At 50.4% G+C, this 56,871-nt stretch carries 55 protein-coding genes (1 of these 55 only partly in view); 31 read left to right on the forward strand and 24 right to left on the reverse strand.

From position 1 onward, the window contains the following. A partial coding sequence (locus tag LX87_RS11390; RefSeq protein WP_146624477.1) for a transposase occupies positions 1-271 on the reverse strand: 271 nt, incomplete at its 3' end. Positions 272-493: 222 nt separating this feature from the next. On the opposite strand from LX87_RS11390, the gene LX87_RS11395 reads away from it, so the two are divergent. After that, positions 494-796: a hypothetical protein gene (locus LX87_RS11395; protein WP_111628374.1), complete on the forward strand. Its 303-nt coding sequence runs from the start codon at positions 494-496 to the stop codon at positions 794-796. A gap of 41 nt (positions 797-837) precedes the next feature. Beyond that, complete coding sequence (locus tag LX87_RS11400) at positions 838-1,032, forward strand: hypothetical protein (protein ID WP_111628375.1); 195 nt, start codon at positions 838-840, stop codon at positions 1,030-1,032. Between the two features lie 86 nt (positions 1,033-1,118). Here LX87_RS11400 and LX87_RS11405 read toward each other — a convergent pair whose 3' ends face one another. Together LX87_RS11405 and LX87_RS28570 are read right to left on the reverse strand one after the other, a co-directional pair. Continuing rightward, the gene (locus LX87_RS11405; protein ID WP_111628376.1) at positions 1,119-2,090 is read right to left on the reverse strand and encodes a hypothetical protein; all 972 of its coding nucleotides are present in this window, start codon (positions 2,088-2,090) and stop codon (positions 1,119-1,121) included. Next, on the reverse strand, positions 2,087-2,473 hold the full coding sequence (locus tag LX87_RS28570) for a hypothetical protein (protein WP_146624478.1): 387 nt from the start codon (positions 2,471-2,473) through the stop codon (positions 2,087-2,089). Before LX87_RS28570 ends, LX87_RS11405 begins: the two co-directional genes overlap by 4 nt. A 285-nt stretch (positions 2,474-2,758) precedes the next feature. Between LX87_RS28570 and LX87_RS11410 the strand changes: the two genes are divergently transcribed. Together LX87_RS11410 and LX87_RS11415 are read left to right on the forward strand one after the other, a co-directional pair. Then, positions 2,759-6,514 (forward strand): tape measure protein, encoded by a 3,756-nt coding sequence (locus tag LX87_RS11410; RefSeq protein WP_146624479.1) that lies wholly within the window; start codon positions 2,759-2,761, stop codon positions 6,512-6,514. Between the two features lie 88 nt (positions 6,515-6,602). Next, positions 6,603-6,905: a hypothetical protein gene (locus LX87_RS11415; protein ID WP_111628378.1), complete on the forward strand. Its 303-nt coding sequence runs from the start codon at positions 6,603-6,605 to the stop codon at positions 6,903-6,905. A gap of 150 nt (positions 6,906-7,055) precedes the next feature. Here the strand turns inward: LX87_RS11415 and LX87_RS11420 are convergent, their stop codons facing one another. After that, on the reverse strand, positions 7,056-7,307 hold the full coding sequence (locus LX87_RS11420; protein ID WP_111628379.1) for a hypothetical protein: 252 nt from the start codon (positions 7,305-7,307) through the stop codon (positions 7,056-7,058). A 311-nt stretch (positions 7,308-7,618) separates the two neighbouring features. Here LX87_RS11420 and LX87_RS11430 point away from each other — a divergent pair, with 311 nt between their 5' ends. The 9 genes from LX87_RS11430 (at position 7,619) to LX87_RS11470 (ending at position 18,131) form a co-directional block, all read left to right on the forward strand. After that, positions 7,619-8,458, forward strand: a complete 840-nt coding sequence (locus LX87_RS11430; RefSeq protein ID WP_111628381.1) for a DUF4386 domain-containing protein — start codon at positions 7,619-7,621, stop codon at positions 8,456-8,458. A gap of 132 nt (positions 8,459-8,590) precedes the next feature. After that, positions 8,591-8,803 (forward strand): helix-turn-helix domain-containing protein, encoded by a 213-nt coding sequence (locus tag LX87_RS11435; protein ID WP_111628382.1) that lies wholly within the window; start codon positions 8,591-8,593, stop codon positions 8,801-8,803. 212 nt (positions 8,804-9,015) lie between these two features. Then, positions 9,016-9,597 (forward strand): hypothetical protein, encoded by a 582-nt coding sequence (locus LX87_RS11440; protein ID WP_111628383.1) that lies wholly within the window; start codon positions 9,016-9,018, stop codon positions 9,595-9,597. A gap of 226 nt (positions 9,598-9,823) precedes the next feature. Beyond that, positions 9,824-11,065, forward strand: coding sequence for a phage integrase SAM-like domain-containing protein (locus LX87_RS11445; protein WP_111628384.1), 1,242 nt, complete (start codon positions 9,824-9,826; stop codon positions 11,063-11,065). A gap of 3 nt (positions 11,066-11,068) precedes the next feature. Then, positions 11,069-11,437, forward strand: a complete 369-nt coding sequence (locus LX87_RS11450; protein ID WP_111628385.1) for a LytR/AlgR family response regulator transcription factor — start codon at positions 11,069-11,071, stop codon at positions 11,435-11,437. A 126-nt stretch (positions 11,438-11,563) separates the two neighbouring features. Further along, the gene (locus tag LX87_RS11455; RefSeq protein WP_170139349.1) at positions 11,564-11,908 is read left to right on the forward strand and encodes a LytTR family DNA-binding domain-containing protein; all 345 of its coding nucleotides are present in this window, start codon (positions 11,564-11,566) and stop codon (positions 11,906-11,908) included. Positions 11,909-12,423: 515 nt separating this feature from the next. After that, positions 12,424-15,666, forward strand: coding sequence for a T9SS type B sorting domain-containing protein (locus LX87_RS11460; RefSeq protein WP_111628387.1), 3,243 nt, complete (start codon positions 12,424-12,426; stop codon positions 15,664-15,666). Positions 15,667-15,931: 265 nt separating this feature from the next. Continuing rightward, positions 15,932-16,690, forward strand: a complete 759-nt coding sequence (locus LX87_RS11465; protein WP_111628388.1) for a hypothetical protein — start codon at positions 15,932-15,934, stop codon at positions 16,688-16,690. Between the two features lie 277 nt (positions 16,691-16,967). Next, positions 16,968-18,131, forward strand: coding sequence for an outer membrane protein assembly factor BamB family protein (locus LX87_RS11470; RefSeq protein ID WP_111628389.1), 1,164 nt, complete (start codon positions 16,968-16,970; stop codon positions 18,129-18,131). A 172-nt stretch (positions 18,132-18,303) separates the two neighbouring features. Here LX87_RS11470 and LX87_RS11475 read toward each other — a convergent pair whose 3' ends face one another. Further along, complete coding sequence (locus LX87_RS11475) at positions 18,304-20,766, reverse strand: PKD domain-containing protein (RefSeq protein WP_170139350.1); 2,463 nt, start codon at positions 20,764-20,766, stop codon at positions 18,304-18,306. A 754-nt stretch (positions 20,767-21,520) separates the two neighbouring features. Between LX87_RS11475 and LX87_RS11480 the strand changes: the two genes are divergently transcribed. Continuing rightward, positions 21,521-22,189, forward strand: a complete 669-nt coding sequence (locus tag LX87_RS11480) for a YdcF family protein (RefSeq protein ID WP_111628391.1) — start codon at positions 21,521-21,523, stop codon at positions 22,187-22,189. Between the two features lie 267 nt (positions 22,190-22,456). On the opposite strand, the gene LX87_RS11485 is transcribed toward LX87_RS11480, so the two are convergent. Further along, positions 22,457-22,915, reverse strand: a complete 459-nt coding sequence (locus LX87_RS11485) for a hypothetical protein (protein WP_111628392.1) — start codon at positions 22,913-22,915, stop codon at positions 22,457-22,459. A 403-nt stretch (positions 22,916-23,318) separates the two neighbouring features. On the opposite strand from LX87_RS11485, the gene LX87_RS28575 reads away from it, so the two are divergent. Next, positions 23,319-23,600: a hypothetical protein gene (locus LX87_RS28575; RefSeq protein WP_146624480.1), complete on the forward strand. Its 282-nt coding sequence runs from the start codon at positions 23,319-23,321 to the stop codon at positions 23,598-23,600. 58 nt (positions 23,601-23,658) lie between these two features. On the opposite strand, the gene LX87_RS11490 is transcribed toward LX87_RS28575, so the two are convergent. After that, positions 23,659-23,910, reverse strand: a complete 252-nt coding sequence (locus tag LX87_RS11490; protein WP_111628393.1) for a hypothetical protein — start codon at positions 23,908-23,910, stop codon at positions 23,659-23,661. 317 nt (positions 23,911-24,227) lie between these two features. Beyond that, positions 24,228-24,710 (reverse strand): response regulator, encoded by a 483-nt coding sequence (locus LX87_RS11495; RefSeq protein WP_111628394.1) that lies wholly within the window; start codon positions 24,708-24,710, stop codon positions 24,228-24,230. Positions 24,711-24,930: 220 nt separating this feature from the next. Here LX87_RS11495 and LX87_RS11500 point away from each other — a divergent pair, with 220 nt between their 5' ends. Further along, positions 24,931-26,199 carry a sensor histidine kinase gene (locus tag LX87_RS11500; RefSeq protein ID WP_111628395.1) on the forward strand — a complete coding sequence of 423 codons (1,269 nt, stop codon included), beginning with the start codon at positions 24,931-24,933 and terminating at the stop codon, positions 26,197-26,199. Here LX87_RS11500 and LX87_RS11505 read toward each other — a convergent pair. Continuing rightward, positions 26,196-26,711: a hypothetical protein gene (locus LX87_RS11505; protein WP_111628396.1), complete on the reverse strand. Its 516-nt coding sequence runs from the start codon at positions 26,709-26,711 to the stop codon at positions 26,196-26,198. The genes LX87_RS11500 and LX87_RS11505 overlap by 4 nt on opposite strands. Before the next feature lie 159 nt (positions 26,712-26,870). After that, entirely contained in the window at positions 26,871-27,830 is a 960-nt protein-coding gene (locus LX87_RS11510; protein ID WP_111628397.1) for an MBL fold metallo-hydrolase, read from the reverse strand. A 165-nt stretch (positions 27,831-27,995) separates the two neighbouring features. Between LX87_RS11510 and LX87_RS11515 the strand changes: the two genes are divergently transcribed. Then, positions 27,996-29,024 (forward strand): 3-hydroxyacyl-CoA dehydrogenase family protein, encoded by a 1,029-nt coding sequence (locus LX87_RS11515; RefSeq protein ID WP_111628398.1) that lies wholly within the window; start codon positions 27,996-27,998, stop codon positions 29,022-29,024. On the opposite strand, the gene LX87_RS11520 is transcribed toward LX87_RS11515, so the two are convergent. The 3 genes from LX87_RS11520 to LX87_RS11530 form a co-directional block, all read right to left on the reverse strand. Further along, a complete protein-coding gene (locus LX87_RS11520; protein ID WP_111628399.1) occupies positions 29,021-29,344 on the reverse strand; it encodes a hypothetical protein in 324 nt (107 codons plus the stop codon). The genes LX87_RS11515 and LX87_RS11520 overlap by 4 nt on opposite strands. A gap of 106 nt (positions 29,345-29,450) precedes the next feature. Further along, a complete protein-coding gene (locus tag LX87_RS11525) occupies positions 29,451-30,386 on the reverse strand; it encodes a DUF4249 domain-containing protein (RefSeq protein WP_111628400.1) in 936 nt (311 codons plus the stop codon). A gap of 55 nt (positions 30,387-30,441) precedes the next feature. Beyond that, positions 30,442-32,838, reverse strand: a complete 2,397-nt coding sequence (locus LX87_RS11530; RefSeq protein ID WP_229310635.1) for a TonB-dependent receptor — start codon at positions 32,836-32,838, stop codon at positions 30,442-30,444. A gap of 695 nt (positions 32,839-33,533) precedes the next feature. On the opposite strand from LX87_RS11530, the gene LX87_RS11535 reads away from it, so the two are divergent. Beyond that, a complete protein-coding gene (locus LX87_RS11535) occupies positions 33,534-34,160 on the forward strand; it encodes a sugar transferase (RefSeq protein WP_111628401.1) in 627 nt (208 codons plus the stop codon). 115 nt (positions 34,161-34,275) lie between these two features. Continuing rightward, positions 34,276-34,644, forward strand: a complete 369-nt coding sequence (locus tag LX87_RS29370; RefSeq protein WP_111628402.1) for a LytR/AlgR family response regulator transcription factor — start codon at positions 34,276-34,278, stop codon at positions 34,642-34,644. A gap of 1,932 nt (positions 34,645-36,576) precedes the next feature. On the opposite strand, the gene LX87_RS11550 is transcribed toward LX87_RS29370, so the two are convergent. Together LX87_RS11550 and LX87_RS11555 are read right to left on the reverse strand one after the other, a co-directional pair. Then, positions 36,577-36,930, reverse strand: a complete 354-nt coding sequence (locus LX87_RS11550) for a hypothetical protein (RefSeq protein WP_111628404.1) — start codon at positions 36,928-36,930, stop codon at positions 36,577-36,579. A 29-nt stretch (positions 36,931-36,959) separates the two neighbouring features. Beyond that, entirely contained in the window at positions 36,960-37,199 is a 240-nt protein-coding gene (locus tag LX87_RS11555) for a hypothetical protein (RefSeq protein ID WP_111628405.1), read from the reverse strand. Positions 37,200-37,460: 261 nt separating this feature from the next. On the opposite strand from LX87_RS11555, the gene LX87_RS11560 reads away from it, so the two are divergent. The 3 genes from LX87_RS11560 to LX87_RS11570 are packed head-to-tail and all read left to right on the forward strand — an operon-like array spanning position 37,461 to position 40,896. Next, positions 37,461-38,897 (forward strand): sensor histidine kinase, encoded by a 1,437-nt coding sequence (locus tag LX87_RS11560; RefSeq protein ID WP_111628406.1) that lies wholly within the window; start codon positions 37,461-37,463, stop codon positions 38,895-38,897. 48 nt (positions 38,898-38,945) lie between these two features. Continuing rightward, positions 38,946-40,607, forward strand: a complete 1,662-nt coding sequence (locus tag LX87_RS11565; RefSeq protein WP_111628407.1) for an NAD(P)/FAD-dependent oxidoreductase — start codon at positions 38,946-38,948, stop codon at positions 40,605-40,607. Positions 40,608-40,614: 7 nt separating this feature from the next. Beyond that, a complete protein-coding gene (locus LX87_RS11570) occupies positions 40,615-40,896 on the forward strand; it encodes a UBP-type zinc finger domain-containing protein (RefSeq protein ID WP_111628408.1) in 282 nt (93 codons plus the stop codon). A 36-nt stretch (positions 40,897-40,932) separates the two neighbouring features. On the opposite strand, the gene LX87_RS11575 is transcribed toward LX87_RS11570, so the two are convergent. Genes LX87_RS11575 through LX87_RS11585 form a run of 3 tightly spaced genes read right to left on the reverse strand, consistent with a single transcriptional unit; the run spans position 40,933 to position 45,216 of the window. Next, the gene (locus LX87_RS11575) at positions 40,933-41,958 is read right to left on the reverse strand and encodes a glycoside hydrolase family 43 protein (protein WP_111629170.1); all 1,026 of its coding nucleotides are present in this window, start codon (positions 41,956-41,958) and stop codon (positions 40,933-40,935) included. Positions 41,959-41,980: 22 nt separating this feature from the next. Beyond that, a complete protein-coding gene (locus tag LX87_RS11580) occupies positions 41,981-42,910 on the reverse strand; it encodes a D-2-hydroxyacid dehydrogenase (protein WP_111628409.1) in 930 nt (309 codons plus the stop codon). A 41-nt stretch (positions 42,911-42,951) separates the two neighbouring features. Then, a complete protein-coding gene (locus LX87_RS11585) occupies positions 42,952-45,216 on the reverse strand; it encodes an FG-GAP-like repeat-containing protein (RefSeq protein WP_111628410.1) in 2,265 nt (754 codons plus the stop codon). Positions 45,217-45,324: 108 nt separating this feature from the next. On the opposite strand from LX87_RS11585, the gene LX87_RS11590 reads away from it, so the two are divergent. The 4 genes from LX87_RS11590 to LX87_RS11605 all read left to right on the forward strand — a co-directional run bounded on the left by LX87_RS11590 (position 45,325) and on the right by LX87_RS11605 (position 48,817). Continuing rightward, complete coding sequence (locus LX87_RS11590; RefSeq protein WP_111628411.1) at positions 45,325-46,611, forward strand: UDP-N-acetylmuramoyl-tripeptide--D-alanyl-D-alanine ligase; 1,287 nt, start codon at positions 45,325-45,327, stop codon at positions 46,609-46,611. 72 nt (positions 46,612-46,683) lie between these two features. Then, complete coding sequence (locus LX87_RS11595) at positions 46,684-47,340, forward strand: SGNH/GDSL hydrolase family protein (protein WP_111628412.1); 657 nt, start codon at positions 46,684-46,686, stop codon at positions 47,338-47,340. Positions 47,341-47,367: 27 nt separating this feature from the next. Beyond that, the gene (locus LX87_RS11600; protein ID WP_111628413.1) at positions 47,368-48,372 is read left to right on the forward strand and encodes a bifunctional heptose 7-phosphate kinase/heptose 1-phosphate adenyltransferase; all 1,005 of its coding nucleotides are present in this window, start codon (positions 47,368-47,370) and stop codon (positions 48,370-48,372) included. Positions 48,373-48,376: 4 nt separating this feature from the next. Continuing rightward, positions 48,377-48,817: a GNAT family N-acetyltransferase gene (locus tag LX87_RS11605; RefSeq protein ID WP_111628414.1), complete on the forward strand. Its 441-nt coding sequence runs from the start codon at positions 48,377-48,379 to the stop codon at positions 48,815-48,817. 12 nt (positions 48,818-48,829) lie between these two features. Here LX87_RS11605 and LX87_RS11610 read toward each other — a convergent pair whose 3' ends face one another. Beyond that, a complete protein-coding gene (locus LX87_RS11610; RefSeq protein ID WP_111628415.1) occupies positions 48,830-49,066 on the reverse strand; it encodes a hypothetical protein in 237 nt (78 codons plus the stop codon). Next, the gene (gene hemE, locus LX87_RS11615) at positions 49,063-50,097 is read right to left on the reverse strand and encodes a uroporphyrinogen decarboxylase (RefSeq protein WP_111628416.1); all 1,035 of its coding nucleotides are present in this window, start codon (positions 50,095-50,097) and stop codon (positions 49,063-49,065) included. The genes LX87_RS11610 and hemE overlap by 4 nt, the downstream gene beginning before the upstream one ends. Before the next feature lie 173 nt (positions 50,098-50,270). Here hemE and LX87_RS11620 point away from each other — a divergent pair, with 173 nt between their 5' ends. From LX87_RS11620 to LX87_RS11630, 3 genes are read left to right on the forward strand one after another with little or no spacing between them, the layout of a single operon-like run. Next, positions 50,271-50,825, forward strand: coding sequence for a TetR/AcrR family transcriptional regulator (locus tag LX87_RS11620; RefSeq protein ID WP_111628417.1), 555 nt, complete (start codon positions 50,271-50,273; stop codon positions 50,823-50,825). 51 nt (positions 50,826-50,876) lie between these two features. Continuing rightward, positions 50,877-52,118 (forward strand): beta-ketoacyl-ACP synthase II, encoded by a 1,242-nt coding sequence (gene fabF, locus LX87_RS11625; RefSeq protein ID WP_111628418.1) that lies wholly within the window; start codon positions 50,877-50,879, stop codon positions 52,116-52,118. Positions 52,119-52,177: 59 nt separating this feature from the next. Continuing rightward, positions 52,178-52,735: a hypothetical protein gene (locus tag LX87_RS11630; protein WP_111628419.1), complete on the forward strand. Its 558-nt coding sequence runs from the start codon at positions 52,178-52,180 to the stop codon at positions 52,733-52,735. Position 52,736: 1 nt separating this feature from the next. On the opposite strand, the gene LX87_RS11635 is transcribed toward LX87_RS11630, so the two are convergent. Genes LX87_RS11635 through LX87_RS11650 form a run of 4 tightly spaced genes read right to left on the reverse strand, consistent with a single transcriptional unit; the run spans position 52,737 to position 55,630 of the window. After that, positions 52,737-53,006 (reverse strand): DUF167 domain-containing protein, encoded by a 270-nt coding sequence (locus LX87_RS11635; protein WP_111628420.1) that lies wholly within the window; start codon positions 53,004-53,006, stop codon positions 52,737-52,739. Positions 53,007-53,009: 3 nt separating this feature from the next. Further along, positions 53,010-53,399, reverse strand: coding sequence for a tautomerase family protein (locus LX87_RS11640; protein ID WP_111628421.1), 390 nt, complete (start codon positions 53,397-53,399; stop codon positions 53,010-53,012). Positions 53,400-53,452: 53 nt separating this feature from the next. Beyond that, entirely contained in the window at positions 53,453-54,625 is a 1,173-nt protein-coding gene (locus LX87_RS11645; RefSeq protein ID WP_111628422.1) for an AIR synthase related protein, read from the reverse strand. A gap of 36 nt (positions 54,626-54,661) precedes the next feature. Further along, positions 54,662-55,630: a Kelch repeat-containing protein gene (locus LX87_RS11650; RefSeq protein ID WP_111628423.1), complete on the reverse strand. Its 969-nt coding sequence runs from the start codon at positions 55,628-55,630 to the stop codon at positions 54,662-54,664. A 112-nt stretch (positions 55,631-55,742) separates the two neighbouring features. Between LX87_RS11650 and LX87_RS11655 the strand changes: the two genes are divergently transcribed. Together LX87_RS11655 and LX87_RS11660 are read left to right on the forward strand one after the other, a co-directional pair. Beyond that, positions 55,743-56,594 (forward strand): DUF481 domain-containing protein, encoded by an 852-nt coding sequence (locus LX87_RS11655; protein ID WP_111629171.1) that lies wholly within the window; start codon positions 55,743-55,745, stop codon positions 56,592-56,594. Positions 56,595-56,702: 108 nt separating this feature from the next. Then, positions 56,703-56,871, forward strand: partial view of a PAS domain-containing protein gene (locus tag LX87_RS11660; RefSeq protein ID WP_111628424.1) — the start only. 359 nt of this gene lie beyond the right edge of the window; 169 of the gene's 528 nt are visible here — the first part of the coding sequence; it begins with the start codon at positions 56,703-56,705; the stop codon falls past the right edge of the window.

Here is a 56,871-nt window from a genome sequence, read left to right on the forward strand (position 1 = left end):
TGTCACCTGTTAAGCGTTTTTTACCTGCTTCCAAGAATTCCTTGCTCCAGCGGTAATAAACGTTGGTGTTAAGCCCTTCTCGCCGACAAATTTCAGCGACCGACTGTTCGCCTTGCAGGCCTTCCAGAACGATGCGGATTTTTTCTTCAGCCGTATACTGGCGTCGGGTTTGTCGCTGAATGTCTTTGATAATAGAGAGAGCTGGTTTGCGCTCGGCAGTGGTAGGTGTCTGAGGACGTTTTGCCGAGGAGGCTTTAGCAGAATGGGACATAAGTAAGGAAGTTTGAGTGAAACAAGTTAAACATTTGTCTCCTCTCTTTTCCCCCTTAGTTGTCCACTTTTACTTGACTACATACACGTATTATGACATCAGCAAGCTAACGGATGAGGAGCTTCGGCAGCATATAAAAGAAACGCAGGAGCAGATTAACCATCTGAAAGCATCTATGGAAGATAGTGAATCCTCTTCCGATCTATCCTCAACTGAAAACCCATGAAACGAAGTGACAAAATTACCCTGCTGACCAGTGTCTTAAATGGCCAGGTCAACGGGCTGAAAGCCTTAAAGGCTCAAAACCAGATTCAGAGTATGGTGGCCATTGCTCGATCCGACACTTTTAGGAATCCTTCACCGGATGACCGCGTTTCGCTCTCGACCAGCTACCGCAGCGGCAATAACGTTCGTCAGGAAATGTCTTATGCCCAGTTTCAGGATCACATCCAGAAAAACAAAGGCTTCCTGCTGATCCTGCCCGACAACAAGCGGGGGCGCTTCTTTTCGGAAAAGACGGACTAACCGCCACCGTATTTAATCGAAAACCACTTATCACCCCTGCCATGACCCGATTTGACTATATACAAACCCTGCTGGATGACGGCCGTCCGGAAGGATTGGAGGAAGCTAGGCAACTGCTGTTGGCGGAAATCGATAAGGTTCTGTACAATTCTACCAGTCAACAGGCTGAATACCTTGCCAAGGTATCCTGTGAGCGTTACACTACAAGTCAGCCAAAAATCAAAGACACAACTTAGATAAATAAAAAGAGGCTGGGGCGGAATAGTATTGAAGTCAACAATCGACTTCAATCTTACTTTTTGTATTTAAGGTTATAAGTTTCCTATTGAAACTTATAACCCGCGACAAAGTTAACTTGATTCTTTAGGGAGCGTCCCTCCTGAGAGAAGACGTCGTTTATCTGATAAAATAAGCCTAGTACTATCTGATTCGATACCTTAGTCATATTAACTATTACCCCAACCGATGTATTCGATACCTCATAATCATTCATATGGAATAGTCTATAGTTGCCCCCCAATCCTACTCTTCCTTGTAGGACTACTTGCGGAAAGTAATAGAAATCAGCATTTAATTTAAATCCATCTCCAGCAATATAATTCCCTTCAACGCCTTTCTTTTTGTCTTTTAATATTACAGTTGATGTCTGCGGTGAAGATGTAGTGGACGCCGCCATCGTATACTGTTCAACAGACAATAAATTCTCAAAGTTGCTAAATCCCCCGATTCCAAACGATATGCCATAGATGAATGTGCTGTTTATAATATCTCCATTTGAGTTGGGCCCTTTTAGAAATGGCGAAGAGGCAAATCCGTTAATACCAGCCGAGAACTGTAATACGCTAAAAGTTTTACTATCGAAATCAGTCAAACCCGCTCTCTGGAGAATATTGTGCTGCGCTCGGCTGTATCTACCAGTTATAAACCATGTTGTATTCTGATCAGGTTTTGGGTTGGCGACAAAGGCTCGCCGGTAAAATCCGGTAATATCCACACCAATTTTTAATTTGCCATTATCCAGTACCGAACTAACCCCCTCTGTTGCCTTTGTTTTGATATTACCTCCAAACTCAACTTGTGGCTTATAGACAGAGACTCCTTTCACTTCTTTAACATTTCTAGTGGCTTTTGAAAGCTGAAAACCAATGCTTGCGTCACCAGAGTTAAGAAAAAGAGCGTTATCACCTGTTTGTATAGATGTTTCACCTGCTTTATCCTGAAAGATTGGGCCCTGAGCAAAACCAAACACTGCTGAGACAATGACAGTGAGTAGGGTGAGAACATATTTGTTCATAGTGCAAGTGAGCTACAATCCGGCTTTACTGAGGTGCTTTTCTCTGAGAAGCCAGCTCCAGAATCGCCTGTAAAACCATCCTCTGTAAATACATTACATTTTATTTTTCCGTTACCGTCGGAGTTGTCTACTTTGAATACATAGTCGACGCGTCCTGGCGCTTGACATGACATTGCTATTTGAAGCAGCCCTGCAACTGAAATCTTAACACTTTTACCCTTATTTCGCCAAGTTTTTTTCCCGTCACTAGAAACCAACGAAATAGCCCGGCCTTCTAAAGAAATACTGGGATTCTCTAATGGTCCCTCACCAGTTATTACACACTTGTAGAAAAAATCCGGCATAAATAGATTATGATTTAAGGGAGTGGCTAATGGGCTCAAAAGTAAAGGGGTGTTTCCTTTAATGGTAGGGGATTTATCCCGTATAATCAAATATGCCAGCAAGGAAGACGTAATTTGTGAGAATTTATTACAGAGTGCCTCTTAGATTCTGTCGACCATTGATAGCTTAAGAAGCTGGTAATACACAATATTTACCTTCGACCCACCTTTTGCTTTATTTTGATTTAACTCCTCCTGCTATTTTGTATCTTCGCCTACCTCCCTACCGGACTGGGAAACCGCACATCTTTCTCCCTCGGCGCACTCTGGCGTCTCAGTCCCTTTATGGCTAAATCCAATCAAACCCTCTTTGAGGACCTGTTGCCGGGTTTTCAAGACGTCCTCGGCGGCATTAACAAGTTAAAAGATGCCAACGAGAGCTATGGCAAATCCGCTGTAGCCATCAATGAGCAGATTGCTAAATCTCAACAGAAGCTAAAAGAAGAGTTGCTCGCCTACAAAGAGCAGGTCTTAAGTCTGAATGCCGCCCATAAGAAAGACCAGCAGGAGCTGATGGGCCTAAAAGACCTCGTTACCCGAACGACCACCGCCTACAAAGAACAAACCGCGGCTATCAAGCAGAATGAAGCCATTGCCCAGAATAACATTCAGATCGTTTCCGAGATGGAAAAACGACTGAAGGCGCTGGGCGATGAGTACCGTAAGCTCGACCTGACCCAGAAGGAGGACATTAAGCGTAAGAAAGAAATCGAGCGCGAATTGATCCAGACGACTAAAGCGTCTGACCAACTCCTGAAAGCCACGCAGCGGGCAACCCAGACCAACAACGCTGCGGCTGGCTCCTATGATGCCCTCTCCAAGCATCTAAGCGAAATGCGGGCACGGCTCAAGTCCATGCCCGGTGCTTTTAACGAGGCTACCGGTGAATTAAACGAGTTTAACCGGGAAGCGGTCGAACTGAGCAAGGACATTGCCAAAGCCGACAAAGCCCTAAAGGGAATGGATGCCACAATGGGCCAGTTTGGGCGCAACGTGGGTAACTATCCTGAAAAAATGGGGAGCTTTTCCAGCAGCATCGGCGGCATGGTCAAAGGGCTGTTTGCGCTGGAAGTGGTTACGCAGGTTGGTGAACGGATTATCGAGTTTGGTAAAGACGTTTTTGAAATCACCGCCAAGTTTGAAAAGTACAACGCCATTCTGAAAACGACGCTGGGCAGCACCGAAGCCGGGGCCGCTGCCTTTGCCATGATTCAGGAGTTTGCGGCCAAAACCAACTTTGGCGTCGATGAACTGACTGATTCGTACATCAAGCTGGCAAACCGGGGTCTGCGCCCGGGCCAGACGGAGCTCATGAAAATGGCTGACGTCGCCAACGCAACCGGTAAACCGATGGGTGATCTGGTGGAGGCCATCAACGACATTAACAATACCGAGCGGTGGAATGAGTTTGGTATCAAGGTTAAAACCAACGGCGATAAGGTGACTATGACCTTTAAAGGGGTCACTAAGGAGGTTGAAAGGACCGAGGCCGGAATCATGTCGGCTATTACGGCCTTTGGGGAGATGCCGGGGGTAATGGGTATGACCGCCGAGATTTCCGGCACACTGGATGGGCAGGTATCTAACCTGGGCGACAACTTTGACCGGTTAAAATCTACCATTGGCGGTGATCTGAAAGGGGTGTTTAGCGACATCATTAACGTGGCCAACATTCTGATAGAAACCTTTATTCAGGTCTGGCAGGGGACATTGCCCATCCGAGAAGCGTTCGGGCTGGTCGTTGACACCATTGGGGAATTGATCGGTGATATTTTCGACCTGGTCAAAAGTATGCTTTTCCTACGGGAAGATTCCAACAAGACCATTGGCATCATGGACATTCTCACCTTTGTCTTTAAGGCGGTCGCTTCATCCATGATTGCATCCATTACGGCTATCCGCATGGTGGTCGGAGCCTATGACATTCTGCTCAATAAGGCCAAACAACTGGCCAACTTTTTCGGAGCCGACTTTAAGATTGATACCAGTGCGACATGGGATAATCTGGTCAAGGAGGCCCAGAAGGCAGCCGCCCGCATTGATCAGGTATGGGCGGGCACCTCCACAACACCTACACGGCCCAACTCTGCCACACCCGCGCCGTCACTGGGTGGTGGGGGTACAGGCTCCAGTAAACCTGCGCCGGATAAGGGTAAAGAGATGCAACAGGAATTGGACCGCAACCGGGATGCGGTGGAACGTAAATTAAAACTGCTGGAGCTTCAGTTTGAGAAAGGGGTCATCAGTGAGCAGCAGTACAATGAGCGTAAGCACAAAATACAGGTCGATGGGGTCAATAGGGAGATTGCCATTTTGAAGAAAGGCGGTAAGGAAAAAGAGGGCGAGATTCGGGACGCTAATAACCGGTTGCTGGCGCTGGAAGTGGAGCGGGTGAAAAATGATAAGCAGGCGGCTGAAAAACGGTTAAAAGACAACATTGATAAGCAGAAAACGGCGACTGAAAAGCAACTGTCTGAACTCGAATTGGCGTACAAAAAAGGCCAGATGACCGAGGCCGAATACATTGCAGGACGGGCCAAAATTGAGCAGGAGGGTCAGCACCGGATTCAAAAGCTACTGATTGCAGCCGGTAAACAGAAATCCGACGAGTACGCCGAAACCGAAATCAAGCTCAATGACATTGCTGCCAAATACCATGAGGAACGCTACCGGCTGGAGGGTGAAGCCTGGAAGAAAACGGTTGACCAGGCTAAGGAGGCCTTAAAAAACGTTGGTGATGCTCAGTCGGACGCACTGGAGAGTCGGATTCAGGATATGGAGGTGCAATTTGCTGAGGAGGAAAAAGAGATCAACATCAATTACGCCCGTCGAAAGATAACCGAGGCCCAGCGCAACGAGCAGCTACACAACGCCCGGCTACGGTTTTTGAATCAATTGACCCAATCGATTGAATCATCTTATCAGGATCAGACCGCAGCCATTTATCAGGATCAGACCGCAGCCATCACCAAAGCCTACGATGACCAGATTAAACGGCTGGAAGAGTGGAAGAATACTCACACCCTAACGGTCCAGCAGAAAGCGGATGCAGAGGTAGAGATTGAGCGTCTCAAGCAGGAAAAGCTTAAGAAGCTGGAGGAGGAAGAGAAAAAGCGGAAAAAGGAGCTGGCTGATGCGAAAGTTGAAATCGCTCAGGAAGGGACAAAAAAAGAGGAAGATGATGCGGACGCTAAGAAGAAGGTCAAAGACGAAAAATTAGAGGTAGAGCAGCAGTATTTCCGCATGGCCAGCGATGCCGTCAATGGCTATTTTGAACTGGTTCAGGCCGGTCGGGAAAAAGAACTCGCTCAACTGGAAGCCCAGAAGCAGCATGAGTTGGAAATAGCCGGTGACAACGACGAAGCCAAGAAGGCCATTGAAAAACGTTACGAAGAGCGTCAGAAGCAACTACGGCGTAAGCAGGCGATTGATGAGAAGCTTCAGGCCCTATTCTCGATTGCAGTCGATACCGCGCAGGCGATTGTTGCCTCCGCTGAAAAACCCCTGCTGATTCCGGGCATCATTGCGCTGGGAGCCATACAGGCCGGCATTGTTGCCGCCCGACCGATTCCAGCCTACCGTGACGGAAAGAACCTTGGCACGCTCGACCGGTACGAAGGCCCGGCGCTGGCGGGTGAAGCGGGCCGGGAGTTGTGGTTTCACAACCGGGGTGTTAACCTGCTGAGTAGTCCAACGATGATTGATGTGGGCAAAAATGATGTGATTTTGCCTAACCAATTGACCGAGCAGCTACTTTCGGATAATCGGGCCTTTGAAGCGCAGGCGGTTTTGCATCAGGTAGCAAGGCAAGAAGCTGACTGGCGCCGGGTCAGCGAAGACAAAATGCGCTATCAGGCTCAGGTGATGGCCATGAGTCAGCAGGGACTGCCCTCGGCGGAAGCCATCGGCAAATCCGTGGCGGACCAGTTGCAAAAGCTGCCCTTTGATAAGATCGAATTTGATGAGCGCGGTTTTAACCGGTCGATCGTTGAAGGCAGCAATCGACGTCTTCAGCAACAGAAAAAGCATCGGCTTTCCTAAATAATCTTTCTTCGTAACGGCGGTAGGTAAGGCCTGATCCGGCAAAACTGGCCGCCGTTTTCCTACCAGCCTATCCACCTTATTCTTCATGATCCTTTACAAAGTCAAAGTACACCTGCCCGATACCCAGGTGGTTCGGCAAGTGGGCGGCCGGATTTTCACGGTAACGCTCACGAACTGGACTTTCGTCAGTGCTGCGGCCCGGGAGCTGGTGGGCCGCTCGCAGAAAAAGCAGGAGGAGTTTACGTTCTTCTACCGGAACTGTAGCTACGTCGATGGTTCAAACTGGGTGCCGCAACAGATCGATTCGTTTGTGACCAAACAGGAGCTGGAGCTGCCCTTGAATTACCAGGTGTTTTCCCGGGAATATGACTGGGCACCGATGCCTTAAGTTTTTGCCTCGATATCCACCGGACATCAAGACCGCTGTCCGTGAGGCCTACCAAAATCGCGGAGTTGCCTGCCAGGTTTAAATAAGACGTTCTGTTATGCAAAAAGCCGCTTTCTGATATTGAGAGCGGCTTTTCTGTGACTTATCTGTTTAAAAACCTCCCAGATACTTAAAATAAAAAAGCGAGTCCTGCTCCTTTACAAAAGCAAACCTTGCGGTCAATTCCCTGTCAGTCCTTTTGTCGACAAACGGCACAGTCATTTCTATGTCCATCTTAACTTTTTTCAAAGCATTGCCCTTTTCTTTTACTATATCTCTCAATTCCTCAGCGATGAAAGAGACGTTCTCAGCGCCAAAATCAGCGAGTAATTGAGGTTGATTGGTAACGACTACAGTTTGCATAATAATTGGTTTGGTTAGGCTTTCAATCTAATAAAAAATCCCCGCACTCTTCATGGCTAAAAAGGCTCCTCTACTTTTCAAAGTCATTCAGCTTCCGGCTCCGCCGGGGTTAGTTCGAGCTATCAAGCCCAAAAAGGTGTTTTCTTGTTCGGCGCCGTCCTGTCAGATCGGAACTGATTGGGACGCTGGTGCGAAAGCGGAATTCTACCGGCTTATCATAATCAGTAGATAGTAAAGGCACATGTTAGAAGAGGCTTTGTGTATTGACAAAAAAGGATAGTGTTTCAGTTTGAATTCGCTTTATTTAGAAAATGCTTGACCGCACTAGAAAGGTTTTTATCCTCGTGATACAGCTTGGTAGAGGTTACTCAATAGGCTGTCATCTGGTAGCCCTTAAAACCGACAAGCGATTACTCCTAACTCTATTCCCCAGCAAACCCATGGTCGACACCTCGAAGCCCGCTCCCCAAATCTCGCTCCAAACGGCCGCCTTACTCGCCGGGTCTGCCGTGCTGATCATGGTCTTTGCTATCCCATTTGCGGAATTCGCGGTGTATCAAAAGCTGGTTGTGCCCCAGAAGCCCGCCGAAACCATCCAAAACATTCGGGCGAATCTGCCTCTGTTTCGGACCGGTATCCTGTGCTATTTGATCACCTTTTTTTGTGATGTGCTGGCAGCCTGGGCACTCTACCTCTTTCTTAAACCAGCCCATGAACAACTCTCTCTGCTGACGGCATGGTTACGGGTGGTGTATGCAGCCGTTAACCTTACCGTGCTTTTGAATCTGGTGACAGTCTTACGCTTGTTGACGCCGACCGATTATGTAACCGTCGTAGATGCTGAGCAGTTGCAAACTCAGGTGATGCTTTCGCTCCGGAGCTTTCGAAGCGGCTGGTCCTTTACGTTCAATCTATTTGGTATTTACCTGTGCCTGCTAGGTTATCTGGTTTTCCGGTCAAACTATATTCCGGGCTTGCTCGGGATCCTGCTGGCCATTGCAGGTTTAGGCTATTTAATCGATAACATAAGGCCCTTTGTCGTTCCAGATTTTGTGATTAATTCGACCCTGATTCTCATTACTGGCGCGTTTGAAGTGGTTTTTGTGGGTTGGCTTCTCATCAAAGGTACCCGGATTGAGCAACCTGCTTAGGAAAGTCTGTGTTGAGCCTGAGTGCCGATCACTCGGTCTTTTTACCGTTTAATCAGCCTATAAGCTGTTTTTGGCTCATTATGCCTAGGTTTAGGCTTCACATCTTACCTTTGAAGCAAAATGATCAGCCAGATGCCCCAAACCCCAGAAGAGATCGGTCAATTGATTAAACAGCTTCGTAAAGCTAGGGGGTTGACCCAAGGAGAGCTTGGAGAAAAAATGGGAATCAAGAAGTCAGCTGTGGCTTTATATGAAAAAGGCAGAAACGGTTTTACGGTCGATACGCTCAACAGGTTTGCAGAAGCATTTAACGCTGATTTAAAAATAGAAATCATACTAAAGTAGCTTCTATTTTTTTGTCTTAAAAGTTTGCAATATTGCAAACTTTAATTACATTTGTATTACCAAAACGGCTGAAATCAGAAAAAGCGATATAGAACCGATGAGGTTGCCCGCTGGACTGTACGAAGCAAGCCAATAATAAATAAAAACCCTACGCTGCTCTGCCAGGATACAAGCGTAGGGACATGTGCTACAATTTAACCTGAGAAGATCAAATGAACACTGAGCAAAGCTACGAAAACGTAGCCCCCGGCGCAACTGCGCCCCAAAAAACCACTCTCTTCAACGCCAACCGGTCTAAGATTCACATCTCTGATCCCTTGCGTGATAATTTAAGCGACCCCCAGACCGTTCACCGCTACCGCACCATGTTACGAAGCTGGTTTCTGGGCTACCTCGAATATCCCGATGACCAACTTAATTCGGCTGGCCTGGAGGAAAATTCCGACTTCTATGAAGTCCTGGACTACTGGCTGGCTCAAGTGATGGAACTGCACCTGAACTGGTATCAGGAGCCAGCATATGCCCGGCATCAGCAAGCCGAAGACAACCCGGAGTCGGGCCCATTCATCGTAGATGCGGAGCCCTTCCTCGACCAGATTCGAGACCTGTTGGACAAACAGAATACGCTGGCAGATAAACTGCAGAAGGCGGCTTCAATGCAGAAGACGGATAGGGAGACCGAAAACGACACGCTCAAGCGACTCGCAGCTATCAACACCGATCTGATGCAGTGTTGGAAGATGCTGGCCAAACTCAAAGGGCTCATCCCTGATTCAGCACCGGAGAACTCTTAAGCAGCCTCTGCGCGTCTATTCGAATCGTCTTTGCCCCGGTTCTTCGCCGGCCGGGGCACGGTTTCTCACTCTACCCTCTGCCGGCCTACGGCGGTGAACAGGCTTTTCGTGGCTTGTTTAACCGCCCGAACCGGCCTTTCCAATCTATTTTCTACTATATCCATTTGATCACTGATTATGAAAACAAGTCAAATCGGGCCCCTGGCCGTCCAGAAAGGAGGAAACCATGAAAGTCTTTAATGAGGTCAAGGTCAACTTCTGGCTGCGCCGTCAGCGCCCCTGCAAACGCTACAGCACCCGGTTAGGCAAATGTCCCGTTATGTTTAACATCACCGCCAGCGGGGTAAAATCCAAAGACTGCCGAGCAGAGGTCTACTGCTTACCTTACGACTGGGATCACAATACCCACCCCTCCGATGTGGCTCAGCGCATTCAGCGGATTGAGGAATCTGTCAACCAAATCAATGCCCGCTTTGAGTTTCTCAACATCACCGCAACCGGTCCGATGATTCTCAAAGACCTAACTGCTAAAGCTCAGAAAGCAATCCTGCTGCTGACGGTTGCCGACGAATTTGTCAAAAGCAAAAAGGGAAAGGGAGCCAAAGGGACCTATGGGCATTATTGTTGCCGGTATCGAAATCTGGAGCGCTACTTGGTTGAGAAGCTGAAAAACAGCGCGGTAACGCCATTTGAGGTCAATAATCGGTTTTTAATGGATGCCGAATCCTACTACCGAGATGAGTATATCACTCAGAAGGGGGGGCGAAAGGGTTTGGGTATTCTGGCCCTCAAGCAGCAGATTGACTTTATCAAGGCGGTGATGGTTTACGCCCAGCAGCGCGACTACATCAGCCAGAACCCAACGATAGCCTACCGGGTCGATGTCTCCAGTTGGAAGCCCAAAAAAACCTATTTAACCCAGGAGGAGTTAGAGCGATTTCGTAGCGCCGAAATTACGGACGAACAAATCCGTAGAGCGGTCGATATCTTTTTGTTTCTGTGTGAGACGGGTATGTCCTACTGTGATTATGTACGTATGGAAAACGACTGGATTAAGCCACTAGGTGAAATGGAATTACCGCTCGATATTCGGGTCAAAGTCAACCTAAATGAAAAATGGCTGGTCGGGATGCGTAAGAAAAGTAAGGTTCAATTTGCCGTGCCCATTTCAACCGAGGCTCAGCGGTTATTGACCATCTACGGCGGAGCGTCCAACATGCCCAAGTTTATGGACCTCAATGATGTAAACATTCTTGTTCGGGGGGTAGCTCAAATGGTTAAAATTAAAAAACACCTGACCTCCTACGTGGCCCGCAAGACGTTTGCGCACTACTGGCGCAACCGGGCCGGATTGTCTAGCAAAGCAGCCAGCCGGTTAATGGGTCACTCGACCGACACGATGATTAATCATTATGCAGACGTGCAGGTAGAGGCAGCCATTCGGGAAGTCTACGCCGGAATTGCCTAAAACATGGAAGCTGTACGAAATACGAGTACGTCCCGGCCTGTTCGGTTGGGCGTACTCACCCTGAAAATTGACGATCAGGGCAACTGGATACCGATTCATGAGATTGTACGGATAGAAGGGCTATCTAACTACTGTCGTGTTTATACGACAAGCGGGCAGGTATACAGAATTGCCATTACGCTGCGCAAAGCCGGTAAGCGACTGTCCGAGTTCTGGCGGGCGCATTACAGCCACCTGGTCAACCCTAACCATATTTTGCACGTCAGAGGGACCAAAAGCAAAGGACGCTTGGCTACATTGACAACGGGTGAGGCAATTCCCGTTGCCCGGCGCCGGGCTGAATATACCGCCGACGCACGTAAAGCCAGGTAACCGCTTCAGCGGAGTCTAATTTCCCTCCAATCTACGATCACTAATAATAGCGGGGCCTTGACAAGGTTACTCCGAGGCCGTGCCAGTTTGTGGTATACAATGTCCAAAGCCAAAATGAGCAAGTTTATGAATTCTATTAATCAACGTTCTGTTGACCACGTTCGGTTGGGGATGCTGACGCTAACAATTGGCGCACATGCCGACTGGATTCCCGTTCATCAAATCGTACGGGTGGAGGGAGCGGGCAACTACAGCCGCATCTATACCCAAAGCGGTCAGGTGTATCTGGTTGCGGTGACGCTGCAGAAGGTGGGTGAACGCTTAGTCGAGTTCTGGCGGGCGCATAAATCACACCTGGTCAATCCGGATTATATTCGGCTGATTCGCAAGTCACCACAGGGTCGGTTTGCGCACTTAACCACGGGTGAGGCCGTTCCGGTGGCACGCCGGGTTACGCGCTATCCGGATTGAGTGGGTGATTTCAAGTACCACTCTTCAGCAATGTAAAAACCCGGCTTCGGGCCGGGTCCCTTTTCTTTCACCCCAACTTTATCCAGCCATGCGATTCAAACCTATTTATTGCCGGTTCTGCCAGTGGGTGGACCGCAACGACAATCATGCTTTAATAATTTACCTGATCGTTTACGGTGCTCCTGTCGGCTTCCTTTGCTTTTTCGTATGAGCCGATTCTAGTACTGTTCTGGGAGAGGTATTAGTTACAATATCTATTTTTACTAGTGCTTAGAAGCCGTTCAGAAGCTATGGATGCTACTATTTGACTGGTATTCATAGCTTCTAAATACATAAATGAGAGTTTGCCCATTGATCCTTAAAATAATAGTTAATAATATAGGGTGGAGCTTTGCTATAACAGCTTTAAACTATAATCTCATAAGTAAATATATAAGCTGAATATACAATATAAATAAAGAGATATAATAGAAGTACATACGTGTTAATTAATACATAATCATAATAGAATATATATGCGTTTGTCTTTACTTCTTTTTCTTCTTTTCCTATCATCTCTGTCCCATGGCCAATCTTCAAAAAGGGCCAATATTTGGTACTTTGGTTATAATGCAGGTTTAAACTTTAACAGTGGCTCACCGCTACCCTTGACTGATGGTAAATTGCGTAATTGGGAAGGTTGCGCATCCATTTGTGATGAAAATGGAGGTCTGCTATTCTATTCGGACGGACAATCTGCCTGGAATAAGAACCATCAAATTATTCCAGGTGCAGTAAGATTAGGGGGGGACAATTCTTCTTCCCAATCTGGAATCATTGTTCCTTATCCAGGCAAGTCAAATCTTTATTATGTATTTTCAGTCGATAAGGAAGGTGATTCAGGTGGTGTGCAATGTGCACTTATCGATATGAACCTGAATGCTGGGTTAGGAGGCGTCGTCTTCAAAAACAACTCTTTACTAACTAGAGCAACCGAAAAACTAACGGCCGTTAGGCACTGTAATAACCAAGATTTTTGGGTGATAATGCATGAATGGCGTACCGATAAATTCAGATCCTATCTGGTCAACAGTAACGGCTTAAATTCTTCCTATGTCGAAACTGCAATCGGTACTATTGATAATAAAAAAGGGATTGGGTATTTAAAAGCCTCAAGTGATGGAAAAAAACTTGCTCAAGCATTTTGGGAAATGGGAATATTTGAATTATACGATTTTGATAATACTACCGGCAAGATTTCGAACTCAAGAACACTTCAATCCAGTGACTTTCGTCATGCATACGGGGTAGAGTTTTCGCAGGACAACAAGCTATTATATGTAAGCGTAGCAGAAGAGCGAACATTGTACCAACTTGATATTACCCAAACGAACGTGCAGCAAATAGCAGATTCAAAAGTTTTACTATTTGATGCAAGACCATTAAGAGTGCCCAAAGTAGGTGCGTTACAAATGGGAACGGATGGGAAGATTTATCATGCCCTAGACGAATACGGTCACTTGGGGATAATTAATCAACCAAGTGTAAAAGGGCTGGGATGCCGTTACGAGCCTAATGGTGTTTCTCTGTCTGGGAAAAAAAGCGGCATTGGTTTGCCCAATCTCATTACCAGTTACTTTATTGAACCCCTTACTGTCACTATCTCCACTAAGTCTGATGCATTAGGTTGTAATGATATTCTGCTACAAGCAAGCACTGCGGATACATCTGAATATCGTTATCAATGGCTTAAAAATAATCAGGCAATAGCGGGCGCCCAAAGCCCAACCTGGAAGCCAACAGAATCCGGGCAATACCGGCTGCAGATTGAAACCAAGAAGTGTGTGCCACAGCAAGCCGAATCGAATACATTGGACATCAAACTTCTCGAACTGAATCCGGCCAGCGCAATGAAGACCTGCAGCACCTTCCTGCTTTCAGCCAATGCCAACAGCCATGTGCAATGGAGCGGCCCGGGAATCACCACTGCTCAGTCCACCCAGGATACCGTAACGGTCGCGGTCACTACCAAGACGGTTTACCACGTAAAGACGTTCAGTCAAACTGATCCAGGCTGTTTTATCGAAAAAGAAATTACAATTGAACAGCAGGAGACGCCAAAGATTACCGCGATTACGCCTAGTCAACCCCAGTGCGGTGATTCAAACGGAACTTTAATTGTTTCGGCCGCGGGCGGCACCGGTACGCTGAGCTATTCGCTGAATGGGACGGATTATAAAACGGTTAATCAGTTTGACAAGTTGCCGGGCGGAGAATACACCGTAACAGTTAAAGATCAAAATCAGTGTTTAGTAGCACAAACCATATCGCTGGATAAAACCGTCAAATTGCAAATGCGGGAACTGGTGGTCATTCCAGCCGCTTGCGGAAAAGACAACGGCAGTGTGCAGATCAAAAGCTATGAAGGGAATGGTACGCTTAGCTATTCCATTGATGGAATCAATTACCAACCAACCGGGGTCTTTAACAATCTCAAAGTGGGCAGCTATACAGCTTCGGTTAAGGATCAGACGGGTTGCACTGACTCACGAACCGTAACCATTTCTTCTGCCGAACGGCCCAAAATTACTCAGACGACAATTCAACCGGCTACCTGTGGGCAAGCCAACGGTAAATTCACACTGCAAGTGACCGGCACACAACCTTTTCAGTACGAACTTAACGGAGTGGCCGTTTCGTCGCTGGCCGAGGTTGCCAACTTGGCTGCGGGTACTTATCAGGTGGTGGTTCGCGATGCGAATTTTTGTCAGGTGGATACGAGTATTGTGGTCGCTCAGCAGGGAGCGCCCACAATCAGCAAGATTACCGCCATTGACCCCTCCTGTGGACGCCCCAACGGCGAGTTAAGTATCACGGCCCAGGGTAATCCTGAACCGTTGCAGTACTCCATTGATGGCAACACGTTTCAAACCGGCTCCTTTTTCAAGAATCTGCCGCCGGGCACTTACTCCATTCTGGTCAAAGACCCTAACGGGTGTCTGACGCAGGATCAGGCAACGCTTAGCCCATCGTCCCCGCCAGCTATTCAACAGGTCGATGTACTAGATACCAGTTGTGGAAAGGACAACGGCAGTCTGACGGTGACAGCCCAGTCAAGGTCCGGTTCGCTACAATACAGCATCGACAGCCTGGTTTATCAGTCCAGTGCGGCTTTTAATGACTTAAAAGCTGCTTTGTATACCGTTTTCGTCAAAGACGACAAAGGCTGTGTAGTGACCAGTACAGCTCAGATTCAGGCGAGTACTGCCCCGCAGATCACTCAGATTTGGCCGGAGCCAACGGACTGCAAAGTTAATACCGGTAGGCTTTTTGTCCGAGCCACGGGTGAAGGGGAATTGAGCTATACGATTACCGGCAGGGCCGCCCAAAAGGATTCCATTTTCAAAGATCTTTCCCAGGGCACCTATGAGATTGAAGTGCGCGACAATCAAAATTGCTGGGTAAGGCAAACCGCCACCGTGGAGGAGAGTTGTCAAACCTTCGTGCGGATGCCGGACGCCTTTACGCCTAACGGAGACGGTACGAATGATTTGTTGGATGTGTTTACTGATTCGATAACGGATTTTGAACTTCGGATTTTTAATCAATGGGGTGAAGTAATCTTTGTTTCGAATGATCCAGAACAAAAATGGGATGGAAAGTATCGCGGACAAGCTTACCCGCCGATGGTCTATACGTATACGGTAGCCTACAAGAGTTTAAATACTCCCGAGCGGCCTAAAGTATTAAAACAGGGCTGGATTCAGCTAATGAGATAACAGGAACAGGCATCAGAACCATCAGCAGATAAAAGGCAGCAACAAACAAATGAAGAACGATTCGGCTCATCAGTATAACCGGTTTCTATCAAAAGTATCGATGGAACGGCAAATGGAAAACTTCTCAGAATACGGTATTTAAAAGCATTGTCTATAATTCTATTCCTCTGAGGGTTTGATAGGAACTAGCTATTCAAAATTACACCTTAGTCTTGGATTTGAAAAGAGTAAAAAAAGAGCAAAATTTGTAAAAAGATCGATTAGAATGAAGTTCGTTTACAGTCTGTTGCTTGTTCTACTACTCTGCCAATGCAACCGAGAGCCTGCCCCCACTCCTAAATTACTTAAGAAGCTTACCGTCAGCGGAGCCGTCTTTGAATTCTCATATAAAGATAATAAACTTTCTTCGCTGGTATGTACCAAGGCCGATGAGTATGGGATTATCAACATTACTCGCTCCCCGAATGGCCATCCTTTAAGAATAACCGCTAATCGCAATGGGTTTATGGTCCTTGATCATTCTTTCGAGACGGATAGCCAGGGGCGGATTACCAAAATTATCCGTAAGGGTAATTTATTGTTCACCAATCGGTATGACTCACAAGGAAACCTAACCGCTCAGACCGCTTCTGTTAATAGCCAACCAGGGTCTGTACTTTACTACACGGGTCAGAACATGACCACCTACGAATATGATCTTGGCGGAGGCAATCTAACTAGGAATGGCTATATCATCACTCAATTTGATGACTATCCCAACCCTCTATACGAACTGAATGCCGCCAACGGTTTTATCTTTCCGCTGAAAATCCAGGTTTATCTCAGCCTCTTTTTAGAGGACTACTACAACGTTTTTACCCGAAACAATCAACTGGTTCTGTTTAACCGGGGTAACGGCAAGACCGTATTCCGCTATGAGTATGAATATGAGAACAGCCTGCCTATCAAGCGCAAAGTCTTCAAGCCAGGGCCCAATGACACCATGATCGAAGATGTTGCCAGCCAAGTTCTCTACGAATATTGAGCAGTTTATTGATAAGGCTGCATACTGCTAGTCAATCAGAATATATGAAAGCTAGCGCAGGGGATGCAAACTCACCGCCTGAACCGCCACTTTTTCACCTGCCTCTCATTTTATTACTCGGACACATCCAGACCATTCGACTTAAAATCACACATAGATAGTCGGTAATCCCCACTTGGTACGGTGATTGTGGAAAGGTTAAATCCCATATAACCAGTAATTAGCTTTAAAGAAAAAGCAGAGTCTAACAAACCTCTACAAAGAAGAATAAAATAGCATGCGCGTATTACTTTCATTTCTACTGCTTGGCTACTTACTCACAGGCTGCAAGAAACAGTCAGATATCGAAAAAGAGCCTGATACTATCGTTTACTTCACAAGCCGAGGAGGAAGTTTGTATGCGCTTGATGCGTTGACGGGAACTCAGCGATGGAAATGCTTATTGGACTCAGTCTATAACGTGGGCGGCTACATACCTAACTTGAACATCTCCTCCCCGATCTTTGAAAAGGGAATCCTTTATGTAGGCCATTCTAATGGTAGTCTATATGCCGTGGATGCGAAGACAGGCACTAAGAAATGGGAATATAAAGCAGAGGCATCCATTCATTCTTCACCCACCGTTGCCAACGGAATTGTCTATGTAGGAAGCAACGACAAGAATCTCTATGCCATTGATGGGATCACAGGGAAGAAACGGTGGGCTTATACCACAGGCGACTGGGTCTACTCCAGCCCTGCAGTCGTTAACGGAGTGGTTTATGTTGGCAGTCTGGACAATAGGTTGTACGCCCTGGATGCCTTGTCAGGCGTTAAAAAATGGGAGTTTGATACGGGTAGTGCTATTTACTCGAGTCCAACGGTTGAAAATGGTCAGGTGTATATTTCCAGTACGCTGGACGTTGACGCTATTCTTACTGGTATAACTGGAAAAGTCTTTTCCATCAATGCTGCTTCCGGCGTAAAAAGATGGGAGTACGTAAGAGAAAGATACGCGAAATCCAGACTAGTAAGTCCAATTATCTATAACGGGGTTTTGTATACGGCTGGAGACATCATGGTGCAAGCTGTTGATGCCACAAATGGAACCAAAAAATGGGAGTTGGATCTGCGTAATGATTTTTCTTCTAGTCCGGTGATTGTTGATAGTACCTTGTATATAGGCCGCAACGACGGCCAAAGTATGGTGGCTATCAATATCAACACGGGTACGAGAAGATGGAGAACGTTTACCAATCCATATGATACTGTATGCAGTCCTGTAGTAGCCAATGGGCTGGTTTACTTTGGAGGCCCCGAGGACTTCTACGCCCTGGATGCAGTTAGAGGTCATCTTAAGTGGCAATTTAAGGCGGGAAGCTATGTTTGTTCAAACGCCTTAGTAGTTAAAAATGGCGAGGTTTACGGAGCCTATTCAACGGATAGTGGCACTAGAAATTAAGGATTGGTAAAAACAGAACTTATGGCTTCATTGCAAACCCGTTGGGCTATCCAGGGTATTCATTATCACTTCCGGTGGAAAAAAAAGAGCCAGGAGCCAGCCCCGTTACTGTTAACAAAAACGGGCAGGATACGCCCCTGCCCGTTTAATGGTGATCCTTTGGCACTTTTACTTATTGGGTTTTGATCACCTTGAAGTGCTGTGTGGCTTTGCCCTGGCCGACTTGCAACAGGTACAGACCCGGAGCCAGCCGGCTACTCGGCTCAATGAGCTGCTCATCTTGCACAGCATCGGACTCAAAGACTGTGCGGCCTGAGAGATCGTAGAGTACTACTGGCTGCTGACCCGCATTCCTGATCCGAAACGAGTCGGTGAACGGATTGGGATATACCAGTACCTCTTCAGCATTAGCCGGGACGCTCACTCTAGCCAGCGATGCCTGTCTGACCACCCGGAAGCTGATCGTTAACGGCGTACCTGCCTGTCCACTGGCTGAGGCCCCCGTGTAAGCCGTCCCTGTCAGCGTGTAAGTGCCTAAAGCCGGCGTCCAGTTGTTGTAGTCTCCATCCTTATCCCCCCAAAGCGCATAGGGTGCCCCCGTCTCGGTCTGCGTGTGTTTCTGCTGACCCGAGAGCACCATCCTGACCGAGCCGACTGTGGCCGGAGAGGTGTTGGCCCGAATGTTCAGGTTGCGGGGTAGGGTGGCCAGGTTAATCACTTCATTATTGATCAGGGTCCGGATGGGCTGATCCGTGTCGGCATTCATCAAGCTAAAGCTCACCACCGAAGGCCCGGCGCTGGGGCCGGGAGCCACCCGTACCGTTACGTCATCGTAGGCCGTCGCACCGGGCTGATCGCGCACCGTCAGCCGGAAGACATACGTGCCAGCCGCCAGATTGCTCGCCGTCAGGCTGACCGAGGTAGGACTGCTCAGGTTGGCCGTGTTGGGTCCGCTGCGCTGGGTCCACAGGTAGGTCAAGGCCCCGCCCTCGGGATCACTCGAAGTGGACCCGTTCAAGGTCACGCTGTTGGTGGGAAGCGTAATGGTCTGATCGGCCCCTGCCCGAGCGACGGGTGGCTGGTTGGTTTGGTTGACCAGCGTAAAGTTCAGCGTCATCGGCGTACCCATAAGCCCACTTCCCCCCGCTCCCAGGTAGGGGGTGGCCCTCAGCGAGTATGAACCTATCTTTAGGTTCCAGGGATCGTAGTTGCCGTTGTCGTCGCCAAATAGGCTGTAAGGCGCACTGGTTTCGATTTTTGAGTAGGTCATGCTGCCACTGAGGGAGAAGACCACTGAGCCCACATTAGCTGGCGTGGTGTTGGCCCGGATGGTCAGCCGGCTGGTGGGCAGTTGGGCCAGGTTGATGACCTCGCCTTCTGAGAGGGTCTTAATCACCTGATCGGTGTTGGCATTGATCAGCTCAAAGCTAGTCGTACTGCCCGCTTGGGCTTCCACGGTCGTTTGGTCACTGGCCTGACAACCACCCGAGGTCGTCACCGTGACCGAGTAGAGGCCCGGTGCCGTAACGGTGGCCGTGTTAGGCGTACTGCCGGGGGTGGTCCCGCTGCTGAAGCTGTAGCTAGCCCCCGCAATCTCGGTAGCCGTTAGCGTCACCGTGGATTGGCTGGCCGATAGCGGTCCGTTGGAGGTGAGCGTGACGGCTGGACGGGGATGGACCGTCAGCGAAAAGGGATCGGAGGTCTGGGCGGAGACCAGGTTGGTGACCTGAACGGTGTAGTGGCCACTGCTGGCGGGCTGCAGGTCCGTTAACAACAGGGTTGCGGTGGTGGCCGAGGAGACATCGGTGATGGCCGCGCCGTCTTTGTACCACTGGTAGTGAGGATCGGTGCCGGTGGCGATCACCGACAGGCTTACCGTGTCGCCGGCGCAGCGCCCGGCGCTGGCGGGGGGTTGGTGGGTGATCTGGATGGGAATTGGGTTGCATTGTCCCTCGATCTGCTGGGGGGAGTTGCAGCCGGCTGCGTTATTGGAAACAAAGACGCTGCCCGGGTGACTGGCCAGGTACTGACAGATGGGCTGAATGGCACATTGGCTCAACTGGGGATTATAAACAATTTGAAGCTCACCACCGATACCGGTCAGGTTGCTTAAGGCACTGATATCGGTCAGTTTGTCATTTAAATTAATCTTCAGAACACCCGAAATAGCCGTCAGGTTATCCAGGCCCGTTAGACTGACCAGTAGCGGATTATAAACAATGTTGAGATCACCGCTAATGCTCGTCAGCTGGCTTAAGGCACTGATACTGTTCAGATGATTATTGAAATAAATTGACAAATAACCCACAACAGCGGTCAAGTTATCCAGACCCGTTAGACTGCCTAGGTTCCCATTATAACCGATTTCGAGGAAACCACCAATGGTCTGCAAATTACTAAGCGGACTCAGGTCAACAATGTCGTCACCCCTTATGAGTAAGCCTCCGGGCAGATTCGAACAGCCGGGGGGGAATTGGTTGACATCGGCCTGACTAACCAGGATTACATCGCCCGAGGGGCACTGGCCCCAGCAGGGCATGGACAGGCCGCCCAGGGCTATCACCAAGGCCAACCAGCCGCGGATGACCCGGTAAGAGGGGGCTAACAAAGCAGAACGAAGTGTAGTGATCAGCATACAGAGAATAGGGAAAGGGTGAGAGAAAAAAGATACCGGCAAGGAAGCCGTCCAGAGCCCCCTGGCGAGTTTAGCCCAGGGGGCTCTGGGTGGTAATCGTGGGCGGGTAAAATTCATCGCTGGTCGGGCCAATAGCTAACACATTTGAACCATTTCTAGCTCATTTGAACCATTTTAGCCCGGTGGCAGGCCCAAAAACCTTGATAACCCCGCGCCGGGGTCTAGCTTCAGGCTATGTTAGCTGCAAAACCACATGACGCATTCGGTCCCGTAACGCCTGGTCTACGGATGGCCTGCGAGGCTTTTGCCGGCCTAGGATAACACTCACCTACTGGTGGCGGGGCGATTAGAAATAGGTGAAATAGGCTATTGAGAAGTCATGAAATCTAATAGTGTACTATAAAAAATGGGTCGGAGGAACCACCCACCCGACCCTGACCAAACCAAGTTACCTATAATGGCACTCGATCTAAAGTAAATATACACCCTATCGTAAGGAATAAGCAAATATTTTTTGATTCGTCCCCTATTCCGTCCCCCACTATATTGATATCATTATAATATCCAATAAGACAGCATCTTACGCATTAAAGTTCAACTCCCGTAGGAGGCTCTTCAAAACCACTCATTCGCGAATGAGTGGTTTTCTTTTTATATGGACGCTACCAGGCACCTGGCCCTGTGTTCCGTCCTAACCTTTCCTTATTTTTACGGCTTTATAACAATCAGCAACGCACAAAGCTGCCTTTCCTGTATGGCTCAGATTCCCGCTTCCATTCATAACCTGGCTAAAATTTTATGGAATTACCACCGGCTTGATCAGCCCCTTGAACCTGCCGACGCCATTCTGGTCCTGTGTAGCTACGATAAACGGGTTGCCGAACGGGCCGCTCAGCTTTGGCTCGACGGATGGGCTCCGCTGCTTATTTTTTCCGGTGGTCTGGGCGTTATTACCCGTGCCCTGTGGAGCGAACCCGAAGCCGATCAATTTGCCCAGATCGCACTAAACATGGGCGTTCCGGCTGAGGCTATCCTCATTGAGAACCAGTCGACCAATACCGGCGAGAATGTCATTTTCACCCGGCAGCTTCTGGCAGAGCGTAACCTCGATCCGGCCAGTTTCCTGCTGATTCAGAAACCGTACATGGAGCGACGGAGTTACGCCACGTTCCGAAAAGTCTGGCCCGAAAAATTAGCCCGGGTTACCTCCCCGCAGGTTTCCTACGAAGAATACCTGCACAGTTATTCAAACCCGGATCTGTCGCCGGAACAGATCATCCATATCATGGTAGGCGACTTACAGCGCATCCGGGAATATCCCGAAAAAGGATTCCAGATTCCGCAGGAAATACCGCAGGAGGTTTGGGAAGCGTACAAAACCCTGGTGAACGCCGGTTACAACCAGCATTTGATTAAGGAATAAGCCCTGCTTGATCTCCCAACTGGCGCAATTTAGCTTTCAGCCTAGTAAGTAATGAGCTTATTAAAAACGGCCGGGTCAGTAACCCGGCCGTTTCGCGTAGCTGTTGTCGATCCTATATTTGTCCTTAAAAACAGAGACCGAAATACGTAGGACTATAAAAACTAAAACAGTGAGTTAACGGCCTCCAACGACCTCTACAGGCTGTAAAAGAATGACCGCAGCCATAGGCTGGCTGCGGTCATTACGTATCACCAATCAACCATTTGTTTACTGCGGAGAACCGCTGTCCGGGGTTTTATTTCCCCGTTTATTAGCGCGCTTCGTCTTTTTGTTTGTATCCGTTCCCGACATGGTTCCCTGGCTGCTCGTACCAGAAGTAGTCGAACCGGAGTTTAGCTGCGTATCCGACTGCTGTCCTGACTGCTGACCCGAACGCTGATCGCGGCTTTGCTGACCGGTGGTACCTGTACCCGTACCGGATGTACCCATCGTTCCCGAGGTATTCTGGCTATTTGTGCCCGATTGAACTCCCGTTCCGGTCTGCCCGCTGGTACCGGTCGTTCCAGTCTGTTCGCTGGTGCCCGTTGTTCCGGTCTGTCCGCTGGTGCCGGTCTGTTGCTGAGTGGAAGTTGATGAACTACTTCCGGTTCCGGATGTTGACTGTGCTTGCGCCTGAATTGTAGTCATTGCTACGATCATCGCTGCCACCATTACTACCTTTTTCATCGCTATTGAAACTACAATATTTTAAAGTGAATAATCCCCTTAACGTGCATTCACTTAAGTAAGTCTCTAAAAGCCAGGAAAGAATGAGGATTCGGTCTCGGCGAAACAAAATAGCCTCTCCGGGTAAATATAGACTATGGGGTTGTACCTGGGCCAGATTCTCATTCGTCTGGCCTAAAACCGTCTCTATCCGCAGACAGACGGTTTTAGCAGGTACTTTTTGATTATCAGAAAACCGATGGTGTCGTACTGCCCTTACTTGTGCTCTCGGCGGCAGCGGGTCTGCTAACCCTGATTGTGGAGGTTACGGAAAAGAAAACCGGCCCTAAAAAAACAAAAAACAGAAAACGGAATTAATAAAACCGTGATAACAATACTACCCTCAGATAACGGTTGGGAAGCAGTGCCTCCCACAACCAGTGACCCCAAACAACGGATTCAACGGATCATTCTGGACTATTACCAATCTATCCCCTTTGAACCGACCCCGCCTGATTTTACGGAATGGCTACAAACTATATCCCCGGCGGAACGCGAGCTATACCAATGGATGGGGCTGGACACGTGTCGGTCCATGCTGGCTTTTCGACGGTATTGTTTTCGGAAATGGGGACACCGGCTGGAGCCCTATCTGGCAGAACGGCTTTCGCTGGAGGATTTCCGATTCTGGCTGACGATGGAATAATGCCTCCCTGATCGACCTGAAACAATCGGGTCGCGTTTAGACTGTAATCCGGTGGGTTTTATGAATTCAGAATTTGCTGATACTGATTTTGTAACTCCTTTAGCTGATTGCTAATCGGATTACCGTCAAAGGCCTCAAGCGGCAACTCAAACCGTTTTCCGTCATCCTCCTGCATCCAGGCGCAGAGCAGTTGGTAGCCCGTAGCAACAAAGTCGTTCAATACATCCAGGTGATGTTCCAGCCGGGAAGAACAGAAACTATGGCAATCCAGATTGCCTTCTGAAGATAGAGCCGAAAAGTAAAGCCACATAAGGTGAGTACTGTTTAAAATGCTGCAACGACAACTACCCAACATCGAACTGCATAGCTTAGTAAATACAACTAACAGTCGATAAACGTTCAAAAACGAAACCCAGCTTAACCTCCTGGACCTTATCGTTTTGCCGTCTTTGTTTCAGGTAACATACGGTTATGTTAAACAGAGCAAAACCAGTGCCACTTTATCAGTAACCCTGGTTACGGCTATTCTTGCAGCTTTTTTACATCCCGCACAGTCGCCCTTTGATGGGGTTTCGGCGGCCTTATTCCGGAAGCGCCTGTAAACGGTTATTGACGCCCGTTCGATGCTTACTGGAACGAACGGCTTTCGGGCAGCCGAACGGCGTCCCACCAGTATTCAGACAGGGTTTGAAAACAAGTCTGCCAGGCTCTTAAATCGGTGGGTTTGGTCAGATAGGAAGACGCTCCCCGGTCATAAGATTCAACAATATCGGCGGGGTCCGACGAATGACTTAACACCACTACGGGTATCAGGCTGACCGGTGCGGGCTGATTTTTGACATTTTCCAGAAACTGCCATCCCTGTTGCCGCGTAGGAAGGTACAAATCCAGTAAAACAACCTGTGGCAACGGAGTTCCCATATCCTGAGCGTTCTGCAAATACGAAAGAGCCTGTTCTGCATTAGAGACTCTAACTGCGACCGGCAAATCAAAGCTTTCGTTAATGGCATTCTGAATAATAGTCCAGTGATCCAGACTGTCTTCAATGATCAGAATCCTGGCTTTTCTGGGTTTACTGGCCGCCGTCTTCGCTGTCTCGGAATGGCTCATGGTCTCATTTTCGTGTTTAACCGCACTAAATTAATAGAACGCCCTGAATATAATGCTAAAGGCTATTTTCTTATCAGCTAAAGCCGGTAAACTGGCCGAAAACAAGATAATTTTGGGTCCCCCAAGCTTTTTATAAAACAACAGGAGGTATTTTGAATGTTATCCTCATCGACATTAACAAACATCTGGTTAAAGTTAGAAATTTATTTACGCTTTTCCAATGAGTAATTCAAACAACACTTCCCTGACGGCTTTAGCGGCTTACCTGGCCGCCCGGCGGGAGGCCTTGCTGAATAATTGGCGGACAATTTGCGAAACAGACACAAGTATTCACACCGTTAGCGGCATGAGCCGTGAAGAATTTAACAACAAGGCCCCTTTCATGCTCAATGGCCTCGAACAGCGCCTGTGCCAGAAGCCATCTGACATCGACATCAAGCTGATGGCCAGCGAGCACGGCCTGCACCGCTGGCAAAAGGGATACACATTACACGAACTGTTGTCGGAAATGAACCATCTGAGCCAGCTTGTACGGGACGAACTCCGCAAATACTGGCAACGGTTTCCTACAACCGATATGGGCCTGATTGCCCAGTCTTATGATCTGGTGGCCTGGTTTAGCCTGCAAAGTATCAATGGCAGTGTCGAGCAGTATACCGAATTGCAGCGCATGGCGGCCAGCAGTCGAACGGAAGCCCTACAGAAAACCCTCAACGAACTGGAACACCTGTCCCGGCAACGGGGGGATTTATTACGAACCTCTTCGCACGACCTGCGCAGTGGGTTTGGGGTTGTTAAAGGAGCGGCTTCGTTACTGGAACTGGGGGGTAAATCGGACGCGGAGCGAAAAGAAATGCTGGAGATGCTGAACCGCAACCTTAGCAGTGTTCATCAGTTAGTAATCCAGTTGATGGATCTGGCCCGCCTGGAAGCAGGGCAGGAATCGATCACGATGCAACGATTTGACGTTAGTGAACTGCTTTATTCGCTGGTACAAACGTATCAGCCCATGGCCGAAGAACGGGGTCTGATGCTTCAGGCAAATGGACCGGCGAAGCTGATGATTGATGGTGACCCCATTCAATTGCAGCGAATTGTGCAGAACCTCGTCCTGAATGCACTGACCCATACGAAATCCGGTTTTATCTCCGTATCGTGGACGAACGAAGATGGCCAGCGCTGGATCATGAGCGTACAGGACTCTGGACCGGGCCTCGTCAATCAGCAACCCGGGTCATTTGCGGAAGTCTTAGCTCCCACCGTCGAATCTACGTCCGCTTTTGGCCTTTCCTCTCCGGAAGTCGATGTACGGGAAGCCGCCACCATCAACGCCCCCAAAACAGCTTCCTCGGGCGAAGGCATCGGTTTATCAATCGTCAAACAATTGTGTGAATTAATGGGGGCCAGCCTGGAAATTGAAACCCAACGGGGTCAGGGCACGTTATTCCGCATTCGTATGCCGATTTATCGCAATCCGCCCGGTAGCTAAACGTCAGCCTTCCGGAAAAGTACGGTTTGGTAAGCCGCCTGCGCCTGGGCTAAAAGGTGTGTATAGCGGTCAACCAACCTCTGATAACGTTCCATCAAACGGGCCTTATAAGGCCCGTTTGGCATTTCTTTTCTGGTCGTTCTGAGCAGTTCCTGCATTTGGCTAAGCGTGTCCTGAAGTTGTTCCACCCGCGTTTGTCGGAGGGCCAGCAAACGGGGAAACCAGTCGGCGTCCGGTTCCCGCTCCTTACTGACCTCACGGATGGGCTGGGCCAGAATTAACTCCCAGTCCTGTTTCAGCGCCCGAACCGGTGCCGATAAAGGCGATTCGTCAAACACCTCGGTGGGTAGTTCGATGCGACCACCTTCGTCGGTTACCAGGGCACTGATGGGTTGATCTCCCTGCCGAACAATACCATTCAGGATATCAAACGCCGTTTCGAACTCATCGATCTGGCAGAAAAAACGTCGCCACTGCCGTTGCCGGTCAATAGCCGTTATGGTAAGCATCATACGTGAATCCATCGGAAAGCTTTTGGGGCTAACGTCGCTCCATCCATTAAAGATACGCGGGTATCCATCAAACAGGCGATTTAATAAGGATACGGCCTAAAATAATTTTATCCGGCTACAGGTTGATTACAGACGCCTGACGGAGGCATTCGCGCGACGTTAAAATTCCAGCAACCTCCCCTGCTCTGGAAAGATCAGTTTTACATTTAGTTTATTAGCCTCCCTAAGCTGCTTCTGGATCAGTTCCTGGTTGTTGCCGGTCGGTTTTATGTGTGTAATCACCACCGGAAAACCGTTCAGCGCGTCGGCTCCGGTCAATTTACTGAGAGCCGTTAACTCATGCATCAGCCAGTTGGGTGTTAGATGCCCGTAAAGCTGGTTGTCGGGTTGTTCGTTGGGGTACGAAACTTCCATAAAAACAGCTTTCAGGCTTTTTGACTGAATCAACGGAGCAACCGCCTGCCAGAGTTGGGCTATATTCTTCGATTTTTCGATGAGATCGGGGCCGGTATCGCCCAGGTATAAGGCGTAATTCGCCCCGCTTTTCACCAAAAAGGCCGCACTCTGGTAGGCAACTCCGTGACTCAGCGGAAACGCCCGTACGCTCATCCCGGTCGCTTCGAGCGGCACTTCAGTTTCCGGTGCTACAACCGTATAACGGTATTTATTCAGCACCGGCTGATCACCTTCGTTGGCCATATTCGGCCAGCTTTTCCAGTTGAAATAATTCTTTTTCAGGACATCAATGCAACCGGCCATCGCATAAATTGGCTTACGGGCATCGTCCGTCGAGTTGATGATTAAACCCGCCAGATGATCCAGGTGGGCATGACTGATCAGATAAGCTTTGATATATTCTTTCAGAACCGTTTCCGGGCTAACAGAAAAGACGCCGTTCCGGACGGCTTTCTGTATTCCGGCATGAAGCGTTCCGGCATCCAGACAAACGTACGTGTCTGTCCCCTGCGCAGCCAGCAGATAAGCCGAGAGATTGCTCTCGTCAAGACCGCCCCTGACACCGAGCGGCACCACTTTAAAGGCCGTTGCCGACGGTTTTTGGGCACAGACAGGTGAGAAAAATGAAACCAGAAGAAAACAAAGGAGCAGTCGGGTGGGCATACAGCAGGTGAATTAAACGTTAAAACTACGGCTTTCCCGCTGCCAATTCAAGAAACCTTACCCGCCCCATTCTTTTGGTAAATGTGAACGATGGGAAAGTATAATCCAAGCCGTTATCGTCTTTCTGGCAGTAGAAAACCGTGTTCTGAACGCTAAATTAAAAGAATGACAACAGAAAGTAACGAGCCCTTTTCAACCGGCCCCGCCCAGGTAACGGCTGGCGTTGTAGGACTGGGACTAATGGGATGCAGCATTGCCACCTGTCTGCTGATGGCCGGTCATCCGGTGGTGGCCGTAGCTCCAATACCGTCTGATCTGGAAACTGCCGAACCCCGCGTTCGCGAACACCTCCGCAAGTCGTTTGACGAAGGACTGTGCCCGGAGCAACCCGACTTTTACCTGAAAAACCTGACGGTTACCGACGACTATGGTTTGCTGCAAAACGCCCGGCTGGTCATTGAATGCACGCTGGAAGACCTCTCCATTAAAAAACAGGTTTACCAGAAAATTGAAGCCGCCGTATCCCCCCAAACGGTTATCACCAGCAACACATCGGCCATTCCGATCAGTGTATTACAACAGCAGACGGCTCGTCCGGAACGGTTTCTGGGGCTGCACTGGGCCGAACCGTCGCATACGACCCGTTTTCTGGAGATCATCTGCGGAGATGCCAGCGACCAGCGGCTTGCCGAATGGCTTTATGAACTATCGCACCATTGGGGCAAAGAGCCTACGCTGGTGCGCAAAGACATCCGGGGTTTCATTACCAACCGGCTGATGTACGCCCTCTACCGGGAGGCTTTTTATCTGGTGGAAAATGGGTACGCTTCCATCGATGATGTCGACCGGGCGTGCCGCAACAATGCGGGCTACTGGATGACGTTAGTAGGAATTTTCCGGTGGATGGACCTAACCGGTGTCCCGGCGTATCATGCCGTCATGAAGGACCTGTTTCCTACCCTCAATACGAGCACAGAAGTGCCCAAACTCATCGACGACCTCGTCAAAAGCGGTGGCAAAGGTGTTCAGAACGCCCACGGTTTCTACGACTACACACCGGAAGAGGCTCACCTTTGGCGCGAAACATTCGAAGAGTTTAGCTACGAAATTCGGCGTCTGGCCCTGAAATACCCGGTTGATGTGGTAAAAAAGAAAGTAGCCGCCCGAAAAGAAAGCGATACCCCGACGCGTTAACGGCTTCCCGCAACTACACCCAAGCTGCCTAACTTATGGCTCAATTTAGTAAGTAATCCCTGCACCGAACCAAACCAGAACTCCGTCCAGTTCAGAGAAGGCTGAGGCTCTTTTTGCAGCAGCGTATCGAGGGAATGGTTGCGATTACTGTGGTAAACAAGCGAATCATCACACACCCGCACAACGGATAAGGTGTGATTTTTACGAACTTGACCGCTGGTAATCAGACTTGCCAGATGCTCCCGGGCTTCGTCTTCGGTGCTGGTATACGTCAGAATGGAGGTCGTACCATTGTAGTGAACAGCGATGTAATTATTCATAGTTTTTATTGTTTTGAGAAACGATAGGCAATATTAACAACTTTTAGGTATTTATACGCAACAAATTTTGATAAAATTATTTACATCGTCCGAAATGGACTAAATGTTATTTTAAGGTCACGGTTAAAAAGGTTTGATTGTAAGCCGCAAAACACCCTAAGCCGCCCTGAATTGTGTTTGTGAGTAAAACCGGCTCGGCAAACGGGTTGCTATCTGACCTTTTCTGTAATTCCAGCGCCTGATGGTATTTGTAGTAGGCTTCATCCACATTCAGCAAGGCGGCTTTTACAGTCGCTTTCTCATAAAGACTCGCAAAACTCCGTTCAGTGGACAAGGTTGCGGACGTTTTTGCCTGATTCAGAAGGCCCCGGTACGACTCCAGCCGCTTACCATCCCGGGCCTGATCGGATAGCAGTGTGTTTCGATGACCGGCAGATTCAAAAAGTACGGAAACGGTTTGGACTTCAGGTTTCGCCCTGCTGTCCGTTTTACAGGCAGGGCACGGTTTGGCGTAGGCAAACAGGCCGGCGGTCTGGTAATAATTTGTCGTTCGGGACTCATCCTGCCAGTAATACCGGACAAAGTACTGTTTCTGGCGATTCACATCCTCGACCGAATCAAGTCGTACCTCCTGCAATCGGGCGGGCTGTGGAACCGTACAGGTACCCAACGCTTTTAAACCGGCGGGCGTTTGGGCCGTTATCCGGTAGGTTTCGCCCGCCCGAATCGGAAACTTCTTCGGGTCGGCCTGAAAATATTCGGACTTCCCGCTGTATCGAAGCTGAATGGACCGGTCTGCGCTGGACAGAATCACCGTTGCATCCTTAGCAATACCGTAGTTTTTGGTGTAGTTAGCGTCCGTAACCGGTCGGGTGATGTTTACTTTTACAGCCAATACCGTGTCCTGGGGGGAAATAAACCCAATAATTACCAGCTTTTTTTCAATAGCGCCCAGGCTGGCAGGATCAATTTCCTGACGCATACTTTCGCAACCGGAGCACAAGAGAATGAGGAGCAGAAATACACTGTAAATCCGTTTCATGATGATGTAAAAAGTAAGACAGAGAATGAGGTACTACAAAGCAATCAACGCGTACTCAGAACGTAAAACGATAACTGACGGTGGGAATGACCGGAAAGAGCGAATACCGATAGAGTACCGATTTGGACGCAATTCCTTCGGAGCCTCCTTTGCCTTCCAGCGAATAATAAAACGGATTGCGCCGGTTGTAAGCATTATAAACGCTTAACTCCCAAATGTTTTCCCACGACTTTCGCCGGGTATGGAACTGTAGACTGACGTCCATACGGTGATAGGGCTCGGCCCGGAAGCTGTTTTTTTCGCCGTAATCTTTCACATTCCGGGTGTCGATAAACGGGTTGGCAGCAGGAGTCGTCGTGTGCTCCGGATTATTGGCGCTGGCGTAATAGCGCGCCAACGGCACGGTTAAAGCCTGACCGGTGCCGTAGACCCAGGTACCAGACACATTTATGCGTTTGCTCAACTCATAAACCGCCACCAGCGACAGATCATGCCGACGATCGTAGCGGGGAAAAAACCGGCGTCCTCCGTTCAATTCCGCAAACTGCCACTGCGTCCACGACAGCGTGTAGCCAATCCAGCCCGATAACCGACCCGTTTTCTTTTGAAGCATTACTTCCCCTCCGTACGACCAGCCCCGGCCAGCCGTTACGTTGTCTTCCCAACGGGCCTTGTCGCCGGTTGCCGTGATATCCGTAACCAGAAAATTGGCCCCTTCCCGGTAGCTAATGTTGTTCTTCATGGTCTTGTGATACCCCTCAACCGTCAGGGTTATATCGGAGTTAATGTCTTTGACGACCCCCAGGGCTATCTGCTCCGACTGTTGTGGCTTGACGCGATCGGTCGTTGGCACCCAGAGGTCCGTTGGCAACCCAACGCCCGTATTTGACAGCATGTGTACATACTGGTTCATCTGGGCGTAGGCTCCCTTGAGGGTCCAGTCGCCGGGCAGTTTGTAGCCAACCGACAAACGGGGCTCGGGCCGCGCGTACTGAGTCTGTTTGTGCCAGAAGTAGCTCAGCCGCAGTCCGGCGTTGATCCGCCAGCGATCGGTGGGCTGCCAGAAATCTTCCACATAAGCACCTGATTCAACAACCTGGATGGCCTGATCGGAAGTCCGGCTCAGGCTGGCGGCTTGGGATTCGGCGGTTACAACCGCGCTGGGTGTAAACCGATGCGGGGTTATCTGAAAACCAAAACGAAGCTGATGTCCTGAACCGGCATACAGGTCCCAATCCTGCTTGAGGGATAGATCCCGAATGCTCGACAGATACTCCAGACGAAGAATCGCGCCCGGCTGGCCTGGAGCTTCCGCCGTTACCGTCTCTTCGCTCACAACCCGCATACGGTATTGACTGAAAATCAAAGCTGTATGAGCCGATGTACGATTCGAAAACCGGTGGGTCCAACGCAGCGTACCCGTGGTATTGCCCCAGTTAAGACCGGCATCCAGTACCTGCTTGTCATAAGTCTGCTGGCTCCTAAACTGATCCGAACCCGTATAACCGCTTACGTACACATGATCGCGCGCGCCCAGATCAAACGAGAGTTTGGCGTTGTAATCCCCAAATCCCGAACGGGAGGGCAGATCCGATACCGGGCGCGGTGATAAAAGTTGGGTCAGTGCCCCCAGATAACACTGCCGGGCCGAGAGCAGAAACGAAGATTTGCCTTTCTGCAACGGTCCTTCCAGCGTAAAACGCGAAGCAATCAACCCAATACTGCCCGTGCCGTGCAGGTCATGCCTGTCGCCTTCCTTCATGCTCATTTCGATCACCGACGACAGACGCCCCCCGAAACGGGCCGGAAAACCGCCTTTGGTCAACTCCACCTGCTTCAGCGCATCGCCATTAAAAACCGAGAAGAAACCCAATAGGTGGCTGGGGTTGTACACAACGGCTTCATCGACGGTGATCAGGTTCTGATCCGGTCCTCCACCCCGCACATAAACACCCGCATTGCCTTCCGAGCCTTTCTGCACACCGGGCATTAACTGGAGGACTCTCAACACGTCTTTTTCTCCCATCAAAGCCGGTATTTTGTTTAGCTGTTCGATTGGCAGCTGGATCTGGCTCATCTGGGCCAGGTCGCTACCCTTCTGAAGGGGTGCCTGTGCTTTAATTGCCACTTCGTTCAGCGTTTGTCCCGGTATCAGGTAGACATCCAGGGGTTGCGGGCGATGCGAAGAGATTGTGCGGGTAACGGTCTGGTAGCCGACGGAGGAAAAGGTAATGGTGAGGCTATCCCTGGCTGGCAGTGCCAGGGTGTAATAACCGGCGTTATTGGTAACCGTACCTAACCGATGATCACGTACATAAACGTGAACGCCCTGGAGCGGTTCCTGAGTGGTTATTTCCCTGACTGAGCCCGAAAATAACACTGGAGCTTGTGCATGCGCGGCAATAGATACCAGCACAAGCGCAAAGCCTGCAAGGGTAGCAATTCTTTTCAAAGTATAAATTAAGACAGAGAATAAGCAATTTCACTCAACACAATATAAGTGAAATTGACAGACATATTTATTGTTAACCGCTAAAAAATCCAGGTATTGGAGATCATAGTTATTATACGGATACGAAGAACCCCATAACTATCTGATTCACACAATAATATTACATATGAAAATAGGATAATTTACCAGTAACCGTAAAAATAATTACTTCGTAACAAGCAATAACCCGACCAATTCGCCTAAAAATTACCAATAGTTTATTGACCGAGGCACGAAGCTATACCAGTTACTACTACTCAATAAACCGTATAAATTTTGGGGCATCGGTGTAACTACGTCGGAAAATAAAGTAGCGTTATATTCTATAAGGCGAAGAATAGAACTGTGCGAGCGACAAATAACCATTGAATCACTTTTAAGATAACTAGTTGTCAACGTACGCCCCAAAGACTATTATTGTCTGATAAAAGGACTCAAAGAACGCTAACAGTGAGCGTCTTCAGAAGCAACCAATCGCCAGCTTCTGGTGCTTTTATCGACTATATCCACACTTATTTTCCGCTCTGTCGTAGAAATAGAAGTTTTCTCAATTCGAGTTTCCGGAAACCTTCTGTCGGTTAAATACCCCATAAACAGCAATTGCCTACGGTATTCCCCGGCGGAATCCATTAAGTTACGCTTAACGCTCAACGTGCATGATTAGCCTTGATTCGGGAGTTTATACGCTTCCGTCTCCTACCAATTACAATCCAGAAGCCTTTCCGTCGCAAGTTGGGAAACGGATGTTTGACCTTGCTGTTACCTTTCTGGCCCTGATATTGGTTCTGGTTTGGGCAGTACCCTTACTTGCTCTGGCCATTCGTCTTACTTCTCAAGGCCCCATTTTTCTCGTCCAGCTGCGTACAGGCCGTCATGGTCGTCCTTTTCGCTATCTTAAATTTCGTACAACTTCCTGTAAACCTGAAGCAGGGCTTTCTACGATGATGTCGTATCAGTCGACGCAGGTAACGGCTTTGGGTCGGTTTCTTGGCACGACTCACCTGGATCAACTACCGCTGTTTTTCACTGTTCTGACCGGCGATATGAGCATTGTTGGCCCCCGCCCTCATACACTGCAATTCGACGCTCAACACTGGGCCATACCGGGTTACCGGGACCGGTATCGGATGCGGCCCGGAATCCTGTGCCTTTCCCAACTGCGCACCCGACGGCCTCACTCCGATCAGATAAAAAATGAAATCCGTTACAATCACTGGTACATGAACCGGTATTCGCTGGGCCTGGATAGTAAAATCTGCTGGTGGCGACTAACCGGCCGCTAAAACGATGACCGCATAATTAACAGACAAAAAGAGCCGTTGCTAATGAGTGAAAGTAGTAACATAATGGCATAGAGTTTGCTACCGTAAAGAAAGTTATGATTCAACATTACTTTCTATGAATAGCACACGTACCAGCGTTAAAGTTCGGGACCGAAGAGGGAGAGCGATTACAATTTCGGCTAAACAAATTCTTTTCTTTGAAGGATGGAGCAATTATAGCCGCATTTTTCTTAATAAACAGACTAGTTTTGTCTCAAGTTACACGCTGAAAGAACAGCAGGAGTACCATCCGAGCTTCTGGCGAATTTCAAGGTCTTATTTGGTCAACCCGGAACATATTGTCCACATGGACTTACACGACATGCACAATAGCTGGGTCGAATTATCAGACAGCACCCGACTTCCGGTTAGCCGTCGAAGAGTAAAATCTATTGTCTTACTGGCCAAGTTTTTCACTTCGCCCCTCTCTCAGGTTGCTGAATAACGGGCCATGCAGGTTAACGACTAGGATACGCTTCCTTAACTGGTCAAGTGGGCCTTCAACATAAGCTTAGAGCGCATAACCATTCCAGCAGAATGGCATTAGAAATGAAATGTTCGGATTAATAACTTCACTGAATTAGTTTAGAGCGGATGCACAACTAGCCACTTGCCTTCTTTCAGTATATGGCTTGTTAACTGGTCTGTCTCAAAAACGGTGTAAGATTTTTTCTTCTCCCAGATAGCGTGTTGCTTATTTATAACGATTACTTTTCGTTTGCCCCTTTGGAACATAACCGGTCTGCTCCGGTCTTATTCGATTCTGCACTGATCCGTTAAAAAAGTGCTCAAGGCACGCTCCTGTAAACAGCACGCAAAACGGCTATTCCCTGAAACACTGCGTATAATGGAACAAAACAAGTTCCTGCAAACGAGCTTGTAACGGAATCTTAAAGTATGATGGATGCACAGAGTTGGCTCATCTTACAATAAGCAAAAACTTATGCGGATAAAACTTCGACCGTATACTGATAAAATAGAAGTAACATGGATAAGGTAGTTAAGAAAAAAACCAGTCAATTGACTGGTTTTTTCTTGTTATCTAACCTGATTCCTCCGGTATGACCGGTAAAGACATATGAATTTAGTTACCATAAATCAATTGAAACCCTTTTGTAAACATCCGACTAGCTATATCGGGCGAAACAACTAAAAATGCGCTTTTATCCCGGGCAACAATCTGTGCGTTGAGGCCCTCCATAAAGAATTGATTAGCACAACTGATTGCTTGAGGCAAGCTCGTAAAACAACATGACGACAAGTGATTACGTGCCAGAACAGGTGCCATAAGGGCCGAAGCCTCTGTGATTTCATTCATTAAATTAAGTACAGTTACGGTGGACAATTCAAAGATAGCAACAAAATTACTAAGTAAGTAATACTACTTAACAATGTTAGTATACGGCTTTTTGCTATTGACAAAAAAAGCGCTAAAACAGCCCGCAATAAGGATTTCTACCAGACCATCAAATATATTTTCCTATTTCAGAACATATCAATTTTGAGTAATCTTGTCTTATAATCTGCTTAGATTCCATTCTAAAAATTTTAAATCTGGCCTGCATAGGCACAAAAAAGCCTGCTCTCAACGAAAGCAGGCTTTCCGATAAATCCAGGTTATTTATTGTCTTACGAGAGTATTAGTGGTTAATGATCTTCAGCGTACGCATCAGCTCTTCTCCCTGTTGAATCTTCAGTCGATACCGTCTGGCTGGTAGCCCAATGATGGCATATAAAGGACTGCTTTTTCAGCCCCAACGGGCGGGTTAGGATCCGAAATAGGCAGTCGTTGCCCGGATGCCGAAAGAATCGTGACTCGATGCAGAACGTAGCCGTTCAGGTGATGTTGCCAGCAGTCTGCTTTCCAGCTGATCGCGAAACGGGTAAGTCCACCCGTTCGCTTCGGCCGACTCCGCCGACAACCGTGCCAACAACAGACAAGTCAGCATCCCGGGTGCATCCTTAAATGTATATGAACGGTTCAAAACCCCGGCGCTGATCTCGCGCGGTCTGTTCTTTTTCAAACTCGGCGGAGTTGTAAAACAGTAGGCTTGATTTCCTGTTTCTTTGCCAGCACTCACTAAATCCATTCTAAAAATAGTTCGACAGTCAAGAGGGTATTTAGCCGATCCCAAACCCAGCCTCAGGTATCTCTCACAATGGTAAGCATCAAGGTATCCCTCAACGTTACCGGTTCGCTTGATCATGGGCGGAGTTTCGTTAACCGTCAGTTGAAATAGCCTTTTGGATACGACGCTGGACGGATCAGCCGCGGAATTGGCCAGCGCATAAACTCCTGCTGCTATAGCTACACCATTGATCGTGCCAGTTTCGTCCGAAAAGAGCAAACAGGGCATAATTCCGACCAATTTGTAAGTTAACGGTATTTTTGGGTAGCTATAAACGGCGGCAGGTTGTACAAAAATGCCTGTTCAATCGCGTAACGGAATGGGTTGCCTACCGCTGTGGGCTGGTCGGTCAGAAGCTGATTTAGAGTCGGTGGCTCCTTCCGGAGCAGATCTCCGTCGATTTGGATGTGTACGGGCTGACTATACCGCTGATTCCGGTGCTTCTGCGCAATCGAATCCAAAATGGCACTACCGACGGTTGGCACCGTGTTCGTACCATACGTTATAAAACGCAATAGCTGCACCGGCCGACCTGGTGCAGCGGCAAACAGTAGTATAAATAAATAGCCAAGAATCAGCCGGACAAAGGCGATACCACCCATAGACCTTGGCGGATCGGGAATGGGTCGGGTTAGTACGCCTTGCCCCGCTCAAGTTGCTCCTGAACAGCCTTAGCAAAAGCGACCTTATCGTTTTTTTTAAACTGCTCAACAGGCTTCCTTTTGGAAGGAGGATTAAAATTCTGGTTGATGGTCTGACAGGCACCCCAGATTTCCGGATTCAGTCTGATTTTGTACTGGCGAAGGGGCGTATCCACGCTGAACCACAGGCTGATGATGTTATTAACGGTTGGCTTAATACGAGCACTCATGATAAATGGAATGGAATAAGTCGGTTTACTAATTATGATACAAAGATATTTAGGGACCGGATTGTTTACCAAAGCCTTCTGTATCAGCGGTAATAATGGCGGAACGAGATGCAGAAAAGCAGGTATGAAACGTCAGCAAAGCTTCGATTTCAGTAGCGTACAAAGGCGGTATTGCTCCTGATAAACCAGGTTTTACGATCAGATAATCATTGCAAGTAGCCGCCAATTCCTTACCTTTTGAGTTTAAAACAATTACCTTCCATGGATTGCCTGACTTCGCTGAAAAACAATCCGAATTTCCAGACCGTACCGGAAGAGCAACTCCGCTGGCTGGTAGACCGGTCTGACTGCCACGAGCATCCGGCGGGGGCCATCCTCTACAAACCCGGCGATCCCACGGATCATTTTCTGGTGGTACTGGCGGGCCGGATTCGATTTTATCTCATTCAGCAGGGGCAGCAACAGGAAATACGCATTGCGGAAGAAGGTGCGCTGGAGGGCGTCCTGCCGTTCTCGCGAATGGTTGAATCATTGGCGTGCTGGCAAACCACCGAGCCAACCACCTTGCTGAGACTGCACCGCGATCATTTTCGTGAAATGATTCAGACCCAGTTTGAACTGACGCAAATACTGGTTCATGAAATGACCTCCCGCGTACGCGAAACCACGCGTACGCTACAGCAGAACGACAAGATGATGGCCCTGGGCCGGATGTCGGCAGGTTTAGCCCACGAGTTGAACAACCCGGTTTCGGCGGTCATTCGGAGTTCGCATACCCTGAAGACCCATTTGCAGAATACCCCCCAGCGGTTCAAGGATATTATGGCGCTACAGATCACGGACGAGATGGTGGATCGGGTGAGTAATCTGTTGTTCCGCAAAGTAGCCGACCAGACGGCGGGCCAGCGCCTGACACTGATGGAGCGTAGCAACCGGGAAGATGAACTGCTCGACTGGTTCGACGACAACGGCGTATCGGATGGCGAAGATCTGACCGAGTCGCTGATTGATTTTGACATTACGACCGACGATCTGGATACGCTGCTGGGAGATGTCACGCCGGACAACCGAACCACCGTGCTGAACTGGCTGGTTAATAACCTGGTAACAGAACGGCTGGTGACCGATATTGAACAAGCTTCCAAACGCATTGCGGTCCTGGTCGAAGCCATTAAATCCTATACGCACATGGACCGCGGCACCGGCCAGGAATGCATTCACATCCGGGAAGGCATCGAGAGTACGCTGGTTTTGCTGAAACACAAACTGAAAGAAAAAAATATTCAGGTTGAACTGGCCGTTCCGGATGATTTACCGCCGATTGAAGCCTTTCCCAGCGAATTAAACCAGATCTGGACGAACCTGATCGACAACGCCATCGACGCCATGAACGATGGCGGCCATTTACAGATCACCACCGAAATTGACCACGAATTTCTGCTAACGCACATCATCGATGACGGTTCAGGCATTCCGGCAGCCAGTATCGACCACATTTTTGACCCATTTTACACCACCAAACCCATCGGTAAAGGAACGGGTCTGGGGCTGGATATTGTGCAGGGTATCATTCGGCATCACAATGGCCGAATCTACGTCGATTCCCAACCGGGCCGAACCGAGTTCAAAGTTTGTTTGCCGATTCACAACGGAGAAAGGGAAGAGCACCCGGAACAGGTTACCGAAGCAGACGAATAAGCAAACCCGTTTGCCGCTTTTTTCCCATTTTCTTTTCACACGTACCGTATGAAATCACCCATCATCATTGCCGTTGACGACGATCAGGCGGTATTGCAGGCCATCCAACGGGATTTGCGCCAGCAATACCGGAAAAATTATAAGATTCTGTCGAGTACATCCGCCAACGAAGTGCTGGAAACGCTGAACGAACTCCGCAGGAAAAACGAAGAAGTCGCCTTGTTTCTGTCGGATCAGCGCATGCCGGATATGCTGGGCGTCGATTTTCTGATCCAGGCCCGCAAGGTCTATCCGCTCGCCAAAACCGTGCTGCTGACGGCTTACTCCGACATTGAAGCCGCCATCCGTGCCATCAACGATGTGCAGCTGGATTACTACCTGAACAAACCGTGGGACCCGCCCGCCGAAAAGCTTTATCCGGTTCTGGACGAACTCCTGAACGACTGGCAGTCCAATTACCGACCTCCGTTTGAAGGGTTGAAACTCATCGGCTACCAGTTTTCGCCCCGTACCCACGAGCTAAAGGACTTTCTGGCGGGCAACCTGTTTCCGTACCAATGGCTGGATATGGAAACCAATCCGGAAGCCCGACAACTCGCTCAACTGCACCAGCTCGACGCCAAAGAACTGCCCGCCGTGGTGATGCAGGACGGCGTCGTTCTGAAACAACCCTCCATGCAGGCCGTGGGCGAAAAACTGGGCCTGCAACCCCGGGCGACCCAATCGCTTTACGACCTAGCCATTATTGGCGCGGGTCCGGCGGGACTGGCGGCTGCGGTATACGCCGGTTCGGAAGGGCTCCGGACGCTCCTGATTGATAAACGGGCACCGGGTGGTCAGGCCGGTACCAGTTCACGGATTGAGAATTACCTCGGTTTTCCGGCGGGCCTGAGCGGGTCGGAGCTAACGCGCCGGGCCATTACCCAGGCCACGCGCTTCGGCGTGGAGTTTCTGGCCCCGCAGGAAGTCGTCGCCATCAAACCGCAGGGGCAGTATAAACACATCCAGTTCAGCGATGGCAGTCAGGTCGTGACCCGGAGCATTGTACTCAGCACCGGGGTTTCGTACCACAAACTCGACTGTCCGGGTCTGGATAAACTAACCGGTGCAGGGGTTTATTACGGAGCCGCAACCACGGAAGCCTACGCGTTTAAGGACAAACCGGTTTACGTTGTCGGTGGAGGCAATTCGGCGGGTCAGGGTGCCATGTATCTTTCCCGAACGGCTTCGGAGGTGTATATTATCATCCGGCGACCCGACCTCACCGCTACCATGTCGCAGTACCTGATCGACCAGATTGAAAAAACGCCAAATATTCACCTGCTGCCCTGCACAACGGTATCCGAGGGGCTGGGTGAGTCGCACCTGGAATGCCTCGTTCTGGAAGACCTGAATACCAACGAACAGCGAAAAGTCCCCGCCAGCGCCCTGTTCATTTTCATCGGTACCAAACCGTATACCGACTGGATTGAAATGAACATCATCAAGGATGCCAAAGGCTTCATTGAAACGGGCCGCGACCTTGCCAAATACGAGGATTATAAAGAGTTCTGGAAACTCGACCGCGATCCTTACCTGCTCGAAACGTGCAGTGCCGGTATTTTTGCAGCCGGTGACGTGCGGGCCGGGGCCATGAACCGCGTAGCGTCCGCCGTGGGCGAGGGTGCCATGGCGGTTAGTTTTGTTCATAAATACCTGGCAGAAACCTAGAATTACGATGCTGAAACGAAAAAGCTGCTCCCACCTCAACGAAGTTGAACGTATTACGCTGCCCGACCAGCCAGCGGTCTGTGAAGAGTGCATTAAAACCGGTGATTCGTGGGTCCATCTGAGAACCTGCCAGACCTGCGGCAAAACGCACTGCTGCGATACGTCGCCCAACCAGCACGCTACGAAGCATTTTCACCATACCGGCCACCCGGTTATAGCCTCGGCCGAACCCGGCGAAAGCTGGCTATGGTGTTACGTCGATGAGTTGATTACACCGTACTCAGCCTGACCGATCGCGCGAACCGGCGGCTGCGTACAGCGTATGTTACTTTGGAACTTGAATGGTAACGTTCGTCGGGAGCGGCTGGCCAAACTGCGGCATTCCGTCAGCGGTCCAGGTAAACTTCTGCGCTCTGGGCGACCTTTCTCGCCCGCAGCCCTGCCCCGCTTCCGAATTGGCGTGGTACAGAATCCAGTCCTCCGTACCGTTGGGAGATTTGAAAAAAGAGTTATGCCCGGCGGCATGCGTGCCGGAAACGTTTACGGCTTTAAAAACCGGCTGCGGGGTTTTGGTCCAGTTGCTGGCGTTCATCAGGTCTTTATCACCGTCGATGTACAGCATTCCCAGCGCGTAGCTATCGGTCCAGCAACCGCTGGCAGAGAAGATTACAAACAGCCGGTTGCCGTGCTGGAGCGGCTGCGGTCCCTCGTTGACCAGTACAACGGGTTTGTCGTCGGGTCCGGGGCGCGGAATTTTACCGTCCACCTCCCAGGCGTAGGTGGGCGACGAAATTTTGACCCGCTGGCCGGTGGCCGTCCACGGGTTTTCCATCTGGCAGAGGTAAATATCCTGCTCACCGTTTTCGTCGCCCTCCCAGCCCGACCAGACGAGGTAAAGCCGACCTTTGTGTTCAAAGACAGAACCGTCGATGGCCCATTTATCGTCGGGCGTTTTGATCTGGCCTTTCATGGTCCAGGTACCGTCCAGCGGGTCGGCGGATTCATTTTCCAGCACCCACAGCCGGTGGTTCCGGTTCCGTCCGTCATCAGCCGCAAAAATCAGGTACCATTTCCCGCGAATAAAGTGGAGTTCAGGTGCCCAGATCTCTTTGGAATAAGGACCGGTTTCGGGGGGCGTCCAGACCACTTTCTTTTCGGCGGTTTTCAGGTCGGCCAGCGAACGGGTTTTCCACAACGTCAGGTTGCGGCCGGTTGTATGTGTGTAGTAATAAAAACCGTCTTTGTGAATGCTCCACGGATCGGCCCCGGACGGCAGCAACGGATTGGTCAGCGTCTGCCCGAAGCAAATCGAGGTGCAGCATATAAAAACAAACAGGAGTCCTTTTTTCATGGCAAAAAAGAGGGGCACAACATCAATATCCTTTCGACAGTTCAACCTGATTTTCCAGCGGCTGCCCGGTCCGGAACCGTTCCAGATTTTGCAGAAACAGGTCCATTTTGCCCTGATCTTCGGTAGCCTGTCCCCCGCCCGTGTGCTGGGTCAGAATCACGTTGGTCATTTCCCAGAGCGGATTGTCAATCGGTAACGGTTCCACTTCCGTCACGTCCAGCACCGCCCCGGCCAGGTGACCGCGTTGCAGGGCCTCGATCAGGGCTTTTTCGTCGGTGGTGCTGCCCCGGCCAATGTTGGCGTAAAGACTGCCGGGCTTCATGGCATTGATTAGCTCCGCCGAGAAAAACCCTTTGGCCGTACCGGGTAAGCAGTTGATCACCAGATCCGTTTCGGGCAGCGCAGCTTTTAGTTCTTCAGGCGTGTGCAGTTCGGCTTCGGGATTCGTTCGGGCCAGCATCTTCACCGCACACTGAAAACCGGTCAGCATCTGCCGCACGGCCTGCCCGATGGTGCCCGCACCCAGAATAATCACTTTTTTGTCCTTGAGCAGATGCAGTTTAAACCGCAGGGGCACACCCACCCACTTTTTCTGAGTCTGCAAAACCGCCAGTTCGTGAATATCCCGGTAAAACGCCATAATACCGGCCACAATGGTTTCGGCGCAGGGCCAGGCGAAGTAATCGCCCATATTCGTAACCGGAGCGTTCAGTTGAACAGCTTTATAAGCGTCGAACCCCGCCGAATCCAGCTGCCACCATTTTAGATTATGGCCTTCCGAAAACCAGGCCGCGGGCGGATTGCCCAACACGAAATCGGCACGCCGGAAAGCCGCAGCTTGTTCCGTCTCGGGAAGGTCTTTCTTAAAGATCACCTCAAAATCCGTCGGCAAATGCTGGCGGAAATAGGCTTTACTGGAATCGGATAAGGGAGTATTAACAAATACAATCATGCTTGGAGGGGTTTGCGGCAAAAATAATGAATCACCCGTTTCTATTTCGACAATATTACCTTCTGGTGCCGAACGGATTGGCCGTCGCGCAGCAACCGAACCAGATAAACGCCCATCGGTAAGGTGCCCAGATCAATGGTAGCCTCCGTATGGGCCTGCACCGCCTGCCGGGCTGTAACGGGTTGACCGTGCAGATTCAGAACCTGAACCTCCCCTTTATAGGACGATTTGACGCGTAGAAACCGGCTCGTCGGACTCGGAAAGACCCACGGCCTGTTCATTTCCTCTTCCTCCGTTCCCGTCACGACTACTTTTTCCGACGTATTTTTCAGGTACCGGATTCCGCCGGCGGTGGTGCCCGCCAGCACGTCAGCCAACCCGTCACCGTCCAGATCAGCGGCCGTAAGGGCCAGATTGCCGCCGGGCGTAGCGTGATCCGCCATTTTCGTTAATTCGTTGATGACCAGTGTTGAATCAAGCACCTGCATTTTGTCGGTGGGTTGAGCGGGCAGTTCGTAGAGCCTCAGGGAGCCGTCGCGGGTGCCGGTCAGGAGTTCCGGGCGTTGGTCGCCGTTCAAATCGACAATCAGGATCGAAGGGCTATTGGCGCCAGTGGCCACAGTCAATTGCCCGTAATTCTGCTGCTGTAACTCGTACCGGGGCGCGGTGGATGTGCCGGTATTGCGGTGATACTCAATGGAACCGTTCTGTTTACCAATCAGCAAATCGGTTTTTCCGTCGCGGTCCACGTCAAACCAGGTCGGCATATCAATGGTGCCCAGCCGGTCGGGTGTCGGAATTTGCTGCGCTTTGGTTATGTCAAGTTGAAAAGCCGCTCCGCGCGCTCCCTGATTCAGAATATACCGGATTTCGGGCGCACGATTGATGGAATTGCCGGTAAAAATCAGATCAAAGCTGTTATTTCCATCAATATCGGCAATAGCGAGTTTGAGGTCGGTCAACTGAAACCGTTCAGATAATTTGAGGTAATCCGTAGCTCGCAATTCGAAGGCGGGTTTGCTACGGGTTCCCACGTTTTCGAAATGCTCAATGCTGGCCCGGTATCCGTTTGCTCCCCGTATGCCCATATTACCCACCAGCAAATCCATGTCACCGTCGCCGTCGAGATCCACCAGGACCGGCGTGGCCCCTTCCCCAAAATCGATCATGTCTTCCTGAAGAAAGCTTTTGGTGACAGGCTGAAAAATAGGCTGCTGGCTGGTTCCGGCATTGCGGTAAAACCAGTTCGACGCCCGGAAGTCAATTTCATTGCTATACGTGTTCGACGAAGCCACCAGGTCCTTGATACCGTCAAAATCAAGGTCTTCGGAATACAAAGCCGGATAAATGTTAAACGATATCGGGTTGGCCGCCGGAAAGCTGTTGGTCGCACGTGTAAACACGGCGGCTGCTCCGTTGCCACCGACGTTGGGCAGCAGCGAAACGTGGGGGCAGGTGACGTGGGCGGTTAGCAGATCTTTTTTTCCATCGCCGTCCACATCGAGCAGCAGCATGGAATTTCCGTTGTGCATCTCCCGTGCGCTCGAATGCCCGCCCTCGATTGGGGCACTGTTGCCGACGTACACGCAGTCAAGTCCAAACGAAAATTCGTCACAGTCATCGTCGCTTTTGAAACCGCCCCAGCAAAAACCGATGCGTTTAAAATCCAGGCCGTTCGGATCATTTTTCCGTTCGACGCTCATGTTCTGGTACAGGTTGGCCGTTCCGCCGTTGATGTCGTAGGTCAGAATATCAATATCACCGTCGCCGTCCGCATCCAGAATAGCCGGAATATCCACCGAATTGATGTACAGATTCAGCGTTCCCGAAAGCCCTTCGTGATACACCGGATCGGCAATGGTTTTCCAGGACAGACGGCCATTCGAGCCGGTATTTTTCAGAATCCGCAGCCCGCCATTGGCGTGCGTAAACAGATCTTTTTTTCCGTCGTGGTCGTAATCGACCAGCAACATCCAGGTGCTGTAGGTAATCGTCGGGAATTGTTCTTCGTACTGGGGCGCATACTGCCAGCCGTATTTCCCGCTGGTCTGTCGGGTCGCCAGAAACGTCATAATCCGGTTGGTCTGCCGGTCGTAAATGACCAGATCCGGGATGGTGTCTGTATCCAGATGAATGGTCGAGTACTGGGCTCCGTTGAGGCCGCCCGCCCACGGGTTGCGCAGGGTACGGCCCGCCATGTTGACCGTCGCCTGGGAGTCGTACCGAAACGAGAAGGAACCGGTCGGGGTCTGGGTCTGCGCCCGTTGAAGAATCAGAAAACAAAGTATGGTAAACAGCTTTTTCATGTAACTTTGGCCAAATTAACTGCCCGTCATCAGGCCAATCAGGCCCCGTGTCGTCCGGTTAATGGATAACGAACAGATTCATAACGTTGGTTTACTCGCTGCCGGAAAATGGTTATTTCCATTCCTGACTTATACGATCGTTACCGCGAATGCGCGGGTGTTTCGACCGATACCCGTAAAATTACAGAAGGCTGTCTGTATGTCGCGCTCAAGGGTGACAAGTTCGACGGAAATTTATTTGCCAATGATGCGCTCGAAAAAGGAGCGCGTTACGCCGTCGTTGATAACCCCGACGTGGCTACGGACAGCCGGTATTTACTGGTTGACGACGGACTGACGGCCTTGCAGGAACTGGCCCGCTACCACCGCAGCACATTGACCATTCCCGTCATCGGCCTGACGGGCTCCAACGGCAAAACCACCACCAAGGAACTGATTCTGAACGTTCTGTCAAAAAAATACCGTACCTACGCAACCCAAGGCAACCTCAACAACCACATTGGCGTTCCGCTGACGTTGCTGGCAATTGACAACCAGTACGAAATGGCGGTGGTGGAAATGGGCGCCAATCATCAGGGCGAAATCCGGCTGCTGTGTTCGATTGCCCAGCCTACCCACGGGTTGATTACCAACGTTGGAAAGGCGCACCTAGAAGGCTTTGGCGGTATTGAGGGCGTCCGGAAAGGCAAAGGCGAGCTGTTTGATTTTCTGGCCCAAACGGGCGGCACGGTTTTCGTCAACGCCCAGAGCGAGGTGCTGGTAGAGATGCAGAAAGAACGGCTTTTCCGCGAAGCCATTTTTTATCAACTGAAAGATCAGTACGAAATTATTGCCGACAACCCGGTGGTGGTTTTCAGGGATGAAGCCAAACAGGTGATTCGTACGCATCTGACCGGTCGTTATAATTTTGACAACATCGCGGCTGCCCTCTGCATCGGCAAGTTTTTCGGCGTTCCGGCCCCGGATGCCAACGAAGCCGTGGCCGCCTATAACCCAACCAACAACCGGTCGCAGATCATTCAAAAAGGCAGCAACACCATTCTGATGGACGCCTACAACGCCAACCCAAGTTCGATGGCGGCCGCCATTCAGAACTTCATGAAGCTGGAAGCAGACCGGAAAGTGGTCATTTTGGGCGACATGTACGAGTTGGGCGACGAAAGTCCCGCCGAACACGCGGCTCTGGGCGAACTGATTGCGCAAGGCCGGTTTGACACCGTTATTCTGGCCGGGCAGGATATGCGTTACGCGCTGGCTTCGCTGCCCAAAGCGTACTACTTCCCCGATAAATTTTCGTTACACAACTGGATCATGGACCACCCGTTTGAAAACACGGCTATTCTGATTAAAGGCTCCCGCGGTATGGGCCTCGAATCGGTTGTGCAGTTTCTGTGATCCCTGCAACCCACGGTTTTACTGGCTTTACTAACTTATATCCTAACTCAGCCCAATCGCCTACCACTTCCCATGAAAAAACTTTCGTTTCTTTTGCTGCTTACCACCGCCCTCCATTTCGTTGCCATTGCCCAGCAAGCCGTTCCGTACGAAAATGAAATTAAAGCGTTTGAGGAGCAGGACAAAACAACTCCTCCCCCGAAAAATGCTATTCTTTTTACAGGAAGTTCGTCCATCAAACTCTGGCAAAGCCTCAAAACCGACTTTCCCGACAAAGTTGTTCTTAACCGGGGCTTCGGCGGTTCCAAACTCACCGATGTTATCCATTTTGCCGACCGCGCCATCATTCCCTACAAGCCCAAACAGATTATCATCTACGTGGGCGAAAACGACGTGGCCACCGGTACCGTAACGGCTCAGGAAGTACACGACCGCTTTGTTACGCTGTTTACCAAAATCCGGAAATCACTGCCTAAAACGCCGATTGTTTTTATTTCGATGAAGCCGAGTCCGTCGCGCCGGAAGTACCTGCCGATTACGATAGAGGCAAACAAACTGATTAAAGATTACCTGGCAAAACAGTCGCGGGCGGACTATCTGGATATTTATACGCCGATGCTCGATGCCACCGGACAAATCCGGGGTGAACTGTTTCGGGCCGATAGCCTGCACATGAACCCCAAAGGATACGAAGTCTGGACCGAAAAGCTTAAACCGCTGTTAAAATAGACGGTTTCTACAAAAACTTTATTTCATATGACCCAAACGGTCAATCCCACATCGATTCAAGAAATTTTTGAAGCGTTCAATTCGCTCCGCGTGCTGATTATTGGCGACGTTATGCTCGATTCCTACGTCTGGGGCCGGGTTGAGCGGATTTCGCCGGAAGCACCGGTGCCCGTCGTAACCGTCCAACGGCGGGAAGTGCGGCTGGGCGGGGCCGGTAATGTCATCCTAAACGTTCAGGCACTGGGGGCCGAAGCCATTGTTTGTTCCGTAATCGGTACCGACGAACCCGGCGACCGGCTGGTGGGCCAACTGGAAGGTCGGGGCCTTAACTGCGACGGTCTGATCCGGAGCAGTTCGCGCATTACCACCATCAAGGAGCGGATCATGGCCGGTTCGCAGCAGGTGGTCCGGGTGGATACCGAAACCGATAAGTATATTACCGATCAGGAACGTAACCTTCTCATTGATAAAGCGAAGGAGTTGATTCCGACGTGTCAGGCCGTTATTTTTCAGGACTACGACAAAGGCGTTCTGAGTCCGGAGGCCATTGCCGACATTACGGCTTTCGCCAACGAGCAGGGCGTGCCGACGGTAGTTGATCCAAAAAAACGCAACTTTCTGGCTTACCACCACACTACGCTTTTCAAACCCAATCTGAAAGAACTGAAAGAAGGGCTCAAAATTGATTTTGATGTTACTCAGGCCGGAGCCCTCCAGGACGCTATTGACCAGTTAAAATCCCGGTTGAACATTCAGGGTGCCTTGATTACCCTTTCAGAACGGGGCGTTTTCATTGATTTTCAGGGCGAGACCCACCGTTGCCCGGCGCACATCCGGCAGATTTCCGACGTATCGGGTGCGGGCGATACGGTTATCAGTGTGGCGGCCTGTTGCGTCGCCCTCGGTTTGCCGCCCCGCTTCATTGCCGGTTTGTCGAACCTCGCGGGGGGGCTGGTCTGCGAGTCGCTCGGTGTGGTTCCCATTGATAAACAGCGGCTGGAAGCGGAAGCCGTTGAGAAAAAACTGCTGTAAGAGTATGGAAGTACAACGAGGCCGCTACACCATTTCAACCGATCCGGCCCGGCTCCAGTTCGACGTTATTCACGACTTTCTGGCCAATCAATCGTACTGGGCCACCGGCATCAGCCGCGAAACCCTGCAAAAACAGATCGACAATTCGACGCTACATTTTGGCCTGTACGACGGCGACCGGCAGATTGGCTACGCACAAGTGCTTACCAACTATACCTCGTTTGCTTACCTCGGCAACGTATTTGTGCTCGAAGAATACCGAGGGCAGGGGTTGTCGAAATGGCTCATGGCAACCATCATGAGCCATCCCGACCTACAGGTGATTCGGCGCTGGCTGCTGGCCACCCGCGACGCCCACGGCCTTTACCGGCAATTCGGTTTTACGGAACTCGCCAAACCGGAAACCATTATGGAAAAATTCGACGACAGTGCCATTCGGCAATAAGCGTACTACCGGTTACAACGCCCGCGCCCGGCTCTCTTTAATGTAATCGTCGGTATAGGCCTTGCCCCGGTTGTTGTGGTGCCGCCAGACGACTTTATAATTTGAGATTACCGCAACGGGCTGAATCTCTTTTGTTTTCAGTCCATTTTCCAGAAACTGAATCGCTTCTTCCGGCGTATCGAAATACTGAATTTCCGCTTCGGAATGCCGATTAAATATCGCTTCCACTTTTTTGGCCGAATTGCTCATACCGAATACTCTTTGACGGTTTGAATAAAGTATTTTACCTTCTCCGGGTCCGTATCCGGGTACACGCCGTGGCCCAGATTGGCGATATACCGCTGTGTTCCGAAGGCTTGCAACATCTTCTTTACTTCGGCTTTGACCTGGTCATAATCGGCGTACAGCACGCACGGATCAAGGTTGCCCTGCAACGTTTTGCCGGGAATCAACTGCCGCGATTCGGCGGCATCCATGTTCCAGTCGAGCCCTACCACCGAGCAATTCAGCTGCCCGATTTCCTGCCGGGCAAAGAAGGCGCCCTTGGCAAAAACCGTAATCGGCACACCCGTCGCTTCCGCGACAGCATCGCAAATCTGTTTGATGTACGGCAGGGAAAAGGTGCGGTATTGATCGGGCGACAGGATTCCGGCCCAGGAATCGAAAATCTGCACCAGATCGACCCCGGCGCGGACCTGCGCTTTCAGGTATTCGATGGTACTATCCGTAATTTTCTGAAGTAATGCGTGCGAAAACGCGGGATCGGCGTAGAGCAGTTTTTTAGCAATGGAGAACGTTTTTGAACCCCGCCCCTCGGTCATGTAGCAGAAAATCGTGAACGGCGCTCCGGCAAAACCAATCAGCGGCACCCGACCGTTCAGTTCTTTCTTCACGATTTTGATAGCTTCCAGCACGTAGGCCAGATCGCTCTCGGCATCGGCGACTTTGATGCGCTCCAACTCCTGCGGATTTCGAACGGTTTTGGGAAATACCGGCCCCCGCTGCTCGACCATTTCGTAGGGCAGACCCATCGCTTCCGGCACTACCAGAATATCGGAGAAAATAATGGCCGCATCCACACCGAGAATATCAACGGGTTGAATGGTTACTTCGGCGGCCAGTTCCGGCGTGGTCGCCAGTTTAATAAAACTACCGGCCTTCTCGCGCACGGCCCGGTATTCGGCCAGAATCCGCCCGGCCTGCCGCATCAGCCAGATCGGAACACGTTCTACGTTTTCGCCACGGGCCGCCCGCAGCAACAGGTCATTTTGTAAAGTCATGCTGCAAAGATAATACCGTCTGAACTGGGATTACACAGATTGAAGGATTAACTACGATTAGCTGCGCGCAATCCTTTATCGCCTGTCCATCGTGTAAAGCCGTGTCATTTCAATTCAGCTATTTTATCAAACAAACGTTTGGTAAACACACATCCGGTACCTACCTTTGCCGTATGCCAATTCAGAAAGTCACACGGGATGAGATTTTGCAGAAGGCCATGCTGGTTTTCAAACGGCAGGGCTATCACCGGACTACGATGGATGATCTGGCGCGGGCGTGTGGGCTGTTGAAGGGCAGTTTCTACCACTACTTCCGCAGCAAGGAAGTGCTGATGAAAGAGGTGCTTCAGTATGCCAACGATCTGAACGAAAAGCACCTTTTTTCAATCGCCTACGACGAAACCAAACCACCCGGGCAACGGCTGGAACACTTGCTCGAAACGCTGTTCAACGGTATCATGCGGTCGGAAGGGGGTTGTCTGATGGGCAATACCGTTCAGGAAACGGCTTTCGTGACGGAGGAATTTAAAGAACCGTTGCGGGTTCATTTCAATAATGCCATGAATGCGCTGGCGCATATTTACCAAACCCGTCACCCGGAGAAGAAGGCCCGGGAACTGGCCCGGCAGGCAACCGCCGAAATCCAGGGGTCGCTGCTGCTGGTCAAATTATTCGGGAATGAACAATTGCTAACTGATTGCCAAAACCGGGTCATCGAACGGCTATAAGACTTACATTTTATCCATATCCCAATGACGGTTTAAACGCCGTTCTATCAAATGAAAAGAGTTGTCGTAACGGGATTAGGCGCCCTGACGCCGATCGGAAATACCGTAGAAGAATACTGGAACGGGTTGGTGCAGGGCCGCAGCGGTGCCGCACTGATCACTAAATTTGATACTACCCACTTCAAAACCAAATTTGCCTGCGAGGTCAAAGGCTTCGATCCGCTCCAGTTTTTCGACAAGAAAGAAGCCCGCAAGATGGACGAATACAGCCAGTACGCGCTGGTGGTGGCCGACGAAGCCGTGAAGGATGCGGGGCTGGTCGACGACAAAGTAGATACGAACCGGGTGGGCGTCATCTGGGCGTCGGGCATCGGCGGGATGTACAGTTTTCAGGAAGAGGTCATTGCCTACGGTGCCAATAATCGTAATCCGCGCTTCAATCCGTTCTTTATTACCAAGATGATTGCCAACATGGCGTCCGGCCTGATTTCGATTCGGTACGGTTTTCGGGGCGTCAATTTCGCGCCGGTTTCGGCCTGTGCATCGGCCACGCACGCCCTGATTGACGCGTTCAACTACATCCGGCTGGGCAAAGCCGAAGTCATCATTGCCGGTGGTTCGGAAGCCGTGGTGACGGAGGTGGCCGTGGGCGGTTTCAACGCTATGAAAGCCCTGTCGGAACGCAACGACGACCCGGCTACGGCATCGCGTCCGTTCGACGCCGACCGCGACGGTTTTGTACTGGGCGAAGGGGCTGCCGCCCTTGTGCTGGAAGAATACGAACATGCCAAAGCCCGGGGGGCCAAAATCTACGCCGAACTGGTGGGAACGGGTGCTACGGCGGATGCCTACCACATGACGGCTACCCACCCCGAGGGATTGGGTGCGACGCTGGCCATGACCGAAGCCCTACGCGAAGCCAATCTAAAACCGGAAGATGTGGATTACCTGAACGTTCACGCGACCTCCACGCCCATCGGTGATTTGAGCGAATCGCAGGCGATTCAGAAAATATTCGGTGAAAATCCCGAACGGCTGCACCTGAGCGCCACCAAGTCGATGACGGGCCATTTGCTCGGAGCCGCCGGGGCCATCGAAGCCGTTGCTGGTATTCTGGCGATCCAGCACAATACCATTCCGCCGACGATTAACTTGCAAACCCGCGACGAACGCATCAGCCCCAATCTGAATCTGACGCCCAACGTAGCCGTTCAGAAACCGGTGGATGTGGTGATGAGCAATACCTTCGGTTTTGGCGGGCATAACGCGATTGTTGCGTTCCAGCGGGTGTAGACGTATAGAATGATGTCCTAAGATTTCCTAATTTTGGTAAAATCTGGAAATCTTAGGACATGCCCGCCCTCGAAAAAGACCTCAAAAAAGAGATTCTAAAATTACCGTCAAATGAAAAGGACAAGCTGCTGCTGCGGCTGGTTGCCAAAGACAAGGATCTGGTCGAGCGGCTGCATTTTGTCCTGATTGAAGGCGAAACGACGACCGAAGAACGGCGGCATGACCTGAAAGAGAAGATTGCCCAAACTGCCAACGGGCACTATAACCACCCCGACGGCTGGATGCTGAAAGCCATGCGCTCGCTGGCGTCGGCGATTACGCACCACGTCAAGATTACGAAGGATAAATACGGCGAAGTTGAGTTAAATCTGTACCTGCTGACGGCTTTTTTTGCGACGCAGCCGAGCCAGTTCGCGCATTTGAACCACCACAACCAAAACTCGTGCGCGTTTGTCGGCAAGAAAGCGGAGTCCATTCTAAAGAAACTCCAGAAGATTGATCCGGATTATTACATCGAATTCGAAATGGATATGAACCAGGTGCTGGAGTTTATTCATACCCACGGCCCGGGATTTTACGCCCGACAGATTGGGTTGCCCCGCCAGTGGAAACCGTAAGTTAACGGTATCCTTCCAGACCCACCAGCACCCGCGCAACGGTTTCTTCGTCGGCAGTCACTTCCAGCTTTTTGTGCGGATTGGTAAACCCGGAAATGATTTCAACCGACGATTTGGCAATACCGAACTGCCGCGCCAGGTATTCTACCAGATACGCGTTCGCTTTTCCGTCCTGCGCCGGAGCCCTGATCTTGGCATTCAACTGACCCGAAGCGTCGTAGAGGAGTTTATCGACTTTGCTGCCGGGTTTGACCTTCACATAAAGTACCATGATTCAGACATTAATCGGGTACGTTATCGCGGCTTCATCGCCCGTCTTGCCCCGGAAGCCCCAGTTATGGGCCGGACTTTCCAGAATACAGATTTCAATGTCATTCACGGATAAACCAATCTGCTGGCTGATGCGCTCAAAAAGCAGGTTGATCAGCTTCTTTTTCGTCTCCACAGTCCGGCCCTCCATCATCATCAGTTCAATGATCACGTAATTTTCCGAACGGCCTTCGGGCATGAAAAAATCATCCGGCTCAAGGTAAAAAAACCGGTGCGCCCGTTTGTTTATCGGAAATTGCAGGGCCTCAACCACACAGCCGTGAATCACGTCCGACAGACGGTTTCGAATCGCCCGCAACGGCTCTTTAACCCCGTAGATTTTGACCTGACTCATTTTGTAGACCAGAGACAAAAGAGTTTAGACAATAGAGAATACGGTTTTGCAAGTTAGTAAACAAACGTCCCCACTTCGCTCTGCACCGTCACCCGTTTGCCTTCGAATGCCTCGACGTGGCCGATAATTTTTCCCTCAATGCCAAACTGGGCCGCAAGGTCGATCACCCGTTGAGCGTGTTCTTCGGAGAGATAAATTTCGAGCCGGTGCCCCATGTTAAACACCTTGTACATTTCCTGCCAGTGCGTGCCGCTCTCCTTCTGAATCAGATCGAACAGGGGCGGAATCGGGAAGAGATTATCCTTGACAATGTGCAGGTTATCCACAAAATGCAGGACTTTCGTCTGTGCTCCCCCGCTGCAATGCACCATGCCGTGAATCTGACTCCGGAGTTCGTCCAGCAGCACTTTGGCAACCGGCGCGTAGGTGCGCGTGGGCGAAAGAATCAGTTGACCCACGTTCAAGCCCGTTCCGTCAACGGGATCGGTGAGATTTTTGGAACCGCTGTAAATCAGGCTGCGATCCACGGCGGGGTCGAAGCTTTCGGCATATTTGTCGGCCAGATAATGACCCAGCACATCGTGCCGGGCGGAGGTCAGGCCGTTGCTGCCCATGCCGCCGTTGTACGTTTTCTCGTAGGTTGCCTGCCCAAACGAGGCCAGACCAACAATCACATCCCCGGCCTGAATCCGGTCGTTGCTGACCACATCGGCCCGACGCATCCGGGCAATCACCGTACTATCGACAATCACTGTCCGGACCAGATCGCCCACGTCGGCGGTTTCACCCCCGGTGCTGGCAATGTCAATACCGTGCTGCCGCAGCATCTCCAGCACTTCCTCAGTACCGTCGATGATTTCGGCAATCACTTCGCCCGGAATCAGGTTTTTGTTCCGGCCAATGGTCGACGACAGCAGCATCGGTCCCACCGAGCCTACACAAATCAGGTCGTCGGTATTCATGACCACGGCATCCTGCGCAATACCCCGCCAGACCGACAAATCACCGGTTTCTTTCCAGTACAGGTACGCCAGCGACGACTTGGTGCCGGCCCCGTCGGCGTGCATGATGGTACAATAATCCGGGTCGCCCGCCAGCGCATCCGGCACAATTTTACAGAACGCTTTGGGGAACAGCCCCTTATCCAGCTTGGCAATGGCCTTGTGAACGTCTTCCTTGGAAGCCGAAACACCGCGCTGTGCGTATCGATCAGTTGGTTGACTCATTTCCGTATCCTAATAACTATTTGTTACCAGGTTGATTTATTTCAAAACTTCGACGCTATTCAATTCCGGTCCTCCGCCGTGGTTGGCCGATCCGGCCACAATGTAAATACGGTTTTTATACACCACCGCCTGTGTACCGTGACGGCCTTCGTTGAGTTTTGGTCCCGACGTCCAGCGGTTGGTTTTCGGGTCCAGAATCTCGGCCTGGTTATGGGCTTTCAGTTGCTCGCTTTCCCCACCGATGATCCACACTTTGTTATCTTTGGTCACCGCCGTGCCACCCGCCCGCAGGGTTGGAAAGTTGCTTTCCGACGGCAGGGTTTCCCATGTATTGGTTTTAAAATTGTACACGTCCACTTCCGGCAGGGTCGTGTCGATTACCTTGCCGGTTTTGGCCGACGACCGGCGTCCGCCCGCCAGATACATTTTATCACCGACGACCGCAGCCGCAATGTGATCGCGGGAGCGGGGCGCATCGGCCAGTTGTCTCCAGGTATTGGTTTTCGGATCATACTCGTCCAGGCGCGACACGTGGCCGTCATAATGGCCGTCGATAATACCGCAAACCATATAAATCTTGTCTTTATAGACCACCACGCCCGCCGAGCCGCGCAGTTGCGGTTTCGGAATTTCCGGCCCTTTCCGCCATACGCCGGTTTTGGGGCTGTAAATATAAATGTTTGGAATGGGAGTTTCGTGCGGATACTTGCCTTCAAACGCACCCATCACGTAGATTTCGCCCTTATAATTGATGGCCTGAAAGTGGTTCATTTCCACCGGTGGCGTCGGCAGTTTCTTCCACATCAGGGTTTTCAGATTAAGGGCTTCCAGCGGTTTCATGCCCCGCCCACCAATGGCGTACAGGCTGTCACCGACCAGGGCAGCCGCATTTTCATGGCGTTTTTCGCACTCGTTTTTGGTCGCAACGGTTTCCCAGGATTGGGCCATTACCCACGTATGGCAGAAGACAGTCAGGAGTGAACAGGCAAGTAGTTTCTTGTTCATAATAATCGGTCTGGTTTACGATTCTAGGGGCGATTGAATCATTTTGGTAACAATCCGAAGTCAAATGTACGGCATCGGGCGTTATAGACAAGAAACCATCCTATTTTTGCCGATGACCTATTCTAAAATCAGCCTCCTTTTTTGCCTCCTCTTCCCGGTCAGCGTTCTAGCCCAAACCGTTGTTCCGGATACGTTAAAAAAAGCCGCCCGGCCCGACTCGGCGGCTATTGCCGACTCAACGGCCCGTCTCAAAAAGGAAGAAGCCGCCAAGGCCGCGCCCGTGGCCGCCAGCGACCCGACGGGTTTTCACTACAAAATTACCGCCGACGGCACCATTACCGCCGGAAACGTTGACCGGGCGCTAATTCAGGTGGGTGGTTCGTTCGACTGGGCCGTCAGCAAAATTTTCCGGTTTGCCAGCAGCCCCACTTTCGCCTATGGACGGCAAAACCAGCAACTGAATGAACGCGAATTTCTGGCCGATTTCCGGGCCAGTTACCTCCACGAACGACGGTTTTATTACCTGGGTTTTGGGGCTACCGAAGTCAGCAACCTGCGTAAAATCCGGAATCGGCTCACCGGTGGCGCGGGGGTTGGCTACAAACTTCTCAGCCGGAAGAATGCCTACCTGTCCGTCACCAACGTGCTGCTGTACGAATACACGGATTTTATTTCCAACACTGCCGAAGTTCAGGATGTCAATGTGCTGCGAAATTCGACGCGGGTGTTCGGGGAATACCAGTGGGACGACGGACGGTATTCGGTCAACCATACCTTGTTTCTGCAACCGGCCCTCAACCAGCCTAACCTGCGGTGGAACGGCAACGTCTCGTTTCAGATGCGGCTGACGGCGCTGATCAGCGTCCGAACAATGGTTCAAAACTCCTACGAGAGCGTAGTGGCCGTCGGTCGTAAAAACAACGATTTCCGGTGGACAATGGGTCTTGTGCTGGAAGTAAAATAAGAAGCGCGTCCGTTTCGCTAAAAAATGAAATCCTAAAGCGGTTCCATTTGTTATGACCTGGTAGCACAACGAAGTGTTATCTTTCTCGTCAACTTGTTGACAACAACCATGCAGTCCAATCAATCCTATGCGGAATATTTACGGCACACCGCCGTCTCGACCCGGGTATTCCCAGCGGCTTCCCTGGAGTTTTTTCTGCTCGCTCAGGCCCAGGAGCGTCGGCATCGGCGCGAAATGGAGCAACTGGCGGAATTGGCCCGAACATTTGACTGGAAGC

Origin of the sequence: Larkinella arboricola, from assembly GCF_003259745.1 — a bacterium.
In the GTDB taxonomy this organism is placed as follows: Bacteria; Bacteroidota; Bacteroidia; order Cytophagales; family Spirosomataceae; genus Larkinella; species Larkinella arboricola.

What these genes read in the sequence shown, in the direction of transcription:
- LX87_RS11395 (WP_111628374.1), top strand. Translation starts at nt 494, where the DNA reads ATGAAACGAAGTGACAAAATTACCCTGCTGACCAGTGTCTTAAATGGC.
- LX87_RS11400 (WP_111628375.1), top strand. Translation starts at nt 838, where the DNA reads ATGACCCGATTTGACTATATACAAACCCTGCTGGATGACGGCCGTCCG.
- LX87_RS11405 (WP_111628376.1), bottom strand. Translation starts at nt 2,090, where the DNA reads ATGAACAAATATGTTCTCACCCTACTCACTGTCATTGTCTCAGCAGTG.
- LX87_RS11410 (WP_146624479.1), top strand. Translation starts at nt 2,759, where the DNA reads ATGGCTAAATCCAATCAAACCCTCTTTGAGGACCTGTTGCCGGGTTTT.
- LX87_RS11415 (WP_111628378.1), top strand. Translation starts at nt 6,603, where the DNA reads ATGATCCTTTACAAAGTCAAAGTACACCTGCCCGATACCCAGGTGGTT.
- LX87_RS11420 (WP_111628379.1), bottom strand. Translation starts at nt 7,307, where the DNA reads ATGCAAACTGTAGTCGTTACCAATCAACCTCAATTACTCGCTGATTTT.
- LX87_RS11430 (WP_111628381.1), top strand. Translation starts at nt 7,619, where the DNA reads ATGCTTGACCGCACTAGAAAGGTTTTTATCCTCGTGATACAGCTTGGT.
- LX87_RS11435 (WP_111628382.1), top strand. Translation starts at nt 8,591, where the DNA reads ATGCCCCAAACCCCAGAAGAGATCGGTCAATTGATTAAACAGCTTCGT.
- LX87_RS11440 (WP_111628383.1), top strand. Translation starts at nt 9,016, where the DNA reads ATGAACACTGAGCAAAGCTACGAAAACGTAGCCCCCGGCGCAACTGCG.
- LX87_RS11445 (WP_111628384.1), top strand. Translation starts at nt 9,824, where the DNA reads ATGAAAGTCTTTAATGAGGTCAAGGTCAACTTCTGGCTGCGCCGTCAG.
- LX87_RS11450 (WP_111628385.1), top strand. Translation starts at nt 11,069, where the DNA reads ATGGAAGCTGTACGAAATACGAGTACGTCCCGGCCTGTTCGGTTGGGC.
- LX87_RS11455 (WP_170139349.1), top strand. Translation starts at nt 11,564, where the DNA reads ATGAATTCTATTAATCAACGTTCTGTTGACCACGTTCGGTTGGGGATG.
- LX87_RS11460 (WP_111628387.1), top strand. Translation starts at nt 12,424, where the DNA reads ATGCGTTTGTCTTTACTTCTTTTTCTTCTTTTCCTATCATCTCTGTCC.
- LX87_RS11465 (WP_111628388.1), top strand. Translation starts at nt 15,932, where the DNA reads ATGAAGTTCGTTTACAGTCTGTTGCTTGTTCTACTACTCTGCCAATGC.
- LX87_RS11470 (WP_111628389.1), top strand. Translation starts at nt 16,968, where the DNA reads ATGCGCGTATTACTTTCATTTCTACTGCTTGGCTACTTACTCACAGGC.
- LX87_RS11475 (WP_170139350.1), bottom strand. Translation starts at nt 20,766, where the DNA reads ATGCTGATCACTACACTTCGTTCTGCTTTGTTAGCCCCCTCTTACCGG.
- LX87_RS11480 (WP_111628391.1), top strand. Translation starts at nt 21,521, where the DNA reads ATGGCTCAGATTCCCGCTTCCATTCATAACCTGGCTAAAATTTTATGG.
- LX87_RS11485 (WP_111628392.1), bottom strand. Translation starts at nt 22,915, where the DNA reads ATGAAAAAGGTAGTAATGGTGGCAGCGATGATCGTAGCAATGACTACA.
- LX87_RS11490 (WP_111628393.1), bottom strand. Translation starts at nt 23,910, where the DNA reads ATGTGGCTTTACTTTTCGGCTCTATCTTCAGAAGGCAATCTGGATTGC.
- LX87_RS11495 (WP_111628394.1), bottom strand. Translation starts at nt 24,710, where the DNA reads ATGAGCCATTCCGAGACAGCGAAGACGGCGGCCAGTAAACCCAGAAAA.
- LX87_RS11500 (WP_111628395.1), top strand. Translation starts at nt 24,931, where the DNA reads ATGAGTAATTCAAACAACACTTCCCTGACGGCTTTAGCGGCTTACCTG.
- LX87_RS11505 (WP_111628396.1), bottom strand. Translation starts at nt 26,711, where the DNA reads ATGATGCTTACCATAACGGCTATTGACCGGCAACGGCAGTGGCGACGT.
- LX87_RS11510 (WP_111628397.1), bottom strand. Translation starts at nt 27,830, where the DNA reads ATGCCCACCCGACTGCTCCTTTGTTTTCTTCTGGTTTCATTTTTCTCA.
- LX87_RS11515 (WP_111628398.1), top strand. Translation starts at nt 27,996, where the DNA reads ATGACAACAGAAAGTAACGAGCCCTTTTCAACCGGCCCCGCCCAGGTA.
- LX87_RS11520 (WP_111628399.1), bottom strand. Translation starts at nt 29,344, where the DNA reads ATGAATAATTACATCGCTGTTCACTACAATGGTACGACCTCCATTCTG.
- LX87_RS11525 (WP_111628400.1), bottom strand. Translation starts at nt 30,386, where the DNA reads ATGAAACGGATTTACAGTGTATTTCTGCTCCTCATTCTCTTGTGCTCC.
- LX87_RS11535 (WP_111628401.1), top strand. Translation starts at nt 33,534, where the DNA reads ATGATTAGCCTTGATTCGGGAGTTTATACGCTTCCGTCTCCTACCAAT.
- LX87_RS29370 (WP_111628402.1), top strand. Translation starts at nt 34,276, where the DNA reads ATGAATAGCACACGTACCAGCGTTAAAGTTCGGGACCGAAGAGGGAGA.
- LX87_RS11550 (WP_111628404.1), bottom strand. Translation starts at nt 36,930, where the DNA reads ATGGGTGGTATCGCCTTTGTCCGGCTGATTCTTGGCTATTTATTTATA.
- LX87_RS11555 (WP_111628405.1), bottom strand. Translation starts at nt 37,199, where the DNA reads ATGAGTGCTCGTATTAAGCCAACCGTTAATAACATCATCAGCCTGTGG.
- LX87_RS11560 (WP_111628406.1), top strand. Translation starts at nt 37,461, where the DNA reads ATGGATTGCCTGACTTCGCTGAAAAACAATCCGAATTTCCAGACCGTA.
- LX87_RS11565 (WP_111628407.1), top strand. Translation starts at nt 38,946, where the DNA reads ATGAAATCACCCATCATCATTGCCGTTGACGACGATCAGGCGGTATTG.
- LX87_RS11570 (WP_111628408.1), top strand. Translation starts at nt 40,615, where the DNA reads ATGCTGAAACGAAAAAGCTGCTCCCACCTCAACGAAGTTGAACGTATT.
- LX87_RS11575 (WP_111629170.1), bottom strand. Translation starts at nt 41,958, where the DNA reads ATGAAAAAAGGACTCCTGTTTGTTTTTATATGCTGCACCTCGATTTGC.
- LX87_RS11580 (WP_111628409.1), bottom strand. Translation starts at nt 42,910, where the DNA reads ATGATTGTATTTGTTAATACTCCCTTATCCGATTCCAGTAAAGCCTAT.
- LX87_RS11585 (WP_111628410.1), bottom strand. Translation starts at nt 45,216, where the DNA reads ATGAAAAAGCTGTTTACCATACTTTGTTTTCTGATTCTTCAACGGGCG.
- LX87_RS11590 (WP_111628411.1), top strand. Translation starts at nt 45,325, where the DNA reads ATGGTTATTTCCATTCCTGACTTATACGATCGTTACCGCGAATGCGCG.
- LX87_RS11595 (WP_111628412.1), top strand. Translation starts at nt 46,684, where the DNA reads ATGAAAAAACTTTCGTTTCTTTTGCTGCTTACCACCGCCCTCCATTTC.
- LX87_RS11600 (WP_111628413.1), top strand. Translation starts at nt 47,368, where the DNA reads ATGACCCAAACGGTCAATCCCACATCGATTCAAGAAATTTTTGAAGCG.
- LX87_RS11605 (WP_111628414.1), top strand. Translation starts at nt 48,377, where the DNA reads ATGGAAGTACAACGAGGCCGCTACACCATTTCAACCGATCCGGCCCGG.
- LX87_RS11610 (WP_111628415.1), bottom strand. Translation starts at nt 49,066, where the DNA reads ATGAGCAATTCGGCCAAAAAAGTGGAAGCGATATTTAATCGGCATTCC.
- hemE (WP_111628416.1), bottom strand. Translation starts at nt 50,097, where the DNA reads ATGACTTTACAAAATGACCTGTTGCTGCGGGCGGCCCGTGGCGAAAAC.
- LX87_RS11620 (WP_111628417.1), top strand. Translation starts at nt 50,271, where the DNA reads ATGCCAATTCAGAAAGTCACACGGGATGAGATTTTGCAGAAGGCCATG.
- fabF (WP_111628418.1), top strand. Translation starts at nt 50,877, where the DNA reads ATGAAAAGAGTTGTCGTAACGGGATTAGGCGCCCTGACGCCGATCGGA.
- LX87_RS11630 (WP_111628419.1), top strand. Translation starts at nt 52,178, where the DNA reads ATGCCCGCCCTCGAAAAAGACCTCAAAAAAGAGATTCTAAAATTACCG.
- LX87_RS11635 (WP_111628420.1), bottom strand. Translation starts at nt 53,006, where the DNA reads ATGGTACTTTATGTGAAGGTCAAACCCGGCAGCAAAGTCGATAAACTC.
- LX87_RS11640 (WP_111628421.1), bottom strand. Translation starts at nt 53,399, where the DNA reads ATGAGTCAGGTCAAAATCTACGGGGTTAAAGAGCCGTTGCGGGCGATT.
- LX87_RS11645 (WP_111628422.1), bottom strand. Translation starts at nt 54,625, where the DNA reads ATGAGTCAACCAACTGATCGATACGCACAGCGCGGTGTTTCGGCTTCC.
- LX87_RS11650 (WP_111628423.1), bottom strand. Translation starts at nt 55,630, where the DNA reads ATGAACAAGAAACTACTTGCCTGTTCACTCCTGACTGTCTTCTGCCAT.
- LX87_RS11655 (WP_111629171.1), top strand. Translation starts at nt 55,743, where the DNA reads ATGACCTATTCTAAAATCAGCCTCCTTTTTTGCCTCCTCTTCCCGGTC.